This is a genomic window from Kitasatospora sp. MAP5-34 (genome assembly GCF_029894335.1).
GTDB lineage: Bacteria > Actinomycetota > Actinomycetes > Streptomycetales > Streptomycetaceae > Kitasatospora.
In genome coordinates, this window is record NZ_JARXZC010000003.1 from 1 (window position 1) to 56881 (window position 56881).

Annotated in this window: 49 protein-coding genes and 3 pseudogenes (1 of these 52 cut by a window edge); 22 read left to right on the forward strand and 30 right to left on the reverse strand. The window is 71.9% G+C overall.

Annotated features, from left to right (window positions below):
• Positions 1-76: 76 nt before the first annotated feature.
• Complete coding sequence (locus tag P3T29_RS03660; RefSeq protein ID WP_280714781.1) at positions 77-553, reverse strand: hypothetical protein; 477 nt, start codon at positions 551-553, stop codon at positions 77-79.
• Positions 554-873: 320 nt separating this feature from the next.
• Between P3T29_RS03660 and P3T29_RS03665 the strand changes: the two genes are divergently transcribed.
• The 4 genes from P3T29_RS03665 (at position 874) to ribA (ending at position 4096) form a co-directional block, all read left to right on the forward strand.
• The gene (locus P3T29_RS03665) at positions 874-2163 is read left to right on the forward strand and encodes a hypothetical protein (protein WP_280714782.1); all 1290 of its coding nucleotides are present in this window, start codon (positions 874-876) and stop codon (positions 2161-2163) included.
• An 8-nt stretch (positions 2164-2171) separates the two neighbouring features.
• Positions 2172-2729 carry a GNAT family N-acetyltransferase gene (locus P3T29_RS03670; protein ID WP_280714783.1) on the forward strand — a complete coding sequence of 186 codons (558 nt, stop codon included), beginning with the start codon at positions 2172-2174 and terminating at the stop codon, positions 2727-2729.
• Between the two features lie 2 nt (positions 2730-2731).
• The gene (locus P3T29_RS03675) at positions 2732-3280 is read left to right on the forward strand and encodes a GNAT family N-acetyltransferase (protein ID WP_280714784.1); all 549 of its coding nucleotides are present in this window, start codon (positions 2732-2734) and stop codon (positions 3278-3280) included.
• A gap of 168 nt (positions 3281-3448) precedes the next feature.
• Positions 3449-4096, forward strand: a complete 648-nt coding sequence (gene ribA / locus P3T29_RS03680) for a GTP cyclohydrolase II (RefSeq protein ID WP_280714785.1) — start codon at positions 3449-3451, stop codon at positions 4094-4096.
• Between the two features lie 45 nt (positions 4097-4141).
• On the opposite strand, the gene P3T29_RS03685 is transcribed toward ribA, so the two are convergent.
• Positions 4142-4828 (reverse strand): hypothetical protein, encoded by a 687-nt coding sequence (locus tag P3T29_RS03685; protein WP_280714786.1) that lies wholly within the window; start codon positions 4826-4828, stop codon positions 4142-4144.
• 399 nt (positions 4829-5227) lie between these two features.
• Between P3T29_RS03685 and P3T29_RS03690 the strand changes: the two are divergent.
• From P3T29_RS03690 to P3T29_RS03700, 3 genes and pseudogenes are all read left to right on the forward strand, one after another.
• Positions 5228-5461, forward strand: a pseudogene (locus P3T29_RS03690) (DUF296 domain-containing protein); the annotation flags it as partial.
• A 153-nt stretch (positions 5462-5614) separates the two neighbouring features.
• On the forward strand, positions 5615-5881 hold the full coding sequence (gene tgmA / locus P3T29_RS03695) for a putative ATP-grasp-modified RiPP (protein ID WP_280715080.1): 267 nt from the start codon (positions 5615-5617) through the stop codon (positions 5879-5881).
• Positions 5881-6111 (forward strand): annotated as a pseudogene (locus P3T29_RS03700) (ATP-grasp ribosomal peptide maturase); the annotation flags it as partial. The gene tgmA and the pseudogene P3T29_RS03700, both read left to right, overlap by 1 nt.
• A 295-nt stretch (positions 6112-6406) precedes the next feature.
• Here the strand turns inward: P3T29_RS03700 and P3T29_RS03705 are convergent.
• Complete coding sequence (locus tag P3T29_RS03705) at positions 6407-7672, reverse strand: glycoside hydrolase family 16 protein (RefSeq protein WP_280714788.1); 1266 nt, start codon at positions 7670-7672, stop codon at positions 6407-6409.
• 370 nt (positions 7673-8042) lie between these two features.
• On the opposite strand from P3T29_RS03705, the gene P3T29_RS03710 reads away from it, so the two are divergent.
• Positions 8043-9230, forward strand: a complete 1188-nt coding sequence (locus P3T29_RS03710) for an FAD-dependent oxidoreductase (RefSeq protein ID WP_280714789.1) — start codon at positions 8043-8045, stop codon at positions 9228-9230.
• Here P3T29_RS03710 and P3T29_RS03715 read toward each other — a convergent pair.
• The 11 genes from P3T29_RS03715 to P3T29_RS03765 form a co-directional block, all read right to left on the reverse strand.
• Positions 9199-10455 carry an ATP-grasp domain-containing protein gene (locus P3T29_RS03715; RefSeq protein WP_280714790.1) on the reverse strand — a complete coding sequence of 419 codons (1257 nt, stop codon included), beginning with the start codon at positions 10453-10455 and terminating at the stop codon, positions 9199-9201. The genes P3T29_RS03710 and P3T29_RS03715 overlap by 32 nt on opposite strands.
• 24 nt (positions 10456-10479) lie before the next feature.
• Positions 10480-11775 carry a glycoside hydrolase family 16 protein gene (locus P3T29_RS03720; RefSeq protein WP_280714791.1) on the reverse strand — a complete coding sequence of 432 codons (1296 nt, stop codon included), beginning with the start codon at positions 11773-11775 and terminating at the stop codon, positions 10480-10482.
• 2 nt (positions 11776-11777) lie between these two features.
• Positions 11778-13685, reverse strand: a complete 1908-nt coding sequence (locus tag P3T29_RS03725; protein ID WP_280714792.1) for a glycosyltransferase — start codon at positions 13683-13685, stop codon at positions 11778-11780.
• Between the two features lie 28 nt (positions 13686-13713).
• Positions 13714-14553 carry a polysaccharide deacetylase family protein gene (locus tag P3T29_RS03730; protein WP_280714793.1) on the reverse strand — a complete coding sequence of 280 codons (840 nt, stop codon included), beginning with the start codon at positions 14551-14553 and terminating at the stop codon, positions 13714-13716.
• The gene (locus P3T29_RS03735; protein ID WP_280714794.1) at positions 14550-15542 is read right to left on the reverse strand and encodes a glycosyltransferase family 2 protein; all 993 of its coding nucleotides are present in this window, start codon (positions 15540-15542) and stop codon (positions 14550-14552) included. Before P3T29_RS03735 ends, P3T29_RS03730 begins: the two co-directional genes overlap by 4 nt.
• A gap of 14 nt (positions 15543-15556) precedes the next feature.
• A complete protein-coding gene (locus tag P3T29_RS03740) occupies positions 15557-16930 on the reverse strand; it encodes a hypothetical protein (RefSeq protein ID WP_280714795.1) in 1374 nt (457 codons plus the stop codon).
• On the reverse strand, positions 16930-18201 hold the full coding sequence (locus P3T29_RS03745) for a glycosyltransferase (RefSeq protein ID WP_280714796.1): 1272 nt from the start codon (positions 18199-18201) through the stop codon (positions 16930-16932). The genes P3T29_RS03740 and P3T29_RS03745 overlap by 1 nt, the downstream gene beginning before the upstream one ends.
• Positions 18201-19523 carry a glycosyltransferase gene (locus P3T29_RS03750; RefSeq protein WP_280714797.1) on the reverse strand — a complete coding sequence of 441 codons (1323 nt, stop codon included), beginning with the start codon at positions 19521-19523 and terminating at the stop codon, positions 18201-18203. The genes P3T29_RS03745 and P3T29_RS03750 overlap by 1 nt, the downstream gene beginning before the upstream one ends.
• The gene (locus P3T29_RS03755) at positions 19520-20353 is read right to left on the reverse strand and encodes a glycosyltransferase family 2 protein (protein ID WP_280714798.1); all 834 of its coding nucleotides are present in this window, start codon (positions 20351-20353) and stop codon (positions 19520-19522) included. Before P3T29_RS03755 ends, P3T29_RS03750 begins: the two co-directional genes overlap by 4 nt.
• 341 nt (positions 20354-20694) lie before the next feature.
• On the reverse strand, positions 20695-22818 hold the full coding sequence (locus P3T29_RS03760) for a GGDEF domain-containing phosphodiesterase (RefSeq protein ID WP_280714799.1): 2124 nt from the start codon (positions 22816-22818) through the stop codon (positions 20695-20697).
• Positions 22815-23621 carry an SAM-dependent methyltransferase gene (locus P3T29_RS03765; protein WP_280714801.1) on the reverse strand — a complete coding sequence of 269 codons (807 nt, stop codon included), beginning with the start codon at positions 23619-23621 and terminating at the stop codon, positions 22815-22817. Before P3T29_RS03765 ends, P3T29_RS03760 begins: the two co-directional genes overlap by 4 nt.
• A gap of 219 nt (positions 23622-23840) precedes the next feature.
• Between P3T29_RS03765 and P3T29_RS03770 the strand changes: the two genes are divergently transcribed.
• The 8 genes from P3T29_RS03770 (at position 23841) to P3T29_RS03805 (ending at position 34029) form a co-directional block, all read left to right on the forward strand.
• Complete coding sequence (locus tag P3T29_RS03770; RefSeq protein WP_280714802.1) at positions 23841-25658, forward strand: glycoside hydrolase family 15 protein; 1818 nt, start codon at positions 23841-23843, stop codon at positions 25656-25658.
• Between the two features lie 30 nt (positions 25659-25688).
• A complete protein-coding gene (locus P3T29_RS03775; protein ID WP_280714803.1) occupies positions 25689-26852 on the forward strand; it encodes a winged helix DNA-binding domain-containing protein in 1164 nt (387 codons plus the stop codon).
• A gap of 113 nt (positions 26853-26965) precedes the next feature.
• On the forward strand, positions 26966-28075 hold the full coding sequence (locus P3T29_RS03780) for an aminotransferase class I/II-fold pyridoxal phosphate-dependent enzyme (RefSeq protein ID WP_280714804.1): 1110 nt from the start codon (positions 26966-26968) through the stop codon (positions 28073-28075).
• A 175-nt stretch (positions 28076-28250) separates the two neighbouring features.
• Positions 28251-29588, forward strand: coding sequence for an ergothioneine biosynthesis glutamate--cysteine ligase EgtA (egtA, locus tag P3T29_RS03785; RefSeq protein ID WP_280714805.1), 1338 nt, complete (start codon positions 28251-28253; stop codon positions 29586-29588).
• Positions 29585-30904: an ergothioneine biosynthesis protein EgtB gene (gene egtB, locus P3T29_RS03790; RefSeq protein WP_280714806.1), complete on the forward strand. Its 1320-nt coding sequence runs from the start codon at positions 29585-29587 to the stop codon at positions 30902-30904. Before egtA ends, egtB begins: the two co-directional genes overlap by 4 nt.
• On the forward strand, positions 30904-31647 hold the full coding sequence (gene egtC, locus P3T29_RS03795; RefSeq protein ID WP_280714807.1) for an ergothioneine biosynthesis protein EgtC: 744 nt from the start codon (positions 30904-30906) through the stop codon (positions 31645-31647). Before egtB ends, egtC begins: the two co-directional genes overlap by 1 nt.
• Positions 31648-31661: 14 nt before the next feature.
• On the forward strand, positions 31662-32636 hold the full coding sequence (egtD, locus tag P3T29_RS03800) for an L-histidine N(alpha)-methyltransferase (RefSeq protein WP_280714808.1): 975 nt from the start codon (positions 31662-31664) through the stop codon (positions 32634-32636).
• Between the two features lie 208 nt (positions 32637-32844).
• A complete protein-coding gene (locus P3T29_RS03805) occupies positions 32845-34029 on the forward strand; it encodes a nitric oxide synthase oxygenase (RefSeq protein ID WP_280714809.1) in 1185 nt (394 codons plus the stop codon).
• On the opposite strand, the gene P3T29_RS03810 is transcribed toward P3T29_RS03805, so the two are convergent.
• Complete coding sequence (locus tag P3T29_RS03810) at positions 33998-34630, reverse strand: TetR/AcrR family transcriptional regulator (RefSeq protein ID WP_280714810.1); 633 nt, start codon at positions 34628-34630, stop codon at positions 33998-34000. The genes P3T29_RS03805 and P3T29_RS03810 overlap by 32 nt on opposite strands.
• Positions 34631-34752: 122 nt before the next feature.
• Between P3T29_RS03810 and P3T29_RS03815 the strand changes: the two genes are divergently transcribed.
• The 4 genes from P3T29_RS03815 (at position 34753) to P3T29_RS03830 (ending at position 39582) form a co-directional block, all read left to right on the forward strand.
• Positions 34753-35901 (forward strand): acyl-CoA dehydrogenase family protein, encoded by a 1149-nt coding sequence (locus tag P3T29_RS03815; protein ID WP_280714811.1) that lies wholly within the window; start codon positions 34753-34755, stop codon positions 35899-35901.
• A gap of 88 nt (positions 35902-35989) precedes the next feature.
• On the forward strand, positions 35990-37177 hold the full coding sequence (locus P3T29_RS03820) for an acetyl-CoA C-acyltransferase (protein WP_280714812.1): 1188 nt from the start codon (positions 35990-35992) through the stop codon (positions 37175-37177).
• Positions 37178-37232: 55 nt separating this feature from the next.
• Positions 37233-37991: a 3-oxoacyl-ACP reductase FabG gene (fabG, locus tag P3T29_RS03825; protein WP_280714813.1), complete on the forward strand. Its 759-nt coding sequence runs from the start codon at positions 37233-37235 to the stop codon at positions 37989-37991.
• Positions 37992-38196: 205 nt separating this feature from the next.
• Complete coding sequence (locus P3T29_RS03830; protein ID WP_280714814.1) at positions 38197-39582, forward strand: S53 family peptidase; 1386 nt, start codon at positions 38197-38199, stop codon at positions 39580-39582.
• Positions 39583-39751: 169 nt separating this feature from the next.
• Here P3T29_RS03830 and P3T29_RS03835 read toward each other — a convergent pair whose 3' ends face one another.
• The 3 genes from P3T29_RS03835 to P3T29_RS03845 all read right to left on the reverse strand — a co-directional run bounded on the left by P3T29_RS03835 (position 39752) and on the right by P3T29_RS03845 (position 44085).
• Complete coding sequence (locus P3T29_RS03835) at positions 39752-41860, reverse strand: hypothetical protein (protein WP_280714815.1); 2109 nt, start codon at positions 41858-41860, stop codon at positions 39752-39754.
• 218 nt (positions 41861-42078) lie between these two features.
• A complete protein-coding gene (locus tag P3T29_RS03840; RefSeq protein WP_280714816.1) occupies positions 42079-43122 on the reverse strand; it encodes an LD-carboxypeptidase in 1044 nt (347 codons plus the stop codon).
• Between the two features lie 144 nt (positions 43123-43266).
• Positions 43267-44085 carry a hypothetical protein gene (locus P3T29_RS03845; RefSeq protein WP_280714817.1) on the reverse strand — a complete coding sequence of 273 codons (819 nt, stop codon included), beginning with the start codon at positions 44083-44085 and terminating at the stop codon, positions 43267-43269.
• 97 nt (positions 44086-44182) lie between these two features.
• Here P3T29_RS03845 and P3T29_RS03850 point away from each other — a divergent pair, with 97 nt between their 5' ends.
• The gene (locus P3T29_RS03850; RefSeq protein WP_280714818.1) at positions 44183-44857 is read left to right on the forward strand and encodes an SUMF1/EgtB/PvdO family nonheme iron enzyme; all 675 of its coding nucleotides are present in this window, start codon (positions 44183-44185) and stop codon (positions 44855-44857) included.
• A 101-nt stretch (positions 44858-44958) separates the two neighbouring features.
• Here P3T29_RS03850 and P3T29_RS03855 read toward each other — a convergent pair whose 3' ends face one another.
• A complete protein-coding gene (locus P3T29_RS03855; RefSeq protein ID WP_280714819.1) occupies positions 44959-45402 on the reverse strand; it encodes an SgcJ/EcaC family oxidoreductase in 444 nt (147 codons plus the stop codon).
• Between the two features lie 213 nt (positions 45403-45615).
• Between P3T29_RS03855 and P3T29_RS03860 the strand changes: the two are divergent.
• Positions 45616-45750: pseudogene (locus P3T29_RS03860) on the forward strand (IS630 family transposase); the annotation flags it as partial.
• A 61-nt stretch (positions 45751-45811) separates the two neighbouring features.
• Here P3T29_RS03860 and P3T29_RS03865 read toward each other — a convergent pair.
• From P3T29_RS03865 to P3T29_RS03915, 11 genes are all read right to left on the reverse strand, one after another.
• Positions 45812-46279 carry an NADAR family protein gene (locus P3T29_RS03865; protein WP_280714820.1) on the reverse strand — a complete coding sequence of 156 codons (468 nt, stop codon included), beginning with the start codon at positions 46277-46279 and terminating at the stop codon, positions 45812-45814.
• A gap of 113 nt (positions 46280-46392) precedes the next feature.
• The gene (locus P3T29_RS03870; RefSeq protein ID WP_280714821.1) at positions 46393-49950 is read right to left on the reverse strand and encodes a LysM peptidoglycan-binding domain-containing protein; all 3558 of its coding nucleotides are present in this window, start codon (positions 49948-49950) and stop codon (positions 46393-46395) included.
• 128 nt (positions 49951-50078) lie between these two features.
• A complete protein-coding gene (locus P3T29_RS03875; RefSeq protein ID WP_280714822.1) occupies positions 50079-50525 on the reverse strand; it encodes a hypothetical protein in 447 nt (148 codons plus the stop codon).
• A gap of 25 nt (positions 50526-50550) precedes the next feature.
• Complete coding sequence (locus P3T29_RS03880; RefSeq protein ID WP_280714823.1) at positions 50551-51039, reverse strand: TadE/TadG family type IV pilus assembly protein; 489 nt, start codon at positions 51037-51039, stop codon at positions 50551-50553.
• Positions 51039-51404 carry a pilus assembly protein gene (locus P3T29_RS03885; protein ID WP_280714824.1) on the reverse strand — a complete coding sequence of 122 codons (366 nt, stop codon included), beginning with the start codon at positions 51402-51404 and terminating at the stop codon, positions 51039-51041. Before P3T29_RS03885 ends, P3T29_RS03880 begins: the two co-directional genes overlap by 1 nt.
• A 134-nt stretch (positions 51405-51538) precedes the next feature.
• Complete coding sequence (locus P3T29_RS03890; protein ID WP_280714825.1) at positions 51539-51796, reverse strand: hypothetical protein; 258 nt, start codon at positions 51794-51796, stop codon at positions 51539-51541.
• Positions 51797-51831: 35 nt separating this feature from the next.
• Positions 51832-52716, reverse strand: a complete 885-nt coding sequence (locus P3T29_RS03895; protein WP_280714826.1) for a hypothetical protein — start codon at positions 52714-52716, stop codon at positions 51832-51834.
• Positions 52713-53723 (reverse strand): type II secretion system F family protein, encoded by a 1011-nt coding sequence (locus P3T29_RS03900; RefSeq protein WP_280714827.1) that lies wholly within the window; start codon positions 53721-53723, stop codon positions 52713-52715. Before P3T29_RS03900 ends, P3T29_RS03895 begins: the two co-directional genes overlap by 4 nt.
• Positions 53723-55336, reverse strand: a complete 1614-nt coding sequence (locus P3T29_RS03905; RefSeq protein ID WP_280714828.1) for a CpaF/VirB11 family protein — start codon at positions 55334-55336, stop codon at positions 53723-53725. The genes P3T29_RS03900 and P3T29_RS03905 overlap by 1 nt, the downstream gene beginning before the upstream one ends.
• Positions 55326-56366, reverse strand: a complete 1041-nt coding sequence (locus P3T29_RS03910) for a hypothetical protein (RefSeq protein ID WP_280714829.1) — start codon at positions 56364-56366, stop codon at positions 55326-55328. Before P3T29_RS03910 ends, P3T29_RS03905 begins: the two co-directional genes overlap by 11 nt.
• A protein-coding gene (locus P3T29_RS03915) for an SAF domain-containing protein (RefSeq protein ID WP_280714830.1) crosses the window boundary here: on the reverse strand, positions 56366-56881 show its 3' portion. It continues 273 nt past the right edge of the window; the window shows 516 of its 789 coding nt (coding positions 274-789); its start codon lies beyond the right edge, outside the window — the gene reads right to left on this strand; its stop codon occupies positions 56366-56368. The genes P3T29_RS03910 and P3T29_RS03915 overlap by 1 nt, the downstream gene beginning before the upstream one ends.

Genomic DNA, 56881 nt, shown 5'->3' on the forward strand with positions numbered 1-56881 from the left:
CCCGATCGCGATCAGGCCCGCCACCCGGCCCGAGTACCCGACCGCGCACCACACCAGCCCCCGTGACCTGCAGATTTCAGGATGGAATTAGCTCAATGAGGGTGCGCAGGTCGCTCTCGCCGAGGACTGCGACAGGGTACTCGCGGATGCGCAGGTGGTGGGAGGAGAAGGCGTCGATGGCCCTGTCGGTCAGGCGTTCTCCCAGCAGTGGGGGCTTGGTGGGCAGCGATTCGATGAGCCAGGCGAAGGCGGTGTCGCACAGTTCCCGGGCGCGGTCGACGCCCAGGTGCGGAACGAGGCGACGACCCGACGGCAGCAGGCTGAGCTTGGCGCCGTCGCCGTAGTGCATGGAACCGCCGAAGCCGCTGACGACGTTGCACACCCCACCGCAGCCGGTGCATTTGAAACCGCGGTCGACGGGGCAGGGACGGTGGCGGTAGGGACGGCCGGCCTCCAGGAGCAGGATGTCCATGCCGGGATTCGTAGAGGCGATGGCGCGGGCGCAGGCCAGTCCGGCCGGCCCGGCTCCCGTGATGACGACGTGCTTGTGCATTGGGATCCCCCAGGGACTCTCGCCGACCCGCCCGCAATGGCACCCGACGGCAGCCGAGCGGCAGGCGGATCGCGCTCCGATATAAGTGGCCACCCGCCGCTGGAGCGGCGGGGCAGCCGGCACCGGCGGTTCCCACCTGGTGCGTACCCTCAGGAAAGCGGCGCACGGCGCGCTGAAGCGATGTCAGACAGGCTGGAAATTCGGATGAAATTGCCGAGTTGGCCAGTAATTTCCAACCCTCAAGGCCTATTGCCCAGCGTGTCCGCTTCGCTACTGTCAGGGATGACGGTTCGGTACTGCAGCAGCTCGGGGGCCCGGCCATGGGAAAACCGAACAACGTGTTCCGGCGGGTGCGCGAAGACGAGTGGAAGATGGGCCGCCGCGAGGCCGCCGAGTTCCTGGTGAAGAAGTCGATCGAGTTCGGCGAGCCCATCGAGCTGGGCCCGAGGACCATAGTCACCTGGGAGGACGGCACAACGGCCTGCCCACGGCCGAAACACCAGCGCCTGCTGTACCGGGTCACCGGACGGACCATCACCCAACTCGGATTCACCCCGCGCGCACCGCGCGCGACCCGATCACAGACGGCTGGTCAGATGACGGAAGGTGAGGACGACATGCGGCGACGAAGCCTCCTCCTCGGCGCCGGAGCTGCTCTGCTGACCGCAGTGGCCCAGGACACCCCGAGCGCCAGCCCTCCGCTGGGTGACGACCATCTGCAGGCCGTGCTGAACGCGGAGCGCGGCCTGTACGCACAGGACCGCGAGCACGGCTCCGCCGAGCTGGGTCGGCAGGCCACCACTGCCCTGCACACCGCGCACACCTGGCTGCGTCAGGGCCGCTACAGCGAGGACATGGGCCGACACCTGCACTCCGCCACCGGCGCACTGTCGGTCGCGGCCGGCTGGCTGGCGCTGGACTCAGGCCGCACCCACGACGCCCGGTCCCTTTACACCGAAGCCCTGGCCAGTGCTCGGCAGGCCGACGATCCCGGGCTGGAGGCCCACGCCTTCGCCTGCCTTTCCCAGCTCGCGCACGCCACCGGCCGCCCTCGTGAGGCAGTTGGCACCGCCCAGGTCGCCCAGCGTGCCGCCGCCCACCTCGGTTCCGCCCGCTGGTCGTCCCTGCTGGCGATGCGGGAGGCCCGGGGCTGGGCCCTTCAGGGAGACCGGGCGCTCACCGAGGGCGCAGTGGTCAGGGCCCACACCCTCTACGCCAAGGGCCCGAGCGACGCCGACCCGGACTGGCTGGAGTTCTACGTCCCCGCCGAGCTGGCCGGCCTGGAATCACTGTGCCGCGCCGACCTCGGCCAGCACGAACGGGCCTGCGCCGGGGCGGAGCAGGCCGTCATGTTGTTCGGCGACGACCACACCCGCAATCGCTCCCTGTACACCGCCGACATCGCACTTCATCATGCGAGGAAGCCCAACCCCGACCTCGACGCAGCCACCGACGCGGCCCGCCAGACCCTCGCATACTTGCCCGACGTACGCTCCGAGCGCCTGATCCGGTCCCTGCGCGATGTCGCCGGCGCCCTGAAGGCCCACGACCAGGTGCGGGACGTCGCCGACTTCCTAGACGCCTACCGAGCCGCCGTCCCCGCCGCCTGAAGGAATCCATGAGCGCCCCCGCTACGCCCGTGACCCTGCGCCGCTATGGCCCCGGCGACGCTGCCGTGCTGCTGGACACCCTTACCGATGTGTGGGCCGAGGCACACGCCGGACACGACGATGTCGCCCGGGCCGGGTTCACCTCCGAGACCCTGCGCCGCCAGGTCACCGGCCACGCCCGGCGGGACGACTTCACTCTGATCACCGCGTACTGCAGCGGCCACCTCGTCGGCTTCGGCTACGGCTTCCGCTGCACCCCCGCCTACTGGTACGGCGAGGAGTTGATGCCGTCCATCACTCCTGAGGAAGCACGGATAACCGACTCGCTGGCGGGGATCTGCGAGCTCGCGGTCCGGCCTGGCTGGCAGGGGGAAGGCGTCGGCACCCGCCTGCACGCCGCACTGCTCGACGCTCTCCGCCCCCAGTGGGTGTCGCTGCTGGCCATGCCCGACAACGAGTCCGCCCAACGGCTCTACCAGCACCTCGGCTACCGCCACGCCGGCCTCTACCGCGCCGGAGCGGACGGCCCGGTACTCGACCTGCTCCTGCTGCGGACGGACTTCTGAGTATGGCCGACACCCCGTCATGGGTGCATGCGGTCTGGCCCCTCGCCCTGCGCACCGAGCGCCTGCGGCTACGCCCGGTCGAGACCGCGGACCTCCCGATGCTGACCGAGTTGTGGCGTAGCCGAGCAGTGCGGCTGTTCTTGGGCGGTCCGGTGGCCGAGGAGCACATCGCGGAGCGGCTGCAGACGGCTGAAGGGGCGGTCGGAGCCTTCACCGTGGAGCTGGCGGCTGAGGGACCGGTGCTCGGCCGGGTCACGGTGGACTCGGACCACCGCGCCGCAGACCGGATCGAGGTCAGCTACGAGTTCCTGCCCCGGTATCACGGGATGGGCTACGCCGCCGAGGCGGTCTCGGAAGCCATTCGGTGGGCGCAGTCCGTAGCGCCGGCCGGGCAGCGGGTGGTGGCCGTGACCCAGGTCGCGAACCTCCGCTCGCGGCGCCTGCTGGAGCGCATCGGGATGAGCCAGACCGAGCGGTTCACCGAGTACGGGGCGGAGCAGGCGCTGTACACGGCCAGCGGTCGGCCTGACCCGGGATCATCCGGCTCGTAGGCCGAATTCACCCCGGCGGCCCGGGGCGGACGGGGATGCTGCGCCGAACGGGTCGGGGTGGCCCGCCAAGCTGTTGTTCAAATTGGAACAAAGGTGTACGGTCTAACCGGTCAGACGGTTTAAATTCGAATCACCTGCGGAAGATTCGCTGGTCACTGGAGGCTGGGCATGCCGAATACCGAGAACGAGCAGCGGCTGACGCCTGCCACCGTTCGCTCACGCGTACGCATCCCCCTGGCCTTCCCCGACGGCTACCGGACCGAGGCGGAGGTCTTCACCTTCCACGGCCTCACCGACGGAGCCGAACACCTCGCCCTCGCCCTCGGCACGCCCGACCCCGCCCAGGCCCCCCTGGTCCGGCTGCACTCCGAGTGCCTCACCGGGGACGTCTTCGGCTCGGCCCGCTGCGACTGCGGCCCCCAGCTCCGCGAGGCCGTCGAGCGGATCACCGAGACGGGCGGCTACCTGCTCTACCTCCGCCAGGAGGGCCGGGGCATCGGCCTCTACAACAAGCTCGACGCCTACGCCCTCCAGGACTCCGGCCTCGACACCTACCAGGCCAACACCGCCCTCGGCCTCCCCGAGGACGGCCGCGACTACACCGCCGCCGCCCAGATGCTCAGCACCCTGGACGCCACCACCATCCGCCTGCTCAGCAACAACCCCGACAAGGCGGCCCAACTCACCACCCTGGGCGTCGACATCACCGAACGCATCCCCACCGGCATCCACGTCTCCGACACCAACGTGCGCTACCTCCGCGCCAAGGTCGAACACACCGGCCACTCCATCCCCCTCCCCCGCCTGGTCGGCTGAACCCAAGCGGCGCAGTGAGCCGCAGGGCCGACTGTGGGGGTCAGGTCAACAGGAACCCATCCCCGTGACGGGCTGCCCGAGGATCTCTTGAGCGATCTGCCACCGCATGCCGCTGCGCGAGCCCTTGACGAGAACCACGTCCCCCGGCTTCACGAGAGACTTCACGTACGCGGCTGCGGTGGCGTTGTCACCGCAAATAGCGACCTCGGGCACGCCTGCCGCCTTGGCCGCCAACGCGAGCTGCTTGGCGAGTTTGTCTCCTACGGCCACCACCAGGTCCACGCCCAGCTCGCCCGCTTCCCGCCCGATCGAGCGGTGCCCCTCCACGGCTTCGTCGCCCAGCTCCAGCATCTCGCCGAGTACGGCGATCCTCCGGCCTTCCGGGGTGAGCGGCGGAAAGACGATCGCCCGCCCTGTGTACGACGCGGTGATCCGGCTGAGCGGTACCCGGTGGTTCTCCTGGCCCCAGCGCGACGGGTCGCGGAAGAGGATCACGGGGTCCGGGCCGCCCTCGTAGCCGTACGCGACGATCAGGTGGCCGCCCTTTCGGCCGTCCTCCGGGAGCTGCTCGGTCACCGAGATGATCAGCGGTGCGTCGTCCAGGTAGCGCGGCAGCTCTTCCGCCGGGACAGGCATCGCACGACCCGGCAGGCCGAAGCCGCCCGCCAGGTCGGCGATGCCCGCGTGAAGCCACCCACGGTCGGTCGGCGATGCCCGCGTGAAGCCACCCACGGTCGGTCAACGCGCCTTCCTTCACCCCGAGCTTTACCAACTCGGTGAGCGCGGGGACCTCGTACCCGTAGGCCAGCAGGATCATCCGCAGCGCTGCCATGCCGCACGCCCGGTCGGACCACTCCATCCAGTCTCCCAGCTCCGAGCCGCCGTACGCCTCCCACCCGTCTGGAGAGATGAGTTGACGGCACATCGGGACCTCGTGCACGCGTGACATGACAGCAGCCTCCGGACGATCAGACAGCGGGGTTCCGGGGGCCGGGACTCCGGTGAAAACGGGACTGGGCAAGGGGACATCGTACGGGGGGCGGGCCACGGCCTCGTGGAGCATGGCCAGCACCACATCGGAGTGGGCGGCTGCGAGACCTCACGCCGCTACTCAGTTGGGAGAGTTGACCCATGCACGTGTTCCAGGTGGACAACGCCGAGTTGATCGAGAGCATCACGCAGCAGGCCAAGGAAGCCGGGGTCACCGACGGGGCGATCGTCTCCCTGATCGGCGCGGCCGGCTCCTTCACGGTCAGCACGATGCCTGCCGACGACGCCTCGGCCGACGTGGTCACCGACTACGGCCAGCCCGCCGAGATGCTCGGCACGGGCGAGATCGTGAACGGCGCGGTCCACATCCACGCGACCATGGCCGTGGCCGGGGACCTGGGCGTGTCGCTGGAGCCCACCGCCACGTACGCCGCGCCCAAAGATTCCCGTCAGGTCCCGTTGACGGGTAAGCGCACCACCCGCCCGGCCACTCGGCCGGACGACACCAAGCCACTCCGAGGAGCCTCTGTGACCGCCACCGCTGCGAAGCTCACCGCCGCCCGCCCGTGGGGTATCAGCCGACTCGCGCCCTACCCGACTACTGTTCAGCTCCCGCACGCCACGGTCACCGTCGACCCCGCCACGCAGCTCGGCGTGTTCCGCGACCGTGCCGGCCAGGTGGTCGAGATGGGCAAGCACGGCACCAGCTCCGGGACCGAGACCTCCACGACCACGAATTCGGATTCGGACTCGGACTCGGACTCGGCGAACGACCAGGACAGCAACCAGGACTGATGCCGGCGACCGAGGAGAGGCCGGTACTGGTGGCCACCGAGGCGGATGACGTCACCGCTGACATGGTGATCACCGAACTCAACCGGCGGAATGTGCCGGTGGTCAGGTTCAACCCCGCCGACATCGGCGCGGGGCTGGCGGTCTCGGCTCGGTTCGGTACCTGCCCGGCCGCAGTGGCCGGGCGGGTACGTACCCCGTCGAGAGTTGCCGACCTGGCCCAAGTGCGGGCGGCGTCGCGACACCCGGGAGATGCCCAGCGCGCTCTGGAACTCGTTGAACCGACGCAACACCGGCGAAGGACGCCTTGAGGATCAGCAGCGTCCAGCGGTCGCCGAGGATCACCAGCGGGCGGGTGATCGAGCACGGCAGGTCGGCCAGGTCTTCTGATCAGGACTGTCAGGCGCCGCAGGCGCGCATGAGGGTGTGCCGGGCAGCTGGTCGGTGCACACGAACACCGCCCCCGCCAGGCTCGTTGATCGAGTCCGGCGGGGGCGGTGAACTGCGGGAAGGTGGCCGACGGCGACGTCAGTGCTGCCAGACCCGCACGTAGTCGACCTGCATGTCGGCGGGGGCGACGGTCGGGTTGCCGGCCGTATCAACCGCATTGTTGAGAATCAGGAACTGCGGCGCGGAGGTGATGCCACTGGTGATCTGACCCACCTTCACACCGTCGTAGTAGTACGTGACCGAGCCGGGCTCCCAGTCGGCCCCGTACGTGTGCCAGCCGCTGAAGTTGCCGGAGGCGCAGCCCCCGGGGCCGCCGGACGGGGAGTGGAAGTGGTAGCAGGCCTGACCGCTCAGGCCCTCCATGACGTCCAGCTCACCGTTGGTCGGCCAGCTCTGGCCGTCGGTCCAGAAGGCCGGCCAGTTGGCGATCTGCGAGCCGGAGGGCGGCAGGTAGATCCGGCTCTCGGTGTATCCATAGGTGAACTCGTAGCCGCCGCTCGCCCGGCCATCATGGGGGTTGCTGGAGATCAGGCCCGAGGTGTACGGGTGGCTCGCGGTGGTCCCCTTCGAGGTACAGGTGCTCGCATCCTGAGTGGCCGTCAGGTGCAGGCTACCGCCCGAGACGGTTGCGTGCGAGGCGTTGTAGCACTGGGACTCGTAGGGGTTCACGGGGCCCGAGACGCCGTTCCAGTTGCTGGGCACCGAGCCGCCGTCCCCGTACCAGCCGGGGGTCCACTTGGAGGAGTCCAGGGCTCCGCCGTTGAACTCGTCGGCGAACTTGAGGTTCCAACTGCCGCCGACCCCGACCGGACCGCCGGTGGCCGCCGGGGTGGGAGTCGCAGTGGGAGTCACCGTCGGAGTGGCCGTGGGGACAGGGGTGGGCGTGGGCGTGGGCGCCGGAGCCGTCGCACCGGCGGTGAAGCTGCCGACCGGGGAGAGCGGGTGCCAGACGTTGTTGACCTCGTACGACACGAAGTACTTGTAGGTGCCTGCCGGGAAGGTACGGCTCTGCGGGGTGAAGGTCTGCTGCTTCGAGGTCAGCGTGGTCTGGATCGCACCGGGGAAGTCGTAGTTGGCACCGCTCGCCGAACGGACAGCGACAGCCAGGGCCTGGACCTTGACCTTCTGCAAGGAGTGCAGCTTGGCGGTCGCCGTCGCCTGCGCGCCGGCGGAGGGCGCGGAAGGCGTGACGGCCAGCGAGTCGACGACCACCGGCTCGACCGCGCGGGCCGGGGCGGCCCAGGCGGCGGTACCGACACCGACGGCGGCGAGGGCGATCCCGGCTACGGCGAAACGTCGCCTGGCTGCGGGCGTGCTGCGGCGGTGCTGCGGGTGTTTGGGCATGCCGTGGGAGGACCTTTCGTTACCCCCCTCAACCTCAATGGACCGGGCCCCGCTCCGGCAGGGGAGGCTGGGACCCACAGCGTTGGAGCCTGCTCGACAGGTCGGGCTCTTGGCAAGCAGTCCGCAGCCGCCGAGCCCCCCGGAAAGCGCCGCATACACACGGAAAGTCGCTGGTGGGGACGGGTGGCGGCCCACCTGTCCCGACCGCTTGTGACATCACCCACAGGAGACCCAGCCCACACCGCCCACTGCGGGTGCTGGGCTTCGCCATGCGGTGCACTCTGGACGGGGGACACCGGGTCCGAGGAGGGCATCCGATGCTGGTGGAACGCGCTTGGCGGCGGCCGTGACGCCCCCCATCCAGGTACCAGTGACCGTGGTCGGCGCCGGGCCGTACGGGCTCTCCACAGCCGCCCATCTGAAGGCGCGGAACGTGCCGGTCCGGGTACTCGGCGAGCCGATGGACAGCTGGCGCTCACGGATGCCCGACGGGATGTTCCTCAAGTCCACCCCCTTCGCCTCCTCGATCTCGGATCCGGCCGCACGCCACCGCTTCGAGGACTTCCGGGCCGACCAGGGGCAGGCGTGGGTCGGCGACCGGTACGCGGTACCGGTCGCCGAGTTCATCCGCTATGGCGAGTGGTTCCAGGAGCGCTGCGTACCCGAGGTGCAGCGAGCGGCGGTGGTCGCGATCGAGTACGGGCCGGGCGGCTTCCGGCTGAGCCTGGACACCGGCGAGGTGTTCACCAGCCGCGCGGTCGTGCTGGCCACCGGGCTGTCCTCGTACGCCAGGGTACCGTCGGAGCTGGGCCCGCTGGTGGGAGCGGGGCTGGCCTCGCACTCCTCCGACCACGCGGACCTGGCGAAGTTCGCGGGGCAGCGGGTCGCGGTGATCGGCGCCGGGCAGTCGGCGCTGGAGAGCGCAGCGCTGCTGCACGAGGCCGGGGCCGAACCGGTCGTGGTCGCCAGGACCCGACGGCTGGTGTTCGGCAGCCCGCCCGAGTACGACCAGAGCAGTGACCGCGCGCTGCCGCACCGACTCGCCGAACCCGGGTCGGCGCTCGGCCCGGGCTGGCAGCTCTTCGCCTACAGCCGGGCGCCGGCGGCTTTCCGGCATCTGCCGGACACTCAGCGGGCATACAGGGTTCGGACGGTGCTCGGTCCCGCCGGAGCGTGGTGGCTGCGGGAGCGGGTGGGCGGCCGGTTCCCCGTGCTGACCGGGCATACAGTGTGGTCGGCCGAGCAGGCCGGCGGGTGCGTCCGACTGCGGCTGCGCGGGCCGACCGAGGTGCTGGAGGCCGACCACGTGCTGGCCGCGACCGGGTACCGGGTGGACGTCGAGCGGCTCGACCTGCTGGACAAGGGGCTGCGCCGGGCGCTGCGGCGGACCAGCGAAGGGGCGCCCCGGCTCTTCGAGTCCTTCGAGTCGTCGGTGCCGGGGCTCTACCTGACCGGGCTCGCCGCTGTGGACACCTTCGGTCCGGTGATGCGATTCGTGTGTGGCACGGCTTTCGCGGCCCGCCGGATCAGTCGCGCGGTCGCGACCGGAGGGCTCTGACCACCGGGTTTGCGCGCACCGCCCGGGCCAGCCGCAGTGCCTCTGTGGCACCGAACCTGAGCGCCTCGACGGCAGCGGGCACCAGATCGTCGCCGCAGATCCAGGCGCGCTCGGTCTCGCGGTGTGGCCGGATGTCGCGCGGCAGGCGGTGCTCCCTCCTGGCCGTGGCCATGATGGACTGCAGGTCCAGCTGTCCGACCCCGAAGCTCCGGGGCAACTGCGGGCCCTGCGGCACCACGCGGCCGGTGAGCGACAGGTGCAGGGCGCGCAGCACGTCCACCCCGTCCACGGTCTCGAACAGGCGGAACTGCGCACCGACCCGGGGATTGAAGTCGACCAGGTTGTACCGGCCGTCACGCAGGTCCAGCCGCCAGTCCAGGTCGGCGGTGCCGCTGTAGCCGATCTGCCGGCACAGTCTCGTGGCAAGCCCGGCCAACTCCGGATTGGCCAGCGAGCACGCCCGAGTGGTGACCCCGGCCCCAGGGGGCCAGGAGCGCAGTTTGAGGCCGGTGAAGACAGCCAGCGGTTCGCCGCCAGGGCCGCAGGACAGGTGGGTGATCCAGTCCTCGGCGTGCTGCGGCGGCAGATACTCCTGGACCAGCACCGATAGCTGGCCGTCAGGCGGGCAGCTAGCCAGCAGTTCGCGCTCGTCGTGCACCACCGTGGTGGCGCAGACCGCAGGGTGGAGCAGCCGCGTGAACGCCTCCAGGTTCTTCAACACCAGCGGGTAGCCCCAGCTGCGCGCCGTCGCCACCAGCTCCTCCCGGTTGCGCGGAGCGCAAGCGCGCGGCGTCGAGACACCGTTCGCCCGGCAGATCCCCTTCATCTCGCCCTTGTTGGCCAGCCGCCGGGGCAGCTCCGGTGGCACCGGCGGGAGCAGGAAATAGGGAGAAAGCTCCTCGGCGTGTTCGGCCAGCAGGACGGCTGCCTCGTCATCGGTGGGCACCGCCACGCTGCGTCGGCCAATTGCCCGCCCCACGGCCGCCACGGTGGCGAGCAGCCGTTCGGGTGACTCGCGCCCGGTGGTGGGCCGTACGAAGGCTCCCGTGAGGTAGCGGGAGACGGCGGTCGGAGTGAGCCGGTCCTCGACCATCGCGTGGACCGGGACGCCGAGCTGGCCTATCGAGCGGACCGCCCCGACGGCGCTGTGGGACTGCGGGTAGCGACCGACCTTCACCAGCAGGACCGGAACCTCGCGGTCCAGAGCGGGCCCGGTCTGTGCCATGGAGGCCACGCTCCTTCCCACGAGTCAGTGCTGCCATACTCCCACCCAGTCGACGTGCAGTTGGGCCGAGTCGACGGAGGACGGCGGCGAGTGCTGGAATCCCACCGCAAGGTTGATCACCAGCTCCATGGCGACGTGCGGAAGTCGAGACGGGTCGGTCACCTGGAACCGCTGTACACCGTCGACGTACCAGGTGACCGCGTCCGGTTCCCAGTCCAACCCGAAGACGTGATAGCCCGTCGCGAAGTCCGCCGGGCCGTACGTCCGGCCGACGTGCGCGTCGTCGCCGCCGGCCGTGGGCCAGTGCAGGTTCATGTCCACGATCTGGTTGGAGTTGATGAACTCGGCCACGTCCAGCTCGGGCGGGGCGCTCCGGGACTCGGCGGGGATCAGCCAGAAGGCCGGGAACATGCCCTCGGCCCGTGCCGGCACCTGGATCGCCGCCGCGTAGTAGCCGTAAGTGAAGGTATGGCGGGGGGTGCCCTCCCAGGAGTCGCGGCCGGTAGTGACCATGCCGGAGGTCCAGGGGTAGGTCCTGCCGTCATGGCCCTGGGTCGTCCTGCGCTGGGCGGTGAGGACCAGCTCGCCGCCCGTGACCTGGACCTGGCCCGGCTGATACCACTCTTTCTCGGCGTTGCCGGAGTTGGTGCAGCCGCCGTTGTTCCAGTCGTAGCAGGTCGCCCAGTCCCGGGTGTTCAGAGCAGTGCCGTTGAAGTCGTCCCTGAAGACCGAATGCCACTGCCCCGGAGCGGCGGGCTGCTCCGGGGGCGGGGAGGCGCTGCGTGGGACGCCCGTCCCCGGTCCGGGATTCGTGGTGCCGGTGACGCCGCTGCTGCAGGCCGCCGTGAAGAGCAGCAGGCCGGCTCCGGTCAGGTAGCCGACCCGCCGGTCGAATTGTTCCCGGCGCGGTCCGGCGGCGGACGCGGGCGGGCGGACCTTGGCAGGAACTGATCGTTGCGAGCCGGCTCGGAGGCGTCGCGGGAGCAGGGCGAGCACCGTGGTGAGACAGGCGAGTGCGACCAGGGCGCGGCCGGTGGTGAACACGTGCCGGAGGAAGAACCCCTCGGCCGTCACCGCCGCGATCGCGGCGCTCAGCGCAACGGCCAGGACGACCGCTGCTAACCGGTCGGGCCACGTAACAAGCACCGTGGGTGCTGGCCTGGCCAGCAGCATCGCCGCCGCTCCCGGGCAGCCGAGCACGAACGCCCCAGTCACGGCCACCCGCAACGGGTTGGCCGGTTGAAGAGTGGTGCACAGCAGGGCAGCCCAGCCGGAGAGCGCGAGCAGTAGGCGCCAGGCGACTTGCGGTGGTGTTCTCACGGTCATCGACTCCCCCCGGCCGTGCCTTGGGCGACCGCCGGGAGCAGGTAGCGGTAGACCACGGCGTCACGGCTGCTGAAGACCGGTCGGAAGTCCGGCGCACCCGCCACGACCGCTCTCACCCGGTCGACCGTGTCGACCGGGAACGACCCGGTCAGTTCGCACTCGGCGATCTGCGCCCTGGTCAGGATGACGTAGGAGAGGCCAGGCACATTCGGATCATCCATCGTGGCGCGCAGTACCGCCAGCGGATCGCTCAGCAGCTGGCTCCGCTCGGCGGGCGTGCCGTCCTCGGCCAGTACGAGCCGTTCGAGGTTGTCGTAACGCATCTCTCCGCCCGGCAGGTCACCGGTGACCGACACGATCCGCGAGCCCGCCGGTGCAGTCTGGGTGATGTACCTGACCGCGGCGACCTCCTGGGGCGTGAAGTAGTTCATGCTCTCCTTGCTGTAGTAGCCGGAGAACAGGCCGGTCAGGAGCGCGAGCATCACGGCGGTCGAGACCATGACCTGTACGCGCGGACGCAGGCGTGACTGCAACAGCGTGACGGCGGCCAGGAAGGCGGCAGCCGGAAGCGCGAAGAGATAGGCCCGGAGGATCATCTCGCCGCCGTAGTTGTTGCTGAGCAGCAGCGGCAGCGGGGCGAGCAGGACCAGTGGGAGACCGGTCCTGCGCACCCACCGGTGGCGGACCACGGCCGTCAGCGCCAGCAGGATCACGGCGGCACTCATCCCCATCGCCACCCAGGACACCAGGACCTGGCTAGGGGCGATGGTCCCCAGCTGGGACACTCCGGGCCGTACGTTCTGGTCCGGTGCGGTCAGTTGGGCGATCAGGTTGCCGATGTTCTTCGAGATGTACGGGCGGGCGATGGTGGAGTCCCAGAGCAGTGTCAGACCGACCGCCCCGGCCAGGACCGGCAGGACCACCCGGCGGTTTCGGCGCGGTAGCGAGAGCATGACCAGGACGCTGATCAGCATCAGCGGGGTCAGCGGGTGCGAGGAGACGATGGCGGCCGTCAGCACCAGCACCACCAGGAATGGCGCGAGCCGCCAGCCGCCGTGGGCCGGGACGTCGGTGAGCCAGGACAGCGCTCGGGAAGCATGGGCTCCGCCCGGGGCGGGTTCGGCCGCTCGGTCGACGGACAGCCGACGCATGACCAGCGCAAGCAACGTGACGAACAGCAGGAAGGCGAAGGCCTGTGGTGAGAAGTAGTCCTGGCCGACCCAGGAGGCCGAGTAGTAGATCCAGACCCCGCCCCAGACCAGCCTGCGGTCACGGGTGAAGCTCCGGTAGAGCATCAGCAACGGGCCGAGCAGCAGGACGTTGGCCAGCACGGGGTACCAGGACGCGTACCCCAGCGCCGAATGCAGGCCGGTCGCCCGCAGCAGCAGCGCGTTGAGCTGGAAGAATCCGGGCCACTGGTTGTAGATGTCCAGATTCCCGGCGCCCGGGACACTGCCGTTGTGCCGCAGCATCGCGTCGAGGACGGCGATGTGCTTCCAGGCCCACGCGTACCGAAGCGAGGGGTACAGCAGGCTCGGCGTCGCATGGATGACCGCGATCAGACCCAAGGTGTAGGCGGCGGGCCACCGCTTGGGGACGCGCGGATCGCGGAGTGCGACGGCGAAGCCGATGGTGAGGACGGCCAGCGCGACGAAGAAGAGTACGGGCAGCACCTGGAGCAGCCCGAGGGCGCCCATCCCGCCGAGCCGCACCCCCTGTAGGGAGAGCAGCCAGAGCGCGAGGGCGACGGGCAACGCGGCCCGGACCACCCAGCCCGCCCAGCCGTCGGCGCCCGGTGCCCGGCCTGTCAGCCCTCTGGTCCGGCCCGCGCGCCGCTCGGCGGGCCCCGCGGCGGGTCCTCCCGTGCCGGGGCTCGGGGCGTTGGTGGTCTGTTGCCCGGACATCAGATGTCCTTCCCGGCCTGGGGATCTCTCATGATCTCGCTCCTGGCGGGTACTCAGGGGCCTCGGGCGGCCCGCCGACCGGGCTGCCCAGCGCCGCCCGCAACCGGCGATAGGCCCGGTAGCCCTTGTCGTGGGGCCGCTCCGGCAACGGCGCCACCCGGGCACCCCGGCCTCTGGTCCAAGCTTCGAAGAGGTCGGGCGGAGTGTCGTTGTGAAGCATCAGCCGGGAGATTCGTACCGGGTTGTCGGCGGCGGAACTGAACCTGTCCTGGACGGCGGTCGCCGAGACCCAGCCGGCCTGCCGCACCTTGCGGCGGACGGACGGACTGGAGTACCCGTGCGGGTAGGCGAAGGCCGTGACCTCGTGCCCGAGCGCGTCCTCCAGTCGTCGCTTGCATCCGGCGATCTCGTCGTGGCAACGGCGGCCGTAGACCGTGTCGAGCTGGGCATGGGTCTGCGAGTGGCCACCGATCTCGATGCCCAGAGTGTCCAAGTTACTCACCTGACGCCAGTTCAGCATCTGGGCGGGCGGGAACAGGCTTCCGGACGGCCGCCCACCGGGCGGATGCATCGCCCCCACGGTGACATAGAGGGTGGCCGGCAGTCCGTGGTCGGAGAGCAGGGGCGCGACCGTCCAGTAGAAGTCGGCGAAACCGTCGTCGAAGGTCAGTACGGCCGCCCTGGGGGGCAGCGACGTGCCGCCCAGGATCGCGGAGACCAGTCTGCGCAGCGGTACCACGGTGAGGCCGCTGTCGACGATCTGGGCGATCTGCCGACGGAACACGCTCGGAGAGACCGTCCACGGCGCGATCCACGAGGGCGGGTCGTCCGACACCGAGTGGTAGAGGAAGACAGGTACGGCCTTCATGGTCGGCTCCTAGCCGATCGCCCTGCCGGGTCGCTCGATCCGGCAGGGAAGCTGAGGAGACGGCTGGGCCCGGCCGGGCGGCGCCTCCGTCCGCCCGCACGACCGACGGCGTAACCTGCCACGGTGGTGCCCACGCCGGCGCACAGCGCCGCCGCGGTTCGCAGCTCGGCGTGGAGCAGGGAGCGGGCGAGCGCGACGGGTACCACCCGCCACAGATAGCGGCGTTCGCTGGCAAGCGCCGGCCCGGTGCCGCGGTGCCGCGCCACCACTGCCTTGGATCCGCCCTCCGCGTAGCAGCGGGAACGGAAGTACGCCCAGGTTGTGCGCTGTCGCGGGACATGGTGGCGGACGGCGGCACCCGGCTCGTAGCGCAGCACCGAGCCGGGGTTGCGGGCGGTGATCCGGATGCACAGCTCGGTCTCCTCGCAGCCGGACGGACGGGTGCCGACCCGGCCGAGGTCGAGGCGGAAGCCACCGGCGGCGAGCACCTCGGCGCGCCGGAAGGACATGTTGGCGCCGATGAAGTTCCGTACCGCGCTGCCGCTCTCCGGCAGCCCGGTGTACGAGCAGCCGACCACCCAGTCGAACTCGGCCGGGAACCAGCCGGGTCGGCCCGTCTCCCACCATGCCCGGACCAGGCCGCCGACGCCGAGCACCTCGGGTCCGCGGTATCCGGCCAGCAGGCGGGTGGTCCAGTCCGCGTCGGCCACTGCGTCGTCGTCAAGGAAGGCGATCACCTCGCCGTTCGCGACCGCCACGGCCGTGTTCCGCCCGCCGGATAGCCCTTGCTGCTGCCGGTTGTCAACGACCCGTACGGTCGACGGAAGGCACTCGACCGCGCGTCGGGCCAGCTCGGGACAGTGGTCGACCACCAGCAGGAGCTCGTCGGGCGGCCGACGCTGGGCCAGCACGGACTCGACGGCGGCACACAGATCGTCCCAACGGTCCAGCGTGTAGGCGCAGATGGCGACCGACAGAGTGGCGGGCATACGGCATACGGTGGTCATCCCAGCCTCCTGGCGGGTTTCGGCAGCCAGCGCGGCAGCGCGAGCAGCAGTGGCAGCGCGAGGGCGCAGTGAGCGAACAGCATGGCCATAGCGACCCCGGTCAGGCCGAACAGTGGCAGGAACAGACCGACCATGCCGACGGCCAGAACGGCGTAGGCGACCTGCAGCCCGATCACCCAAGGCAGCGCCCGCCGTGCCCGGGCCACGTCCACGGCCACGGTCGGCAGGACGTTGGGCAGCGCGCCGAGCGCCATGAGGCGCAGCACGGTGGTGCCGTGTTGGGCGTACTGGGCGCCGAACAGGCTGAGCACCCACGGGGCGACGACCACCAGTACCACCGTCGCGACCGCCACCAGGAAGGCTGTGTGGCGCAGCACCCGGCGGCCGTGCTCGGCTAGCCGTTCGGGGGCGTGGGCGGCCTCCACGACCAGCGAGTTGCCCATGCCGAGCGCGGCCAGGTAGCAGGGGTAGGAGATCAGCCAGGTCAGCGAGAAGTAGGCGTTCTGCGCGGCGCCCAGCCGGTCGAGGACGAGCAGCGACACCACGGTGTAGGGACCGAGACTGAAGAGCATGCCCAGGTAGTCCGCAGCCGCGAAGCGCATCACCCGGTCCGGCCTCGGTGCGCCGGCCCGGTCGGCCCGCTGGTGGGCCGGTATCGCCCAGCGGAACAGCACCACGCTGGTCACGGCGATCGAGACGACCAACGCCACGGACCAGGAGAGCAGGATGCCCGCGCCCACCGCCAGAGCCGCGCAGATCGCGAGCACGGCGGCCTTCGCGACGGCGAACAGGGCGTTCTCGCCGAGCACCCAGCCGGCCCGGCGCAGTCCGGTGAGCGCCGAGTCCTGGAGAACGAAGAGCGAATAGCCGACCGTCGCCGCAACGAAGGCGCCGGCCACCAGCGGGCCGCGCAGATACCCCAGCTTCGGTGCGATCCATGGAAGCAGCAACAGGAACCCGATGGCCGCCACCGCGCTGCCCACGGCACTGACGGCATAACAGCGCAGCACCAGCCGCCGGGTGTGCCGGCCGGCGCCCGGCACGAACCGCACCAGCACGTCACCGAGGTTGAACTGGCCGATGACGGAGAGCAGTGCGACGGCCGACAGGGCGGCCGAACTGCGGCCGACGGTGTCGGCGCTGTACCACCGGGTGGCGAAGATCCAGAAGACCGCACCGAGCCCCGCCGCCAGCACCGAACTCGCCGCCAGCAGATGCCCGTTGCGCAGCAGCGGCTCACCTGCGGCGAACCGGCCGGCCGCCCTGGCCCGGGCCCGGAGCAGCGTGACGTAGGAGCACTCGCAAGGCAGCGGCTCCGGGCAGGAGCAGGGCCGAGTGCGTACGGCTGGGCGGGAGGCGAGGTCGGCCATCAGGGTCTACCCCCCGAGCTGGTCACTGTGCCTCTGTCTGACGCTGATCGTTGCTGCCAGAGGCTGAACAGGTAGGTGAACGGGCCGTACAGCAGCCCGTGGAGTTCCTTCCGGCCGAGGTGGCGCGGAGAGTTCGCGCCGTTGAGGGCGGCCTGGTCGCGGGCCCGGCCGGCCCACCACTGCCGGGCGCCCCGGGGCAGCCCCCGGAGCAGGACCGCCAGCAGCCCGGGCTCGTGGACGACGGCGGCGGCCAGGACGGCGCCGAAGCCGACGCCGAAGTTGAAGATCGAGGTGGTGAGGGCGTCCATGGTGCGCCGGTGGCGGTGCCAGACGATCGCGTCCGGCTGGTAGGCCACGGTGTACCCGTCCACCAGGACTCGGAAGAAGGCCAGCAGGTCCTCACCCCCGCGCGCGGGGGTGCCGATGCCGATCGCCGGGTCGAAGCCGTCGAGGCGGCGGAAGAGTTCGGTGCGGAACGCCATGTTGGCACCGGAGCCGAACATACAGACCTTGAACGGCAGCAGCGGGTCGTCCGGGCGCTCGCGGAGCGACCAGCTCCGGGCGGTGAAGCCCTTCGCGTATCCGCCGTACTGCTCCACCGCCACCTGAGCCTCGGTGTCCAGCTCGGCGGGCAGGACCAGCCCGGTGACACAGCCCACCCGGCCGTCCGCCTGGAAAGCGTCCACCAGCGAGGAGACCCAGTCGGCGTCGATGATGACATCGTCGTCCGCGAAGGCGCAGATCTCACCGCGTGCCGCGGCCAGCCCGCGGTTGCGGGCCCGCGAGGAGCCCGCTACCGGCTCTCGCACGTACCGGACCTGATCCGGGTAGCGTGTCCGGATCAACTCCTCGGTCGCGTCGCTCGACGGTGCGTTGTCCACCACGATGACCTCGACGTACGGATAGCCGGTCCGCAGCAACGAGTCGAGGCACTGCCGCAGCATCCGCTGGCGGTTGTGCGTGCAAATGACCACGCTGACCGTCGGTTGGTCGTGCGGCGCCGCGCGTCTCGCGGTGATCGGCGCGGGAGTGCCGAGCTCCCGGTGGGCTGCCTCGACGAGTGCCCGGCGCAGCCCTGCGGAGTCTCCGGGTGCAGCGGTAGCCTCAACCAGTCCGAGCGGGTGCCCGCGCAGCCGGACCAGGGCAAGCGCGCGGCCGGTCGGGCTGGTCTCCTGCAGGCCGCCGGGCGAGCGCAGCTCACCCGGCCTGTCCAGGTCCAGTTCGACGACCCGGGCGGGGCCGACCGGACGGACGGCGAGATCGGAGGACATCACGGCCTACTCTCTGCCTGGGCATTCCGCTGCTGCCAGACGCTGAACAGATAGATGAACGGGCCATACAGCAGGCCCTGGAATTCTTTCCGGCCGAGGCGCAGTTGGGAGTTCCCGCCGTCGCAGGCGACGTGGGCACGTCCCCGGCGGACGGTCTGCCACTGCCAGAGGCCACGAGGCAGCCGCCGGACCAGCCCGGCCAGCTGGGCGGGCTCGTGGGTGACGGCGGCGGCCAAGTAGGCGCCGAAGCCGACGCCGAAGCCGTAGATCTGGGCGGTCAGGGCGTCCATGGTGCGCCGGTGGCGGTGCCAGGCGATCGCCTCCGGCTGGTACGCCACGGTGTGCCCGCCGGTCAGGACCTGGAAGAAGGCCAGCAGATCCTCGCCGCCGCGCGAGCGGGTGCCGGCGCCGGTCGCGGTGTCGAAGCCGCCGAGGCTGCGGAGCAGCTCGGTCCGGAAGGCCATGCTGGCACCCGTGCCGAACTTGCCGACAGAGAACGGTAGGAGCGGGTCGTCGGCGCGGTCGCTGAGCGACCAGCTCCGGGCGGTGAAACCCTTCGAGTAACCACCGTACTGTTCGAACCCGGCCTGTGCCTCGGTGTCCAGCTCGGCGGGCAGGACCAGCCCGGTGACACAGCCCACCCGGCCGTCCGCCTGGAAAGCGTCCACCAGGGCGGACACCCAGCCGGCGTCGACAAGGGCGTCGTCATCGGTGAAGGCGCAGATCTCGCCACGCGCCGCGGCCAGCCCGGCGTTGCGAGCCCGGGCCAGGCCCGCCACCGGCTCGCGCAGGTAGCGGACCTGGTCCAGATAACGCGCCCGGACCAACGCCTCGGTGGCGTCGTCCGAGGGCGCGTTGTCCACGACGAGGACCTCGACATGCGGATAGCCGGTCCGCAGCAGGGAGTCGAGGCACTGTCGCAGCATCCCCTCCCGGTTACGAGTGCAGACGATCACACTCACCGTTGGGGGTTCCGCCGACGCCCGGCCGCTGCCGACCCGACCGGGAAGCGCACCGGGCGCCGCGGAGGACTTGGACGGTATGTACAGCTCGCGATGTGCGGCATCGACCAGCGCCCGGCGCAGTCCGGCGGTGTCGCCGGGTGCTCCGGTGGCCTTGACCAGTCCGAGCGGGTGTCCGTGCAGTCGCACCAACGCCAACACGCGTCCGTCCGGGTCGACCGGTCCGAGACCGCCGGGTGAGCGCAACTCACTCGGCTCGTCCAAGTCCAGTTCGGCCACCCGGACGGGGGTGTAGAGCGAGTCGCGGGCGACGGGGCAGGGGCAGGCTGCTGCGGTGCGCCGGTCGGAGCCATTCATCATCGCTCCCCCACGGCGTGGAGCGCCGCGGACCGGGCGCCGGGGCGCTCGGCGAGCAAGGTCCGCAGCACCCGACGGCCGTCGGAGACGGCGTGGAGGTGCGAGCGGCCACTGCGGCGGGGAAGTTCGAGGCTCGGCACCTCGGCGATCCGAAGGCCCGAGCGGAGGGCGTGCGCGATCATCTCGGCCTCGATCTCGAAGCCCGAGGAGCGCAGGTCCAGTTCATTCAGGAAGCTGCGCCGGAAGGCGCAGAAGCCGTAGCAGAGATCGGTCAGCTTGGCGTGATAGAGCCGGTTGACCACCGTGAGCAGCGCCCGGTTCCCGAGCGCGCGGATCCGGGTGAAGTCGAGCGAGCCGCCGCCGGCGATGCAGCGCGAGCCCTTGACGAAGTCGTAGCCGTTGTCCAGGAAGTGCAGATAGTGCGGGATCTCGCCGGGCCACATCGACCCGTCGGCGTCCATCATCACGATGTACTCGCCGGTAGCGGCCTCGAAGCCGGTGCGCAGCGCGTTCCCCTTGCCCGGGCCGCCGCTCTGCTGCACGCTGCGGACGGTGGGCAGGCAGTGCTCGGCCATCGTCAGCGTGGCGTCGGTGGAGGAACCGTCCACCAGGATGACCTCGTTCACGCAGCGCGGGATCTGCTCGAACACCCAGGGGATGTTCTGCGCCTCGTTGCGGGCCGGGACGATCAGGCTGACGGAGTGCGTGGTGGCGTAGCCGTCGGTCGCGCGGCGCATCGGCGGCCGCGGATCGAGGTGGTCGGTGGCCCGGCGCATCGGACGGCCGTCGCGGACGGCGTAGGGGAGGACGTGGGGAGGCAGAGTGGTGCTCATCGGGCGGCCTCTCGGGAGGCGGCGGCACGCCGGTACCGACAGACCGGTACCCACGGGCGTACCCCGGGTGACAGGGCGGCGGGCCCATGCGCGGTGAGGCGCGGGGCGCGGCCCCGGAGAAATGTGAGCGATCCTCGACACGGAGGGCTTCTCGACTACTCCCCCGAAGCCCCGCGGTGCGCCGAAGCGCCCGACATGAACAACAACTGGCGGAAATACCCCCACCGCTGGAAAGCGATGCCTTCGCAAGCGGTGCCAGGGCCTCATCATCGAACGCGCTCTCACGCCAAGTCAAGAGGTTTGTCGGGAAATGTCCCATATTTCCATTTTCCCGGGCCGAGCTACTTCGAGAGCCCGGCCTCGGAGATCCGCCGGGCGATCTCGGCGGGCCGCGCCGGGCGGCCGAAGTGCCAGCCCTGGGCCCAGTCGCAGCCCATCAGCCGCAGCCGGTCGGCGTCCGCGCCGCTCTCCACACCCTCGGCGGTGACGGTCAGTCCGAGGGTGTGCGCCAGCGAGACCAGTCCGCTGACGATCCGCCAGCCCAGGTGGGTGTCCTTGGTGGGGTCGTGGAGGTCGCCGACGAAGGAGCCGGCGATCTTCAGCCCGGAGACCGGCAGGTCACGCAGGTAGGCGAGGTTGGACCAGCCGGTGCCGAAGTCGTCGACGGCGAGCGAGACGCCCATGTCGACCACCGCGTGCAGCGCCTTCAGCGCCTCGTCCTCCGGGCCGACCACGGTGCTCTCGGTGATCTCCAGCTGCAGCTTGGCGGGGTCCAGGCCGGTGGAGCGCAGAATCCGGTCGATGTCGCCGACCAGGCCGGCATTCCGGGCCTGACGGACCGCCAGATTGACATTCAGCTGCGGGGCCGCGGAGCCGAACCGCCGTACCCAGTCGGCCGCCTGACCGCACGCCTGCTCCAGCACCCAGCGCCCGAGCGGCATGATCAGACCGGTCTCCTCGGCGGTGGCGATGAACTCCTCCGGGCCCAGCACACCCAGCTGCGGGTGCCGCCAGCGCACCAGCGCCTCGACCGCGACCAGCGAGTTGTCCTCCAGCGAGCAGAGCGGCTGGTAGTCGATGAAGAACTCGCCCCGGTCCAGCGCGGCGGGCATCCGCACCGACACCGCGTACCGGCTCACCGCTCGCGCGTTCTCCTTCGGGTCGAACAGCGTCCAGCGCCCGCGCCCGGCCTCCTTGGCGCGGTAGAGCGTGAGGTCGGCGGCCCGGACGGCGGCGCTCGGGGTGGTGGTCGCCACCCGGCGCTCCAGTACGCCGATGCTGGCCCCGACCGCCAGCCGGTGGTCCCCGATCAGCACCGGCTTGGCGAGCGCGGCCAGCACCGTCTTCGCGGCGGCCACCGCCTCCTGCTCGCCCCGGCAGTTCTCCAGCAGCACGACGAACTCGTCGCCGCCCAGGCGCGCCACCATGTGCCCGAGCGGTGTCAGCACGGACTCCAGCCGGGCGGCCACCGCCGCCAGCAGCAGGTCGCCGGTCTCGTGGCCCAGCGAGTCGTTGACCACCTTGAACCCGTCCAGGTCCACGTAGCAGAGCCCGAACCGGGCACCCGGCTCCGGCTCCTCGAACAGCTTCTCCAGGCGCTCGAAGAAGGCCACCCGGTTCGGCAGGCCGGTCAGCGGGTCGTGGGTCGCCTGGTGGCGCAGCCGCTCCTGCAGGCGGTAACGGTCGGTGATGTCCTCCAGCATCGCCACCTGGTACTGCGGCCTGCCCTCGTCGTCACGGATCAGCGAGACGGTCAGGTGCGTCCAGACCACCTCGCCGTCGCGGCGGTAGTAGGGCTTGTCGAACTGGAGGTAGTCGCGCTTACCGGTGATCAGTTCCTCGTACGCCTCCCAGACGCCCGGGGTGTCCTCGGGGTGGACCAGCTCGTTGACCTTGTGGCCCTGGAGGTCCTCAGGGCGGGCGCCGAAGATCTCCTGCAGGGCGCGGTTGACCGCCAGGATGTTGCCCTCGACGTCGCCGATGCCGATCCCGATCGCCGCGCTCTCGAACAGCGCGCGAAAACGGGTCTCCGAGGCCCGGAGCGCCCGCTCCACCTCCTGCCGCGCGGTGTCCGCCGCAAGCCGGATCGCCTCCTGCTCGCGCAGCGTGCGCTCGCGCAGCGCGGCGGCCCAGCCCGCCGCGAAGGCGCCGCAGAGCGCCGGGCCGCGCTCGTCCGCCACCGGGTGCTCGTGCAGCAGCTCGACCGCCTGGGCCAGCACCACCGGGTCGGTGAAGTGGGCGTCCACCAGCAGCGCGCCGGCCTCGGCGGCGAGCGCGGACTCGAACGGGTCCTCCTGCTGGGCCCGGTGCAGCAGGGCCGCCGTCCGGGAGACCAGCCGGCCCAGGATGCCGGGGTGCACGGCGACGCCGTGCCCGGCCTCCAGCAACCGGGCCCACTCGTCGTGGAAGCTGGCAGCGGCGCTGTCCCCCACCGGTGCCCCCGTGTTCGGTGCCCCCGTGTTCACGAGCGGAATCCGACGCCCACCAGGCCGGTCATCCGCTCGGGGTGCGGACCGACGGCCAGTGGGTTCTCCGGGCGCCACTCGGGCAGGTAGACCACACCGGGCTCGACCAGCTCGAAGCCGTCGAAGAAGCCGGTGATCTGCTGCGGCGTGCGCATGGTGAGCGGGGTCGGGGTGAGCCGGTAGAGGTCCTGGTGCGGGCCGGCCTGGTCCGGGCGGCCCTCCGTCGAGGCGTGGCAGAGCGCCAGCGCGCTGCCCGGCGGCAGGGCGTCGCGCAGCGTCGCGACCAGCTTGCCGGGCTCCTCCTCGTCGGTCACGAAATGCAGGACGGCGACCAGCATCAGGGCGACGGGCTCGCCCGCGCCCAGCAGGCCGGCCACCTCGGGACGGGCCAGCAGGTCCTGTACCGAACGCAGATCGGCCTCGACCACCTGGCTCAGCGGGTCGTCCTTGAGCAGCAGCCGGCTGTGCGCCACCGCGACCGGGTCCCGGTCGACGTAGACCACCCGGGCCTCGGGCCGGATCGTCCGAGCGACCTCGTGGACGGCGCCGAAGGTCGGGATGCCCGAGCCGATGTCCAGGAACCGGGTGATCCCCCGCTCGGCGAGGAACTGCACCGCGCGGCGCAGGAACGCCCGGTTCGACCGCATGATGGCCGGCAGGTCGGGCCAGAGCTCCATCGCCCGGCGGGCCATCTGCCGGTCGGCCTCGAAGTTGTGGGAGCCGCCGAGGTAGTAGTCGTACACCCGGGCGGCGTTGGGCTTGTCCAGGTCGGTTCCGGCGGGTACCCAGTTCGGCCGCTTCATCACGGCACCCCTTCCGGATCTGTGGCGGACATCAGCTCTGTGTCGGACGAGCTCGGTAGAAAGTCTGTGAGAAGACAAGCTCGGTAGCAGACACCAGTCGGATCTGCGTCAGACAACAGGCGATAAAGATCTTCCTACCAACGGACCCTACCCGCAACCGGAGCTCATCCGCCTGCCGTGACGTGCCCGGTTACGGTACCCGGCGCAGAATGAAGGGCGATGACCGGACTACTGATCGAGGACTACGCCCTGATCGGCGACCTGCAGACGGCCGCCCTGGTCGGACGGGACGGCTCGGTCGACTGGCTCTGCCTGCCCCGGTTCGACTCCCCCAGCTGCTTCGCCGGACTGCTCGGTGACGACCGGCACGGCGGCTGGCGGCTCGCCCCCGCCGGTGGCGGCCTGTGCACCGGGCGGCGGTACCGGGGCGACACCCTCGTCCTGGATTCGGTCTGGGAGACCGTCGGCGGGGACGTCCGGATCACCGACTTCATGCCACGCCGTGAACACTCCCCGCAGCTGATCCGGATCGTCGAGGGGCTGCGCGGCGAGGTACCGATGCGCGGCGACCTGCGGCTGCGGTTCAACCACGGCCGGATCGCGCCCTGGGTGCGCCGCACCGACCACCACCGGATCGCCGTCGCGGGCCCCGACTCCGCCTGGCTGCGCGTCCCGCCCGGGGTACACACGTACGGCGACGACGGCGCCACCAGCTCGGACTTCACCGTCCGGGCGGGCGAACGGGTGCCGTTCGTCCTCACCTGGCAGCCCTCCCACCTCTCCACCGCACCCCGTACCGACACCGACCGGGCGCTGCAGCGGACGGTCGACGACTGGGAGCGCTGGGCGGCCGGCTGCCGGTACCAGGGCGAGTGGCGGCCGCAGGTGCTGCGCTCCCTGATCACCCTCAAGGCGCTGACCTACGCCCCCACCGGGGGCATCGTCGCGGCCCCCACCACCTCGCTGCCCGAGCGGCTCGGCGGGATGCGCAACTGGGACTACCGGTTCTGCTGGCTGCGGGACTCCAGCATGACGCTCGCCGCCCTGCTGCGGAGCGGCTACCGCGAGGAGGCGGCCGCCTGGTACACCTGGCTGCTGCGGGCCATCGCCGGTGACCCGGCCGACCTCCAGGCGGTGTACGGGGTCGCGGGCGAGCGCGGCCTGCCCGAGACCCAGGCCTCCTGGCTGCCCGGCTACCAGGGCTCGGCACCCGTCCGACTCGGCAACGCCGCCGTCCGGCAGCTCCAACTCGACGTCTACGGCGAGGTGGTGGACACCCTGGAGCTGGCGCTGCTGGCCGGTCTGCCGATGGAGCGCAAGGTCTGGCGGCTGCTGCGCACCCTGATGGCCTTCCTCGAGGAGCACTGGCGGCAGCCCGACGAGGGGCTCTGGGAGTTCCGGGGCGAGCGGCGGCACTTCGTCCACTCCAAGATCATGACCTGGGTCGCCGCCGACCGGGCCGTCCGGATGGCCGAGACCACCGGCCTGCCCGCACCGCTGGAACGCTGGCGGGCCATGCGCGACGCGGTGCACGCCGACGTCTGTGCCAACGGCTACGACCCGGACCGTGGGGTGTTCGTCCAGCACTACGGCGGACGGGAGTTGGACGCCGCGACGCTGTTCGTCGCGAAGACCGGCTTCCTCCCGCCGGACGACCCACGGGTGATCCGCACCATCGACGCCGTCCGCACCGAGCTGGACCACGGCGGCTTCGTCCGGCGCTACGCCCCCGGGCTGGGCCGAGGTGGATCGCCGGACTCCGACGGACAGCGCGGCGCCGACGGATTGCCCGGGTCCGAAGGGGCCTTCCTGGCCTGCTCGTTCTGGCTCGCCGACGCCCTCGCGCTCACCGGGCGGACGGGCGAGGCCCGGGAGCTGTTCGGGCGGGTGGTGGCGCTCGGCAACGACCTCGGGCTGCTCTCCGAGGAGTGGGATCCGATCACCCGGCGCCAGTTGGGCAACACCCCGCAGGCGTTCACCCACGTCGCCCTGGTCAACACGGCCTTCGGCCTGGGCGCGGGGCCTGACGGCACGTAATCTCGGCAGCGAGCCGACCGGAGGTCCAGCATGAGCGCCCGCCCGAAGATCGACGACGAGCAGCGCCGGGCCCGCCTCGGCCGGCGCCACCTGCTCGCCCCCGCCCACCGGGCCGGCGCCCCCGAGCAGGTCGCCGAGGCGGTACTCGCCCTGCACGCCTCCGACCCCGCGACGGTCTTCCTGTCCACCGCCGCCCGCCTCGACCGGCCCGGCAGCGACGCGCTGGACCAGGCGCTCTACGAGGACCGCTCGCTCGTCCGGATGCACGGCATGCGGCGCACCCTGTTCGTCGTGCCCGACGATCTCGCGCCCCTGGTCCAGTCCTCCACCACCCGCAAGGTCGCCGAGCGGGAGCGTCGCGGCCTGGTCGCCTTCGCCGCCGAGGTCGGCTTCGACGAGGCCTGGCTGGCCCGGGTCGAACAGCTCACGCTCGCCGCGCTGGACGCCGCCGGGCAGGCCAGTGGCGCCCAACTGGGAGCCAAGGTACCCGAGTTACGCGAGTCGATGACGGTGGCCACCGGGAAGCCGTACGAGGCGAAGCAGACCATCGGGGTCCGGCTGCTGCGGGTGCTGGGGATGGAGGGGTCGATCGTGCGCGGCCGTCCGGTGGGGAGCTGGACCAGCGGCCAGTACCGCTGGGAACTTCGGCCGGCCCTGCCCGAACTGCCCGTCGCCCAGGCGCAGTCCGAGCTGGCGGCACGCTGGCTGGCGTCCTACGGCCCGGCCACCGTCGAGGACGTTCGGTGGTGGACGGGCTGGGGGCTGCGCGAGGTGCGGGCGGCCCTGGCCGCCTGCGGAGCCGTACCGGTCGATCTCACCGCCGGCGAGGGCTTCGTCCTGCCCGACGACACCGGGCCGGTCGCCGCGCCCGACCCCTGGGCGGCCCTGCTGCCCGGCCTGGACCCCACCCCGATGGGCTGGCAGCAACGCGACTGGTACCTGCCCACCGAGCACCGGACCGACCTGTTCGACCGCTCGGGCAACATCGGCCCGACCGTCTGGTGGAACGGCCGGATCATCGGCGGCTGGGCGCAGCGGCCGGACGGTGAGCTCGTCTGGCGGCCCCTGGAACGCCTCGGCAGCGACGCGACGGCGGCGGTCGAGGCCGAAGTCGCCCGGCTACGGTCCTGGCTCGGCCCGATCCGGGTCACCCCACGTTTTCGCACGCCGCTCGAGCGATGCCTCTCCGGCTGAACGGGGTAGCCCGTGCAAGTGAGCGACAACGTGCGGCTGCGGACCGTAGCCTTCCGATTCGCGCAGTTCCTCGCGCCCCTGGGCAATGCAACTGAACGCTGGGGAGTTACAAAATGCAAGGGATCGACCGCACGGGCACCGGCAGCAGCAAGTGGGCCCGGGCCGGGGATGGGCGGATCGCGCTGGGGCTGGCCGACATGGACCTGCCCGGGCTGCCGGAGATCGGTGCGGCGCTCGCCGAGCGGGCCCGGCACAGCGCGTACGGGTACACCGTCTGCGATCCGGGCGGGCGGGCGCTGGTGGCCGGCTGGTACCGCGAGCGGCACGGGGTGTTGGTCGACCCGGAGTGGGTGCTGCTGCTGCCGTTCGGGCCGCGTACCGCGCTGCGGCTGCTGCTGTCGGTGGTCGGGCCCCGGTGGCCGGTGCTCTTCCCGACGCCCGAGTGGGGCGGGTTCGAGCAGCTCTGCCGGGCGGCGGGGCTGCCGTACCGGGCGGTGGGTCTGGCGCGGGACGCCGACGGCTACCGGCTGCCCGTCGGGGCTTTCGCCGGGGCGGACCTCGTCCTGCTGAGCAGCCCGCACAACCCCTCCGGGCGGGTCTGGACCCGGGACGAGATCCGGGGGCTCGCGGAGGGCGTGGCCGAGGCCGGCGGGCTGCTGGTCTCGGACGAGGTGCACAGCGACCTGGCGCACCCCCACCCGACGCTGCGCCACCCCGTCGCCGTGAGCGTCGCCGGAGAGCTCGCCCGGCACACCGTGACGCTGAACTCGGTCGGCAAGACCTTCAACACCTCCGGCATCCCGAGCTGCTTCGCGCTCGTCCCCGACCCCGGCCTGCGCGAGCGGCTGACCACCCGGATGGCGGAGTACGGCCTGTGGGAGGGCGGACTGCTGGAGCAGGTCGTCCAGCGGGCCGCGCTGCGGCACGGCGGACCCTGGCTGGACGCCCTGCTGGACCGGCTGGCGGCCAACCGTGAGCTGGTCCTCGGTGCACTGCCGGGGGCGGTGCTGTCCCGCCCGGAGGCGTCCTACCTGGTCTGGCTGGACGCCGTCGCGCTCGGGTTGCCCGCCGTCGGGGCCCGCGAGATCCTGCTCGCGCAGCGTGACGTGGAGCTGTCCGCCGGTACCGACTGCGGGGCGGAGTGGACGGGCTGCCTCCGGCTCAACTACGCCCTCCCCGAATCGTCGCTGCGGACCGCGCTCACCCGATTGACGCGCTGTTAATGCCGCCTGACCTGCGCAGATCTCCCGCGAGCGGCGCACATGTTTGGTTCGTAGCAGACTGAGGCAGGAAGACCGGGCCGCAATTCGCGAACCGAGGATGGTGAGTCCGGTGATACCCGTTCGCCCGAATCAGACACCCGCTCCTCAGCAGGCACCCCGCTCGACACCACCGAGCGTGACGCCGCTGACCGAATCGACCGCCGAGGACCATCTCCTCGGCATCTGTTTCAAGATCGGCCCGCCTCGGCTGGTCGGTGTGGAGGCCGAGTGGTTCGTCCATGACTCCCGATGTCCCCAGGCACCGGTGGAACCGCACCGGGTCGCCGCCGCGCTGGCGCAGCTGCCGACCGCTGCGGAGCCGGTCCACCCGGACCCCGCCCACTCCGGCGGCGAGCAGCCCGAGCCGCCGCTCCTCCCGGCGGGTGCCCGGCTCACCCGTGAACCCGGCGGGCAGGTAGAGCTCAGCTCCCCGCCCGCCGAACACCCCGCCGCCTGCGCCGAGGACCTCCTTCGCGACCAGGCCGAGCTGCGCGCCGCACTCGCCGCCCAGGGCCTGCGCCTCACCGGCTCGGGCACCGACCCGCTCCCCCGCGAACGCCGGATGCAGCTGGACCATCCGCGCTATCTGGCGATGGAGCAGTTCTTCGACCGCGCCGGGCCGTGGGGCCGGATCATGATGACCGGTACCGCGTCAGTCCAGGTCAACGTGGACGCCGGTGCCGACAGCGGCCCGCACACGCTGGCCGACCGCTGGCGGCTGACGCACCTGCTCGGACCGGTGCTGGTCGCCGCGTTCGCCAACTCCCCGCTGCTGGACGGCAAGCCGACCGGCTACCGGTCCACCCGTCAGCTGGTCTGGTCCCGGATGGACCCGAGCCGTACGCTCGCACCGGCCGCCCCGGGCGCGGCGGCCACCGACCCGCGTGAGGACTGGGCCCGCTACGTGCTGGACGCCGAGCTGCTCTGCGTCCGCCGCCCGAACGGCAGCCCCTGGACGGCCCCGGCCGGGCTGACCTTCCGGGGCTGGCTGCGCGGCGCGGGCGAGCGCCCGCCGTCGCTCGCCGACCTGGACTACCACCGCACCACGCTCTTCCCCCCGGTCCGTCCGCGCGGCCACCTGGAGCTGCGCATGATCGACGCGCAGCCCGGCGACGGCTGGCTGGCGCCGCTGGCCCTGGTCACCGCGCTGCTGGACGATCCGGCGGCCGCCGACCTCGCCCGGGCCGCCCTGGAGCCGCTCACCCCTGCGGACGGGCTCCGCCCGCCCCGGGCCGAGCTCTGGCACCGGGCCGCCACCCTCGCCCTCGGCGACCCGCAGCTGCGCCGGGCCGCCCTCGCCTGCTTCGGAGCCGCCGACCAGGCCCTCGCCCGCCGGCCCGGCTCGCACCGGCTGCGCGGCGCGCTCGCCGACTTCGCCGATCGCTACCCGGCGCGCGGCCGCTGCCCCGCCGACGACCAACTGGACGCGCTGCGCTCCGGCGCCGACCCCGTCTCTTCGGAGGCCGCACGATGACGCACACCGAACTCCCTTCTGCGGAAGCCCTGCGGGAGCGGATCGCCACCGAGCTGCTCACCGCCCGGGACCGCACCGCCGGTCTGACCGACTGCGTCGCGGACCACGAACTGACCGCCCAGCACTCCCCCCTGATGTCCCCGCTGGTCTGGGACCTCGCCCACATCGGCAACCAGGAGGAGCTCTGGCTGCTGCGCAACGTCGGTGGGCGCGACCCGATGCACCCCGAGATCGACCCGCTCTACGACGCCTTCGAGCACCCGAGATCCGAGCGGCCCAGCCTGCCGCTGCTCCCGCCGGACCAGGCCCGCGCTTACGCGTACGAGGTACGCGGCCGGGTCCTCGACCTGCTCGCCGCCAGCCCGCTCGAGGGGACGCCGCTGCTGCGGGACGGCTTCGCCTTCGGCCTGATCGCGCAGCACGAGCAGCAGCACGACGAGACCATGCTGATCACCCACCAACTCCGCCGGGGTGCGGCCGCGTTGGTCGCACCGGCTCCTGATCCGTGCACGGCGGAACTGCCGGCCGAGGTGCTGATCCCCGGTGGCCCGTTCACCATGGGCACCGACACCGAGCCGTGGGCGCTGGACAACGAACGCCCGGCACACCAGGTGGACGTCCCGGCGTTCCGGCTCGACACCACTCCGGTGAGCAACGCCGCCTACCAGCGGTTCATCGCCGACGGCGGCTACCAGGACAGCCGTTGGTGGACGCCGGAGGGCTGGGAGCACAGGTGCCGGGCCGAGTTGACGGCGCCGCTGTTCTGGAGCCGGGACGGCGGCCAGTGGCTGCGCCGCCGGTTCGGGACGGTCGAGCCGGTGCCCGGCGAGGAGCCGGTGCTGCACGTCAGCTGGTACGAGGCGGACGCCTACGCCCGCTGGGCCGGGCGGCGGCTGCCGACCGAGGCCGAGTGGGAGAAGGCCGCCCGGCACGACCCCGCCACCGGCCGCTCCCGCCGCTACCCCTGGGGCGACGCCGAGCCGGGCCCCGAGCACGCCAACCTGGGCCAACGCCACCTCCAGCCGGCCCCCGTCGGGAGCTACCCGGCGGGCGGGTCGCCGTACGGGGTACGGCAGTTGATGGGTGACGTGTGGGAGTGGACGGCGAGCGACTTCCGCCCCTACCCCGGCTTCCGGGCCTGGCCGTACCGGGAGTACTCGGAGGTCTTCTTCGGGCCGGAGTACAAGGTCCTGCGCGGCGGCTGCTTCGCCGTCGCCCCCGTCGCCTGCCGGGGCACCTTCCGGAACTGGGACTACCCGATCCGACGGCAGATCTTCGCGGGCTTCCGCACCGCGCGCACCGTGGACGTGGACTGATGTGCCGTCATCTCGCCTATCTGGGTGAACCGTTGGCGATCGGGCGGCTGGTGCTCGACCCGCCGTTCGGTCTGCACCGGCAGTCCTGGGCGCCGCGGGCGCAGCAGTACGGGACGATGAACGCCGACGGGTTCGGGGTCGGCTGGTACGCGGACGGCGACCCGGTGCCCGCCCGCTACCGGCGGGCCGGGCCGATCTGGGCGGACGGCGGCTTCGCCGACCTCGCGCGGGTGGTGCGCACCCGGGCCCTGCTGGCCGCCGTCCGCTCCGCGACCGAGGGGTGCGCGGCCGGGGAGGCTGCGGCGGCTCCGTTCGGCGCCGACCGGTGGCTGTTCAGCCACAACGGCGTACTGCCCGGCTGGCCCGGCCAACTCGCCAAGCTGGCCGCCCTGTTGCCGCCGGAGGAGCTGCTCGGACTGGAGGCCCGCAGTGACTCGGCGCTGGTCTGGGCGCTGGTACTGCACCGGCTGCGGGCCGGCCGCCCCCCCGGCGAGGCGCTGGCCGACACCGTCCGGACGATCGCCGAGCACAGCGACGCCCGGCTCAACCTGCTGCTGACCGACGGGACTTCGATCGCCGCCACCACCTGGGGCGACACCCTCTGCTACCGGGCCGTACCCGGAACCGGCGTGCTGGTCGCCTCGGAACCCGGCGACGACGACCCCGACTGGATCCGCCTGCCCGACCGAAGTCTGCTGCTGGCGACCGCCGAGAGCACGACCGTACAGACCCTGAACCCTTGAGAGGACGACCCGCCGTGAGCACCTTCGATCTCACCCGCCTGCTGCCCGCCGACCACTTCGGCCAGGCGCTACGGCACGACGTGAAGAACGGGATGACCGCGCATCCCAAGTGGCTGCCCCCGAAGTGGTTCTACGACGCCCGGGGCAGCGAGCTGTTCGAGGAGATCACCCGGCTGCCGGAGTACTACCCGACCCGCGCCGAACGGGAGATCCTCACCTCCCGGGCCCGCGAGATCGCGGCGATCACCAAGGCCCGGACCCTGGTCGAACTGGGCTCGGGCTCCTCGGAGAAGACCCGGCTGCTGCTGGACGCGCTGAGCGAGCTGGGGACGCTGGCGGAGTACGTCCCGGTGGACGTCAGCGAGAGCGCGCTGGAGGCGGCGGGCAAGTCCCTGGCCGTCGAGTACCCGAGACTGGCGGTGCGGGCCGTGGTGTCGGACTTCACCCACGGGCTCGGCCTCTCCGACGGCGCCGGCGGCCCCCGGCTGGTCGCCTTCCTCGGCGGCACGCTCGGCAACCTGCTGCCCGACGAGCGGGCCGCCTTCCTCACCTCCCTGCGGGCCGGGCTCGATCCGGGCGACTTCGTCCTGCTCGGCACCGACCTGGTGAAGGAGCCGAAGGTCCTCGTCGCCGCGTACGACGACGCCGCCGGCGTCACGGCGGCGTTCAACAAGAACGTGCTCGACGTGCTCAACCGCGAGCTCGGCGCCGACTTCGACCCGGAGCAGTTCGACCACGTCGCCCTCTGGGACGCGAAGCAGGAGTGGATCGAGATGCGGCTGCGCTCCCGCCGGGCCCAGACCGTGAAGATCCGCGAACTCGACCTGCCGGTCCACTTCGACGAGGGCGAGGAACTCCGGACGGAGGTCTCGGCCAAGTTCCGCCACACCCGGATCGCCGACGAACTTGCGGCCGCAGGGCTGCGGTTGGCGGAGTGGTGGACGGACGAGGCCGGCCGGTTCGGCCTCTCCCTCGCCGTCCCGGCGTAGGCCCGGTCCGACGCGACGGAAGGCTCCGGCACCGCACGATAGCGCCGATCGTGCTGTGCCGGGGCCGAATCACCCAGTCCGCGCACGCGGGCACTCACCTCCGGTACCCATGGGTGCTGGGAGGGATGTGTCCTTGATCTTCAGTCGGATTCGCACCAGGGGTACCACCAGAACGCAGGCGGCGGCCTGCCCGCACGCACGGGAGTCCATGGCCGGGCCGCCGTCGCCCGTTCCCACCGAGATTTCTGACGAAGCGTCAGCCATAGGCCAAGCCGTGGCGTTCGTCCGGCAGTTCCACCAGGAGCGGCCGGGTGAGGGCGATCCGGCGCCGAGGGTCCGTCAGGTGCTGGCCGAGATCGAACGTACCGGCACGTACGAGCACACCAGCGCCGAACTCGCCTTCGGTGCGCGGGTCGCCTGGCGGAACGCGGCGCGGTGCATCGGGCGGCTGTACTGGCGGAGCCTGGTGGTGCGCGATCTGCGGCAGGTCTCCTCGGCCGACGCGATCGCCGAGGAGTGCTTCGAGCACCTGCGCATCGCCACCAACGGGGGTCGGATCCGGCCGGTGGTCACGGTCTTCGCCCCCGACCGGCCCGGACAGCCGGCGCCCCGGATCGCCAACCAGCAGCTGGTCCGGTACGCGGGCCACGCACAGCCGGACGGCGGCTGGATCGGCGATCCAGCCGGAGCCGAACTGGCCGAACGGGCCCGGACGTTGGGGTGGAAGGGCGGCCAGGAGCCGTTCGAGGTACTGCCGTTGCTCGTCCAGGAGCGGCCGGGATCCGAGCCGCAGTGGTACGAGGTGCCACAGGACGCCGCCCTGGAGGTACCGCTGCTCCACCCCGACCACGGCTGGTTCGCCGAACTCGGGCTGCGCTGGTACGCGGTACCGGCGATCAGCGACATGACGCTCGAGATCGGCGGCGTCCACTACCCCGCCGCGCCGTTCAACGGCTGGTACATGGGCACCGAGATCGGCGCCCGCAACCTGGCCGACGCCGACCGGTACAACCTGCTGGGCGTGGTCGCGGAACGGCTCGGGCTCGACACCTCCTCCGAGCGGACGCTCTGGCGGGACCGCGCGCTGGTCGAACTCAACGTGGCCGTCCTGCACTCCTTCCAGGAGGCGGGCGTCACGATGGCCGACCACCACACCGAATCGGAACGCTTCCTGAGGCACATCGCCCAGGAGAAGCGGCTCGGCCGCCCGACGCCCGCCGACTGGAGCTGGATCGTCCCGCCGGTCTCGGGCGGGCTGACGCCGGTGTACCACCGCTACTACGACCCGGTGGACCTGCGGACGCGGCCCGCCTTCGTGGCGCGCGAACCCTGGCAGTGGCTTCCTCTCGGTCGCCCACCCGTCAGCCGGCCGGCCGGCGGTAGCGCAGGGTGAGACCGTCCAGCAGGGCTTCCAGGCCCATCTCGAACGCGCCCTCGTCGATGCTGCGGCGGTGCTCCGCGAGCAGGTGGGCCTCGGTGAGGTGGGGGTACTCGGCGGCGTAGAGCTCGGCGTCCTCGGGGAAGCCGGCGGCGAACGAGCCGAGGGCGGAGCCGGTGATGAAGTAGCGCATCAGCGCGCCGATCCGAGTGGCCTGGCCGCGTGGCCAGCCGGCGGCGACCAGACAGCCGAAGACGGCGTCGGCGAGGCGCAGCGCGTTCGGGCGCCGCCCGGGCCCCTGGGCGAGCACCGGCACGATGTTGGGATGCGCGGCGAGGGCCGCCCGGTAGGAGCGGGCCCAGTCGCGGAGCGCGGTGCGCCAGTCGGCCCCGGCGGCGAACATCGACAGGTCGACCTCTCCCATCACGCTGTCGACCACAGCGTCGAGCAGTTCGTCCTTGGTGGCGAAGTGGTTGTAGAGCGAGGGGCCGCTGACGGAGAGCTCGGCGGCCAGCCGCCGGGTGGAGAGCGCGTCCAGGCCGTCGCCGTCGACGAGCGCGAGCGCGGTGACCACGATGCGCTCACGGCTCAGCAGGGGTGTGCGCGGGCGCGCCATCGTCGTTTCCTCCGGTCGGGTGGGTATCCGTGCATTCTGGCAGGTGGCTCTTCACAGATGACGTGGGTCGGGCTACAGTCCAATAAAACTTGCACCGCTAGTTTAAGTGAGGCCGGCCACCCATGAACCTGGAGCTCTCCGAGGAGCAGACCGCCGTACGTGCGCTGGCCGCCGAGTTCACCGACCGCGAGATCGTGCCGTTCGCCGCCGAGTGGGACCGCGCCGAGTCGGTGGACCGCTCGGTGATCGGCAAGCTCGGCAAGCTCGGGTTCCTCGGGCTGACCATCCCCGAGGAGTACGGCGGCAGCGGCGGGGACCACCTGGCGTACTGCCTGGTCCTGGAGGAGCTCGGCCGGGGCGACTCCTCGGTGCGCGGCATCGTCTCGGTCTCGCTCGGCCTGGTCGCCAAGTCGGTCAACTCGTACGGCACCGAGGAGCAGAAGCAGCACTGGCTGCCCCGGCTCACCTCCGGCGAGGCGCTCGCCTGCTTCGCCCTCACCGAGCCGGGCACCGGCTCGGACGCCGCCAACCTCACCACCCGGGCGGTGCGCGAGGGCGACCACTGGCTGATCAGCGGCGCCAAGATGTTCATCACCAACGGGACTTGGGCCGACGTCGCGCTGGTCTTCGCCCGTACCGGAGAGGCCGGTCACAAGGGCGTGACGGCGTTCCTGGTCCCGACCGACTCACCTGGCTTCGGGCGGCGCGAGATCCACGGCAAGCTCGGGCTGCGCGGCCAGGCGACGGCGGAGCTGGTGTTCGACAACGTCCGGGTGCCGGACAGCGCCCGGCTCGGCCCCGAGGGCAAGGGCTTCACGGTGGCGATGGCCGCGCTCGCCAAGGGCCGGATGTCGGTCGCGGCCGGCTGCGTCGGCATCGCCCGGGCCTGCCTGGAGGCGGCCGTCGGGTACGCCAAGGAGCGCGAGCAGTTCGGGAAGCCGATCGCCTCGTACCAGCTGGTGCAGGAGCTGCTCTCGGACATCGCGGTCGACGTCGAGGCCGCCCGGCTGCTCACCTGGCGGGTGGCCGACCTGATCGAGCGCGGACTGCCGTTCGCCACCGAGTCCTCCGTCGCCAAGCTCTTCGCGAGCGAGGCCGCCGTCCGGGCCGCCAACAACGCGCTGCAGGTGTTCGGCGGGTACGGCTTCATCGACGAGTACCCCGTCGGCAAGTACCTGCGCGACGCCCGGGTGATGACCCTGTACGAGGGCACCAGCCAGATCCAGAAGCTGCTGATCGGGCGAGCCCTGACCGGCGTCAACGCGTTCTAGTCCCGTACTCCACTCCCGTACTCCCACTCCCACTCCCACTCCCGTACTCCCACTCCCGTACTCCACTGACGTAGAGGAGCCCAACGAAGTGCGTCCCGTCTACTTCGCCGCCGCCCGCCGCACCCCGATCGGGCGGCTGCGCGGCGCGCTGTCCACCGTACGGCCCGACGACCTGTCGGCTGCCGTGCTGCGTGGCCTGCTCGACCAGGTGCCGCAGCTGGACCCGGCCCGGATCGACGACGTCTACTGGGGTGCGGCCAACCAGGCGGGCGAGGACAACCGGAACATCGCCCGGATGGCCGTGCTGCTCGCCGGGCTGCCCGAGACCGTCCCCGGCGTCACCGTCAACCGGCTGTGCGCCTCCGGGATGGACGCCGTCACCAGCGCCGCCCGGGCGATCGGCTCGGGCGAGGCGGAGGTGGTGATCGCGGGCGGCTGCGAGTCGATGAGCCGAGCGCCGTTCGTACTGCCCCGCCCCGACGAGGCCCTGCCGCACCGGATGGAGACGTACGACACCCGGCTCGGCTGGCGGCTCACCCACCCCCGGATGAAGGACCTGCACGGCGTGCTCACCATGGGCGAGACCGCCGAGGAGGTCGCCGCCCGGTACGGGATCAGCCGCGAGCGGCAGGACGAGTTCGCCCTGCGCAGCCACCAGCGCGCGGCGGCGGCCCGCAAGGACGGACACTTCGACGCCGAACTGCTGCCGGTGGTCCGCCCGGACGGGGTGACGGTCGACCGGGACGAGGCGATCCGCGAGGACACCACGCTGGAGCGGCTCGCCCAGCTCAAGCCGGTCTTCCGGGCCGGCGGGACGGTCACCGCCGGGAACGCCTCGCCGATGAACGACGGCGCGGCCGGGCTGCTGCTGGTGAGCGAAGCGGCGCTGCGGGAGCTGGAGTTGGAGCCGCTCGGCCGGTACGTCGGCGGCGCGGCGGCGGCGGTGCACCCGGACGTCATGGGCATCGGCCCGGTGCCCGCCACCCGCAAGCTGCTCGACCGGCTGGGCCTGCGGATCGACTCCCTCCAGGAGGCCGAGCTGAACGAGGCGTTCGCCGCGCAGGCCCTCGCCTGCATCGACGAGCTGGGCCTCGACCCGGAGTTGGTGAACCCCTCCGGCGGCGCCGTCGCGCTGGGCCACCCGCTCGGCAGCTCCGGCGCCCGGATCATCACCACCCTGCTGCACCGGATGCGCCGCACCGGCGCGCAGCGCGGCCTGGCCACCATGTGCGTGGGCGTCGGCCAGGGCGCCGCCGTCATCGTCGAGAACAGCTGAACAGCTGAACAGCTGACGTCCGAGCACAACTGAACGTCCGAGGGAGCAGAGAGACATGACTCGTTTCGCAGGCAAGGTCGCCGTCGTCACCGGCGCCGCGCAAGGTATCGGTGCCGCGACCGCGCTCCGGCTGGCCGAGGAGGGCGCGGTGGTCGCGGTGGTCGACCTCACCGCCGAGCGGGCGCAGGGTACCGTGGACGCGATCACCGCCAAGGGCGGCACGGCGCGGGCGTACGGCTGCGACGTGGCCGACTACGACGCGGTGGCGGCGGTGTTCGCCACCGTGGCCGAGGAGTTGGGAGCACTCCACATCCTGGTCAACAACGCCGGGATCACCCGGGACAACCTGTTCTTCAAGATGCCGAAGGCGGACTGGGACACCGTCCTGACCGTCAACCTGACCAGCGCCTACAACTGCAGCCATGTGGCGCAGAGTTACATGGTCAAGCAGAAGTACGGCAAGATCGTCTCACTCAGCTCGCGCTCCGCGCTCGGCAACCGGGGCCAGGCCAACTACGCCGCCGCCAAGGCCGGCATCCAGGGCCTGACCGCCACCCTGGCGATCGAGCTCGGCCCGTACAACATCAACGTCAACGCCGTCGCCCCCGGCTACATCGCCACCGCGATGACCGCCGGCACGGCCGAACGGGTCGGCGCCACACCGGAGGAGCACCAGACCCAGGTCGCGGAGCGCACCCCGCTGCGCCGGGTCGGGCAGCCGGAGGAGATCGCGGCCGTGGTGGCCTTCCTGGTGAGCGAGGACGCGTCGTACGTGAGCGGGCAGACTCTGTACGTGAACGGAGGGGCGCGCTGACCGTACCGTTCGAGCGAATGTGACGTACAGTCATATGGTCACCCTAGTGTAGATATTACTCAACGCTGGGGTGACCATTACCTGTTCGCATAGTTAATATGGACTACGCCCTGGTGCTCCTATGTGACTATGGAATGATCGTGCTGCGGCCGATGGGATTGCGGGGCCGACCGTCTGGTCGGTTCAGGCCTTCCGAAGGAGTTCCATGGGTCGCACCCCCGTCACCGCGGGCCCCCGACGCTCCACGACCACCCGCGCACTGGCGCTGCTCGCCGTCGGGGCCACCGCCCTGACCGCCGCGAGTGTCACCACCCAGGCCACGGCACTGGCGGGCCACCAGATCGGTGTCCCGACCGTTCATGTGCGTCCGGCGTCCAGCGGGCACATCTTCGCCACCTCACGGCCGGCGCCGATATCGACCTCCGACTGTGTCACCCAGATCGGCATCCACTGCTACTCGCCGCTGCAGTACCGCACGGCCTACAACCTCGCCCCGCTCTACCAGCAGGGCGTCACGGGCAAGGGTCGGACGATCGTCATCGTCGACTCCTTCGGCTCGCCGACGATCCAGCACGACCTCGAGGTCTTCGACAAGCAGTGGGGCATCCCCGACACCAACGTCGAGGTCAAGCAGTGGGGCAACGTCCCGCCCTTCAACCCGAACAACCCGGACCACACCGGCTGGGCCGGTGAGACCACGCTCGACGTCGAGTACGCGCACGCCATCGCCCCGGACGCGCACATCGTCCTGATGGAGACCGGCGTCGCCGAGACCGAGGGCGTCACCGGCCTGCCCGAGATGATGGACGCCGAGCAGTCGATGATCAAGTCGGGTCAGGGCGACGTGATCTCGCAGAGCTTCGGCGCCACCGAGAACACCTTCCCGGGCTTCGACAAGGGCGACTTCAAGTCGCTCACCGACCTCCGGTACGCCTTCAAGGAGGCGGCGGCCCACAACGTCACCGTGCTCGGCGCCTCGGGTGACAACGGTGCGACGGACTCCACGTCCGGCAGCGACCTGTACCCGTACAAGGTCAACTCCTGGCCGTCCTCGGACCCGCTGGTCACCTCGGTCGGCGGCACCCAGCTGACCCTGGACAACAACGGCAACCGCACCGCACCCGACAAGGTGTGGCACGACGCCTACGGCGCCGGTGGCGGTGGCGTCTCCGGCGTCTTCGAGCGTCCGTGGTACCAGTGGGGCGTGGCCGGGGTCACCGGCAACCACCGCGGCACCCCCGACATCAGCATGAGCGCCGCCGTCGACGGCGCGGCCTGGACGTACCAGTCGTACGACCCGAAGGCCACCGGCTGGTCGCTGACCGGCGGCACCAGCGAGGCCACGCCGATCTTCTCCGGCGTCGTCGCGCTCGCCGACCAGCTGGCCGGCTACCGTCTCGGCCAGCTCAACTGGCGGATGTACGGCCTCAGCGCGCTGCCCTCGCAGTGGAGCGGCATCACCGACGTCACCACCGGTGACAACGGCTGGAACGGCGTGACGGGCTACCAGGCCGCCAAGGGCTACGACCTCGCGTCGGGCCTCGGCACGATCGACGGCGCGCGCTTCGTGCACGCGATCGCCGGTCGGTAGTCGACAACTGGCAGACGGCAGCAGGCAGTTGCTGGCCGGTAGTTGCTGACTGAGTTACGAACGAACCGGGTGCCCGGTCCCGCCTTCCCCCCGGAGGTGGGGCCGGGCACCTGTTCTGTGTGCGTCGCTGCGTACGCGCTGCGCCGACTACCTTGCCGACTGTTCCGGACTACTCCGCCGGCTGGGCGGCGACGAGCTGCTTGAGGTACCGCTCCGCCGCGCGGAGTTTGCGACCGTCCGGACCGGGCAGGTGGGCACGGAGTTCGATGATCTCCGGAGCCAGCCGGATCGCCTCGGCCCGGTCGGGGACAGCCCGCCAGCACGCCTCGGCGTTGGTCGCCGCCCGCTGGGTGTCCGGGTGCTCCGGGCCCTCGGAGCGGAGCAGCGTCAGCGCGACCTCACGGTAGAGGTCGGCAGCGACTGCGGGCAGACCGGCGAGCCGCGAGACGTGCGCACGGACCTGCCGCACCTGGAGCACCTCGGGAGCGAGCGGACCGTGCGCGCTCACGGCCGACTGCTCCAGCTCCAGGGCGAGTTGGGTGGCCGTGTCGTGCTCGCCCGCTTCGGCGCTGCGGACGATCCGGCCGATCGCCTCGCGGTAGTCGACCTGCTCGGCGGCGGGCTGCTCGGCTCGGGCGGGTTCGGGCTGTGCCGGGTCGGGCTCGGCTTCAGGCACGGGCACGGGTTCCGGCTCGGGCTCGGGCTCGGGCTCGGGCTCGGGCTCGGGCTCGGGCTCGGGCTCGGGCTCGGGCTCGGGCTCGGGCTCGGGCTCGGGCTCGGGCTCGGGTTCAGGCTGCGTGGTGGGGAGCTCGAGCTCGGGTTCGGCAGCGGGCTGAGTGACGGGACGCTCAGGCTCGGGCTGCTCAAGGAGGGCAGGCCGCTGCTTGACGAGGCTGACCCCCAGGCTCGCGCCGGGCCGGGGCACCGGCACGTAGGCCGCCCCAGGCTTGACGAGACTGACCGGCGGAACCGCCGTGGGCACGGACCGCTCCGCCGCACGGCCGGTCGACTTCAGCAGCGACACCGGCCTGGGCGGGCGGGGCGGGGTCGGCGGCACACCTGCCTTGAGCAGCGACACCGGCCCACCCGACAGCCTGGTCTGCGCCTCGGGGGACGACGGGACCAGGGCCTTGGCCAGCGTCACGCGCTTCCCCGCCGCCGGACGCTGACGCGCCGTCCGGTTGGCCGGCTTGGGCATGACGGCCGCCGGACGCGGCCCGTCCCACGGCTTGGGCTCGGGCTTGCCGTCGCCCAGTACCCGGGCGGTGTTGCGGAACACCGGCCGGTCGGCCGGGTACGAGGAAAAGATGATCACATCGGGGCGCAGCACCGAGTGCACCTGCCCGCGCAGCTGCTCCGGCGACAGTACGGGCCCCGCGCCCGGACGCCCGCCGTGCAGCGCCTCGATCAGGGCCCGGGTGAAGGTGCCGATCCGGTCCGGGTCCGGACTGACCACCGCCCAGAGCGGGAGGCCGTCCTTCAGCGGTGAGATCGAGCTCTGCAGCTGCGGCCAGGCGGCCTGATCAGCACTCAGGTCGGCGATCACCAGGGTGCCCCACTCCGCCGGACGGTGCCGCAGTTCCTCGGCGATCACCTGCCAGGGCAGCGCGTCCTGGCGCAGCGAACCGGCCTTGGAGTCACGCAGCGTCAGGTACAGCTGCTCGCCGCGCCGGTCGGTCACCAGGTGGCCGCCCAGGTGGATCAGGATCGGTCCGGGGTGCCGGGCGGCTGCCCGCAGGTGGGCGAGCACGCTCTGCGGGTCGGCGGCGCCCGGGAGATGGACGGCGTCCACCGCGTCGGCGGCGAGCAGGATCTGCGGCGAGACGGCCGCCAGCATCGCGGACAGTATCGGCGCCTGCGCCGACCCCGCCCGCCCCCAGGGCCGACGGCCGGGACCGCCGTAGCCGCCCTCGACGAGCAGGATCCGGCCACGCGGTCCACCGCCCAGACCCATCGGAGCCTGGGCGGCGGGCGCCACGGGAGCGGTCATGGGAGTAGCCATGGGGGCGGCCACGGGTTTGGTGAGCGGCATCGCCGGCGGTACCGGCGGTTTCACGGGTACGGGTGGCATCGCGGGCGCCCAGCCGACGGGCGGCGGCGGCACCGGTGCCGGTGCCGGTGCGACGACCGGCGGCTCGAAGGCATCGGTGATGCGCGGCATGACGGCCGTGCGCTCCACCGCCGGCAGGGTCTCCTCGTACGGAGGCAGCACAGTGGTCTCCTCCGCCGCCGCCGAGTACCACTCAGCGCCCCCGGAGGTCGATGTCACGTCAGCCACCGCCGGTCACCACCCCGCCCCGCCGCTCTCGCGACGTACACCTGTCCGCAGTGGTGTCGGCCACCACGCCCGCTCTCGCCACCTTACGGGGTATTCCCTCGGCCGATCCAGGCCGGGGCTGGATCATGTGACCTGAGGCCGACCGGTGCTGATCAGCAGCGGATCAGGAGGAGATCAGGAGAAGATCTGGGGGGGATCAGGCAGGGATCCGGAGCGGATCAGTAGGTGACGACGATCCGCCGGGCCGGGCCGTCGACCCGGACCAGGCCGCCGTACGGGATCACCACCTGGGGGTCGGTGTGGCCGAGGTCGACGTCGAAGACCGCCATGGTGTCCGGCGCGTACTCGGCGAGCGCCCGCAGCACGACCGCCCGCTGCTCGGCCCGGTAGCGCTCGCGTCCGGCGGCGTCGTTCGGCTGGGCGAAGGACCAGGCCCGGGCGCGTCCCATCAGGAGGGCCGGGAACTGCCGCAGCAGCCCGCGCTCACCCATGCTCCGCAGGATCCGGTACACCTCGTCCGCGCTCGGGAGCAGCTCCGAGGTCTCCAGGAAGAGCACCCCGCCCTGGTACTCGGCCACCGGACGGATCTCCCGGTCCGCCATCAGCAGTTGGGCCAGCACCTCGACGCAGCCGCCCCAGGCCGCGCCTTCGACCACCCGGTCGGCCTTGTGCCAGTACCAGCCGTCGGCGGGCTCCATCACAGGCTCGGAGTCGAAGGTCCGCGGGTCCTCCCAGGGGCGTTCGACGTCGTTGGTGTCCGGGGAAGGCGTCAGCTCGTACTCGCCGGAGGTGAAGAGCGCGGCGCGGACGGAGGCGTCGGTCAGCGGGTGCATCGCACCGGCCCGGCCGAACTGCGTCATCACGGCGGCGCCGTGGTAGCCGACGATGCCGAGGTTGCCCAGGTACATCAGCAGGTTGGTGTTGTCGCTGAAACCGAAGAACGGCTTGGGGTTGGCCCGGATCAACTCAGCGTCCAGGTACGGCAGTACGGTGATCTGGTCGTCGCCGCCGATGCTGGCGACGATGGCCTTGATCTCCGGGTCGGCGAAGGCCGCGTGCAGGTCGGCGGCCCGCTCGCGAGCGGTCGCACCGAGTCGGCGAGTGGTCGGGTACTCCACCGGCTCCAGGCCGTACTCCTCCACCAAGCGGCGCAGGCCGAGGTCGAACGGCAGGGGCAGCACCTCGGGCAACCCGGCGGCGGGCGAGACGACGGCGACGCGGTCACCGGGGCTGGGCTTGGCCGGGTAGGCAGGCTGTGTCATGCCGGAAATCCTACGAGGGCTGATCATCCGATCCCCAGCGATTTTGGTGGGGACCGGATGATCAGCGGATACCGCGATCGGCAGGCTCCGCTGCGCGGCGAACGCGCGGGAGCCTGCCGATCGCGGTATCCGCCGCGCTCCGCGCTACTGGCGGGAGTGCTGCGGGCCACCGGTGGCGATGTCCTTGCGGCTGACCGCCAGGTAGCCGACCAGGCCGAGGATGACGACCGCCACGGCCAGGCTGACCGGGCCGGTGCCGAGGGCCAGGCCGCCCCGGCTGTGCGGCACGCCGGCCCAGTCCGCGAACGAGGCGCCGAACGGGCGGGTCACGATGTAGGCGAACCAGAAGGCCACGATGGCGTTCAGCCGGAACAGCCAGAAACCGAGCGCCGGGACGGCGAACAGGACGGCGAACATCACGCCCGAGGAGAAGTACCCGAGGTGCAAGGGCACCGCGGTCAGGTCCCCGGCGGCGGTACCGAGCGCGAAGGTCGTCATGACGGTGGCCCAGTAGAACATCTCGCGACGGCGGGTGTGGATGCTGTGGATGGAGAGGGTCTTCTCGGTCGTGTACCAGAGCCCGAGGACAGCGGCGAGCGCGAGCACGAAGAACGTCGTCGACGCGATATAGGGGACACCGAGCCCGACGTGCAGCACGTCGGCGGCCATCGTGCCGAAGACGCTGACCATGACGATGGCCAGCCAGTAGATCCAGGCCACGTACCGGCGGACGTAGAACTGCAGCCCGAGCGCGGCCACCAGCGCGACACCCGCCAGGCAGACGGCGACCGGCGGGCCGAGCAGCTGGTTCGCCAGGTAGTCCGAGGTCGTCTCCCCCATGCCGGTGGTCAGCACCTTGATGATCCAGAAGAGGGCTGTCACCTCCGGGACCTTGCTCAGCGCGTGCCGCACGGGGGCCTGCGCTCTGTCCTGCTGGAGTTGGCTTGTCGAACCTGTCGTCATGGCGGACAGGATGGCATATCCCGATGAGCTCTTCGTAACATCCCCTGGCCCGGCCGCGCAGCACACCCGCGATCGGTACCAGTAGGATCACCTGCCAATGGACGCGAGCGCAGGAATCGAGATGATCACCGTCCCGCCGGGGCAGGTGACGCTGTCGGACCGGCGGACGCAGCGCAGTTGGCCGGTCGAGCTCGCGCCCTACGAGCTGGCGGCGTTCCCGGTCACCCAGGCGCTGTACGCACAGGTCACCGGTCAGCGGCCGAGCACGGCCCAAGGGGACCGGCTGCCCGTCGAAGGCGTCTCCTGGTGGGACGCGGTCCGGTTCTGCAACACCCTGTCCGAGCGCGACGGGTTCGCGCCCGCCTACCACCTCCACCCCGACGGCGAAGGCATCGAGTGGGACGCCTCCGCCGACGGGTACCGCCTGCCCACCGAAGCCGAGTGGGAACACGCCTGCCGCGCCGGTACGACCGGACCGCACTACGGGCCACTCGACGAGATCGCCTGGTACCGGGGCAACTCGCAGGAGCGAATCCACGAGGTGGGCGCCAAGCAGCCCAACCCGTGGGGCTTCCACGACCTGCTCGGCAACGTCTGGGACTGGTGCTGGGACGTCTACGACGCCGAGGTCTACGGCACCTACCGGGTCCTGCGCGGCGGCGGCTGGTTCGACGAACACTGGAGCTGCCGTGCCTCCGCCCGCCGCCGCAGCCACCCCTCCTACCAGGTCGACGACGTCGGCTTCCGCCTCGCGCGCTCCACCACGCACTGACCACTCCAGCCACCGGCTTGCCGAAGCCACTACCGGACGAGGGGTCGTCCCCCTGAACTGACCCCGACCACTGGGGAGAACTGCTGACCGCCTGGGGACTCTTACCGTCCACCAGCGGGGAGCTCTGTTGTCTGCCACTGGGGAGATCCAACTGTCCCCTGACAGTTGAGGACGGCGAACTGCCACGACCCGTCGGCCGACCGGCGGGCGACGGCCGTCGTCGTTCCGGTCGGCGAGATCCGGGTGCCGTCCGGCGACGTCGCCTCGAGGTTCCAATCGACGATGATCAGGGCCGTGTCGCCCCCGATCAGGGTGACCTTGGGCTTGTTGGTCAGACGCGCCTGAGCCGCGATCGTCCGGACCGTCTCAGCGCGCAGCGCCTCCCGGTCGGTGAGGACTTCGCCGGTGAAGGTGCGCATCGTCGCGTCCTGGTGGAACAGCGCGAGGACGGCGTCGGCGTCCCCTGCGTTGAGCGCGTCCTCGTACGCGAACGGGAGGCGGGCCGGGTCGACGATCCCGGTGTTGACGGGTTCCTGACTGTTCAAGGCTGACTCACTCCTCGTGTGGGTTCGACCGGATTCCCCGGAGCCGGCGCCACCACCTCGCAGCCGGCCGGGTCAACCAGGCACACCGGCACGACCCGATCGCCGACCGAGGCCACCAGCACTCCGGCCCGAGGTACCTCTGGCGGACAATATCGCGCGCTCCGGATCCAACCATCGCCGCCTCTGTCTAGCACGCAGACATGACGGGGGATCAACCACCCCAACTACCCGGTTCAGACCCGCGCGCTGCACGCCTACCTGCGCTGGCGCAACGCCAACGCCCGCTACCCCGACGTCCTGGCCGCCCAACACCGCGAGCGAGCCTGCATCCGCAGCGAGAAGGGCCTCCACAGCCTGACCAGCCCGCTGGCCCTCCTGGCCACGCCATGGGCGATCCCTTCACGGAGCATTACCCGGAGTGATCGTCACTTCCGCCGACCTCTGCTCGGAGTTGGTTTCGGGTGCGCATCAGGATCCGGCCGAGCATGTTCTTGCCGGTACCAGTCCTGCCTCGGCCCCAGTAGTGGTCGGTGGTGGTGTCCTCGACGATCTCTTCGTCGGCGGTGGACAACAGGATGTCGCGGATGTCCGCATGCGCTCGGAACTTGGTCGCCACGGCACGACGCATCACGTCGTCCTTGACACGGTCCCAGTCCCGCCGCAACGGTTTGGACGGGTCACGGCCAAACTCGGCGGCACGCAAGGGCGTGCGAGCCCGACGGATGAGATCGGCATGGCGGGTGCCGATGAACTTCTGGGCCTGGAAGTAATGCTCCGAGGTCGGCCACAGATGTCCGTCGAGGTCCAGGCTGTGCGCAGAGAAGTTGGAGAAGCAGCCGTAGGGGACTTCGTCGGCGCCGTAGAAGTAGATCGTCATCCGAGCCTCGTGGCAGTTGCGGGAACCCGCACGGTCTCAGGCGCCGGGCTGCGCTTGCAACCGGTTTGCCGACAGTGCTCACGAAACGGCGGATCCCAGAATCTGCGCCGTGATCACCCTCCCGAGAGCAGGTCGCGGAGCAGGGCCACGGTGTCGGGGTCGAGGTCGCGGCCGGTGCGGCGGCTGAGGGCGTCCAGGCGGTTGACGGCTCGGACGAGTTGATCGCGGGCGCCGGCGGAGGCGTAGGCGTAGAAGAGGTCGCGGTGCAGGAGTTCGACGTCCGGGGCGACGGCGAGGCCCCGGAAGATGGCGGCCTCGGCGCTGCGGTGGTCGCCGTACTGGAGTCTGCGGGCGGCCAGTTCGTGGGCGGTGTCGACGATCGCGGCGAGCATGTCCTGCCGTTCGGGCTCGGCCCAGGCGTACGCGTCGGCCGGGGCCTCGGCGAAGGGTGCGCCACGGACCAGGGCGAGGGCGTGGGCGAGGGCGGCGTCGGCGGTGCTGCTGGTGCTGCGCATGCCGCGCCGGTAGAGGCTGCGGAACTCGTCCCAGTCGCAGGTGACGGTCGGCGCGAAGGAGTAGCCGTCCGGTGCGTCTGCGGATTCGGCGAGCAGGAAGGCCCGGCCGTCGGTGGAGTTGCCGAACCAGGAGGCCAGTTCGGCGATCCGGCCCGGCAGCGGGGTCGGGGGGCGGTCGGCCGTCAGGCGTGGGTCGAGGTGGGCCGCCCCCGGGTGCAGGGCACGGTCGAGTACGTCCCGCTCGACGCCCGGACGCAGGGCGAGCAGGGCAGCAAGCTCGGTGAGCCGGGGTACGGCCTCCGGGTTGGCCGCCCCGGAGGCGCCCAGGATGTCCACCGGGCCGAGCAGCCGGATCCGGGGTGCGGTCCGGACGGTGTGGGCCTCCGGGGAGCGGAGGATCGCGATCAGGTCGTCGCAGTCCGTCCGCACGGACGCGGGGGTGGTCGGGACGGGCGGGGTGACCGGAAGGTTCTCCACCGGCCGGGTCTGCGCCGCCGGGGCACCCGGGGCGTCGGGGGCGGGTGCCGGGTCGTGGGTGGGGTTGGGCTCGACCGGCGCGGGCGTCGGCGCCGGAGCGGGGGCAGCCGGGGGCGAGGGGGGCTCCAGCGCCTCAGGAGCGTCCGGAGCGTCCGGGGCGTCCGGAACAGGCGGGACTTCTGGCGCCTCCGGGGTTCTGGCCGCGTGCAGCCCGAGGCTGTTGGCGTTCTTCCGGTACGAGCGCTGCGCAGGAGGCGTCGCCACCGGGCTGATGCCCGCGAACGGGCTGGCGCCGGTACCGATCACCCTGGCCGTCACCTGCTGGACCACCTGGACCACCGGCTCCTCCGAACGCGCGCCGATCGAGACCAGGACCGGTGCCGGGAGAGGGAGTTCGGCCGGCTCGAAGTCCGAGTCCGAGTTCGAGTCGACGCCCGGACCGTCCAGCGTCCAGTCGGGCGCCGGGTGCTGGGTGCTGTCGCCGGAGCTGCGCAGCAGATCGCCCCACTGGTCGTACTGCTCCTGGCTGAGGCGCTGGAGTTCGACGCCGAGGTGCAGGCCGGGGATGGTGGCCATGCCGGTGCTGGGCAGGGTCCACCGGGCCACCGGTCCGCTGCCGCGCTCGGGGGCCCGGGCGATCACGGCCAGGCAGGTGCGCGGCGTGCCGTCCAGCAGCCGGCCGAGTTCGGCGGGGAGGGTGCCGCTCGGGGGCTGTACGGAGAGCACGATCTCCGGCACCCAGGACTCGTCCGCGTCACCCCGGCTGCGCGCCTCGCGCGGGCTGGTCGCCTCCGCCGCGACCAGGGTGGCGCGGGCGCGTGCGGTACGCGGCCCGAGGGCGGTGAGGGCCTCCTGGAGAGTGTCGTACCGGTGCACGCGTTCGGCGGCCGGTCCGCTGATCGCCGGGTCGTCCGGGATACCGACCAGGTGCAGGTGGAGCCGGTCGGCGAGCGGGCTGTGGGCCAACTCGACGGCCAGCGTGCGCAGTACGTCGCGGGCGTCGTCCGGATGCCCGGAGAGGTGCATCAGCCGTACGGTCTCCAGGTCCGCGAGCACCACCGAGCCGTCCGGCGCGCCGCCGAGGGTGACCAGGGCCGGGTACGGCGCCGAACTCTTGGCCGCCTGCGAGGCGGAGAGCAGCTCGGACGAGTCCTCCGGGCACCACCAGACGTTCGGGGCATGCGCGGCACGGAAGGGAGCGACGGGGGCGGCGGGCGCGGCGAGGTGCAGCTCGATGGTCCGGCCCGGGGTGACCCGGACCGCGACCAGCGCGGGGAGGCGCTTGCCGGAGCGTACGGTGTTGCGCGCCAGCGTACGCAGTGCGCGGTCCAACAGGTCGATGCCGGAGGCACTCTGACGAACCTTCAGTTCTGCTTCGAAGGCGGCGGCCGGCTGGGGCGGCAGCGCGATCCGGTGCCGGGGGCGGCGGGCGCGCTGCTGGTCGCCACGCCGGCGCGACACCGCGCCGATCATGATGGCGGCCAGCAGGACGCCGACCGTCGACGCGGCGAGCGAGACCGTGTAGTCGCCGCTCGGCGCGGTGGCCGCAGTGGGTGCGGTGGGCGTGGACGCCTTGACGGGAGTGGTCGTCCTGGCGGGCGCGGACGGCTTGGACGCAGGGGGCTTGCCGGTCGGCGCGGGGGTGACCGGCGGGGTGACGGGAGGCGTGACCAGCGGGCTCACCGACGACGTGACCGGGGGCGTGACCGGGGGCGTGACCGGGGGCGTCACGGGCCGGGCAGGGGTCACGGGCTGGGGCGCCGGTGCGGTGCCGGGGACAGTGAGGACCGTGCCCGGGACCAGCATGTCCGGGTTGGTCAGCTGCTCGCCGTCCGGTGCCTTGGCCCCCTTGTTGGCCTCGAACAGCTTCGGCCAGTCCTGTGAACTGCCCATCTCCCGCTGCGCGATGGCCGACAGGGTGTCGCCGGAGCGTACGGTGGCCTGGTGCTCCCCACTGCCGGCGGCCGGGGCGGCCACCGGCTGCGGGCTTGCGGGCGCCGACTGATCGGCCTTGGCGTCGGACGGCATGAGCAGTTGCCAACCCGGCTGGATGGACCGGTCCGCGTCGAAGCGGTCTCCCGAATCATCCATCTGCCGACCGTTGTTGAGCTTGGCGATCTCCACCCACCGCTCACCGGAGCCGAGTTGGCGCTCGGCGATGGACCAGAGACTGTCGGCAGGGCGGGTGTCGCGGACGGTGTAGGTCGGCTGCTGCGCGGCGGCGGGCGCCGGTGCGGGCACCGCCGAGCCGGCGGGGAGCGCCGCATACTGCGGGCTCGCGGTTAACTGGGCGGGCGCGGAGACGGCGGGGGCCCGTTCCGGTACGGCGGCGAACGCCGAACCGGCCACCGGCAGCAGCGCGATGACCGAGCCGACCAGCCCGGCGGCCAGCCGCTGACTCCAGCCGAAGGCTGGGATCCGCCGGGCGATCCGGCCGCGCAACTGGGCCGGGATCTCCAGCAGTACGGCGGCGGCGAAGCAGAACCAGGCCACCCAGCCGACCACCACCAGGGCCCACAGGAAGAGCCGCCCGTCATCCGGGCTGGTGAGCAGCTCCACGAACCCGCCACCGGTCGCGCCGCCCATCCCGGCGACAGCGGTGGTCCCGTACAGCAGCAGCGCCGGCAGGCCGACCAGCAACCCGGCCAGCACCAGTAGGGAGCCGAGTGCGGCGGCCACCAAACCGGCCGGCCGCCGGCGGCGGCGGTGCGGCCGCAGCGGAACGGGCCTGCGCCCGGGTGGGACAGGTGGGACCTGAGCACCCTTGTGGGCGCTGTGGGCGTGGTCTTTCGCTCGTGGCGCGGCCATCAGCCGTTCTCCGCTTTCGTGACTCCGTGTACCAGGGTGGCCGTCCCGTGCCCGGACACGGGAAAGTCCTGTCCGAGCAGGACGGTGTGGTAGCTCTTGCTGATGCTGACTTCGACGGTGTGGGCGTCCTTGAAACTCACCTGGCAGGAAAGGCCGTACTTCTGCATCAGGTAGGCGTTCGCGGCGTCCTGGGCGATGGTGCCCCGCTCCTGGACCTGGTAGTCGCCCTGGAGCAGCGCGGACTCGTCGAGCTGCTGCCCGGCGACCCGGGCCCCCTCCTGGGCGATGGCATCGGCGTACTCCATGTCCCGCAGGCGGCCGCAGCTGTCCAGCACGACGGCGGAGACCAGCATCAGGCCCGCGACGGTCACCGCCACGAAGATCGAGACGGCCCCCGCGTCCGGCGCTCCCCGGACCGGGCCTAGTGGTGCGCGTCGGCGTAGCATCAATTCCCCTCCCCCAGCCGGTCGTTCACCCTGCACTCCGGTAGCGGTCGACCACCGAAACGAACTCGCCCTTCAGCGTCTTGCTGCCCGGCGTACCGTCCACCACCAGGTACCCGAGCGGGACATTGCAGGTCACCCTGACATCCACGGTCTGCAGCACCTCGGTCCCTATCGTCACCGGGTCGGAAGGGGGTTGAGAGATCTGGAGGTCGGTACACGGTACGTGCTGCTTGTCGAACACGTCCCGCGCGGCATCCTCGGCCGCCTGCTGAGCGCCCTCCGGGGTACGCGCCAGCGAGGCGGCCCGGGCACCTGCACGGGCTGCCGCATCAACTACCCCGCCGGTGGTCTGAATACGCCCGACTCCCGCAACGATCAGTACCAGCGCGACTACCGCCGGTACGAGGATCGCCGCCTCGACCGCGACGCTGCCCGAATCCGGCGGCCGTCGCACCGCTCCCGCCCTGGTCGTGACCGCCCTGACCCCGGCTGCCCTGGCTACAGCTGCGCTCATCACGGCTGCCCTCCCTGCGGGACGAACTTCTCCCGGGGCGCATCCACGTACCGGGTGACATCCGGCATGGTCAGCATCGGCAGGACGTTCAACGGCTTTACGGTGACGCTGATATGGAAGGTGGTGCCGTCCGTGCCGCCCATGTCCGTCCCGGCCGGTCGGGCGAGGCTGCCGAACCGTCCCAGGAAGTCCGTGACCCGCTGATCGGCGGCCGCCTGGGTGCCTCCCATGATCCGGCCCGCGTCCGCGCCCTCCCGGGCAGCCGTGAGCGCGACCTCGCTGGCGTACCACCAGAGGGCGGCCTGCACCACGAGCAGGACGATGGTCAGCACCGCCGGGAAGACGATCGCCAGACTGATCGTCATCGCTCCCCGGTCCGGCCTCCGCCGGTCAGGTACCCGCTGGTCCGGCACCCGCCCCTCCAGCCTCCGCCCATCCGATACCCGCTCGTCCGGTGCCCCTCGGCCCGGGAGTCGGCGGCAGCGTCGGGTCGTTCGGATCATGGAGCGACCGGGACGGTCGAGACCTGGGTCTTGACCTTGCCGGCCAGTGCGTTCAGCGCCACCACGACCCCGATCGCGATGGTCACCAACGCGACGACGGCAAGGGCGAGTTCGATGCTGATCGCACCCCGGTCCCCGACCGCGCGGGCGGCGCGGACGCGGCCGGTCCGGTAGCGCAGGGCGACCAGGCCGAGCTGTACGGGCAGGAGCAGCGGCAGCAGCAGGGCGGCGATCAGGTTCCGCGAGCGGGTCATGTCGGTTCCTCCGGGGGAAGGGGATTTCTCTGTGGTCAGGCGACGTTGAGCATCTGGTACAGCGCGGGAAAGACGATCAGTGCGGTCATCAGCAGGGTGAGCAGGGAGCCGGGCGCGACCATCCGCTCGCTGTCGGTGTTGGCCCGGGCCAGGTCGGCGGCGAGCAGTTCGCCGCGCAGGCCCTTGGCCCTCGCCCGGAGCGTGTCGTACACGGCGGCGCCGTCGGTGCCGGAGATCCGCATGATGTCCGCGACGTCCTGCAACGGGGTCAGCCCGAGCTCCTCGGCGAGCGCGTCCAACCCGTCCCAGGGCGGCAGCCGGTCGGTGGCGGCCCGTTCGAGGGCGTCCCGGATCCGGCGGAAGACCGTCCCCCGGCCGACGGCGGCGGCCCGGCGCAGCGCCTCCGCCGGGCCGAGGTCGGCGGCGCGCTCCAGGGCGACGAGTTCGAGGTACGCGGCGATGCCGTGCAGGTACTCCGCCTTCGCCTCCTTGGCCTCGCCGCTGACGATGGCGTCGGGTACGAGCCAGCCGAGCACCGCCAGCGCCGGGCCCGCCGCCAGCGGCACCGCGACCGGCAACGCGGCCCCGGTGAGGACGGCCATCGCCGAGGCGTAGCCGGGCAGCAGCAGCCCGATCAGGGCGAAGAGCAGCTTGTGCGCCATGAACCGGGCCGGAGTGCGCCCGATCAACGCCAGTTGCTGGTGCGGGATCCGGGCTCCGGGCAGCCGGAGCGAGCCGGCGCCGAGCCGGTCGTACCAGGGCAGGCGCTGTTCCAGGTCGTCGGTGCGGTCGGCCGGCGCACGGTGCAGCCGGTCCAGCGCCTGCCCCAAGTCGGGTGGTGCCGGGCGGAGTTCGGCGGCGAGCACGGCGACCCCGCCGGCGACGGCGGCGCCCGCCAGTACGGCCCAGGGGGAGATCATCGGGTCTCCTTGAGCAACGGGCCGCTCTCGTCGACAGGTTGGTAGCTCGAAAGTGAGCCGCCCGGCAGCGGCTCGCCCGCCGCCGGATCACCCGGCAGCGGACCGCTGGGGAGCGGACCGGCCTTGCTGCGGCGGTCCGGCTCCAGCAGGCGCGGCGGCGGGGTGTGGCTGGCCAGCGAGCGCATCCAGCCGATCACCAGGACGAAGGCCACCGCCACCACGCCGAGCACCACCTGGCCCACGAAGGTGCTGTACGGCGCGGTGTAGCGATCGTTGAACGAACCGGCCGTGACGACCAGCAGGATGATGGTGACCAGCCAGCGGATGGTGGTGCGGTGCTTGGCCCGGTCCGCCTCGATCGTGCGGCGCTGGCGGACCTCCTCCCGGACGGAGTCCGCCAGGTCGGCGAGCGCCCGGGCCAGGCCCGGGCCGCTGTCACCGGCCCGCAGCACCAGCGCGGCGAGCACCTTGTCGGCCGTCGGGTCGGCCAACCCGTCGGCGAACGCCCGCAGCGCGTCCTCGGGGCGCCAGCGGGACTGGAGCCGGGCGGCGAGTTCGGCGATCTCGGCGTCCAGGGCGGGCGGTGCGGTCCGACGGCTGGTCAGGATCGCCTGGTTGAGGCCGACGCCGAGCAGCAGTACGTCGGCGAGCCGCTGGGTCCACTCGGCGAGGGCCTCCAGCCGCTCGATCCGGCGGGTGTCGGAGCGGGTGGCGTCGAAGAGCCAGGGCAGGCCGAAGACGGCGAGCGGGACCAGCACGGCGGTGAGCGGGATCCGGGTGAACAGCCAGCCGAGCGGCGCGCCCACCAGCGCCAACGCCGTCTGGATCCGGCGCAGTCGGGCGACCTGCGGGGAGGCCGTGCCGGGTGCGCCGTACCAGAAGGTGTGAGCCCGGCCGGCCAGCGGACTGCGGTCCGCCCCGGCGGGGTTGCTCGTGCCGACCAGTCCGGCCACCAGCGCGACGGCGCCTCCGGTGACCAGCAGGCCGCACAGTACGAAGAGCAGCATCAGCGCACCCCACCGATCCGCAGCGCCAGCGGCGCGCTCCAACTCCCGTACGGGGACTGGAGCAGCCCCGCGTCGAAGCCCGTCCGCCGGAGGTCGTCCAGGCACTGCGGCGGGGTGTGCGGGACGGCACGCGGTTCGCCCAGGTCCGGGCGCGGGCCGAAGACGGTGTTCATCGCCGGGCGGCCGCTCTCACCGAGTCCAGTGATCTCCAGGACGTGCGAGACGAAGCGGTGGCGGCGTCCGCCGACCGCCGTCTCGTCGACCATCGCGACGTGCACGATGAGGTCGACGGCGTTGGCGGTGAGCCGGTACGCGAGGCTGTCGGTCATGTGGGCGCCGTACTCCAGGCAGAGTTCGGCGATCCGGTCGACCACCATGTGCGGGGCGCGCGCGTGCAGGGTGCACATCGAGCCGCCCTCGCCGTTGGTCATCACCCGCAGCATCGGGACGACCTCGGCGGAGCGGACCTCGCCGACGATGATCCGGGAGAGGGTCATCCGCAGTGCCGCCGGGATGAGCTCGCCGATCGTCAGCTCGCCCGCCGAACGGCCGTCCACCCGCTCGCCGTTGCCCTCACGGGCCTCCATCGGGACGACCTGCTTCAGGTGTCCCAGGGTGTGCAGCCAGAGCTCGAACTCGGACTCCAGGGTGCCGATCCGCTCGTCCGGCGGGATCTCGCCGGCCATCGCGCGGAGCAGGCTGGTCTTGCCGACGCCCTGCGTCCCGGTGATCATCACGTTCTTCCTGGCCCGGATCGCCGCCGCCAGGAAGGCCGCCAAGGTCGAATCCAGGGTGCCGAGTTCGACCAGGTCCGGCAGGGTCGCCGAGGCGACCCGGTGGCGGCGGATCGCCACGTACGGGCGGGGTGTCACCTCGGTGAGGGCCTGCAGGCGCATGCCACCCTCCAGGCGCAGCGCGAGAGTCGGGCTGGCGGTGGAGAGACTGCGTTCGCCACCGCCGTGCTGGCGGGCCAAGTCCTGTAGCAGTTCGATGAGTTCCTCGTCCGTGTCGGCCACCGGCGGCACCTGGCGCAGCGGTTGGTGGACGCGGGAGATCCAGACGTCGTCGCAGCCGTTGATCAGGATGTTCTCGATCTCCGGGTCGTCCAGGTAGGGCTGGAGGCGGCCGGCCCGGAACAGCAGGTCGTAGACCACCTCGGAGAGCGCCCGGTCCTGCTCGCGGGTGGGCGGGATGCCGTGGGTCTGCGCGTACGCGTCGGACCAGCGGGCGACGGCCTCCTCGATCAGCGCCCGCCCGCGCTGGCGGCGGGTCGCCCGGTCGGCCTCCAGGCCGGAGCCGTCGGCCAACCGGGAGAGCTGCTGGTGGAGTTCGGCCGCCACCTGCCGCTTCAGCTCCCGCGCGACCTGCTGGTCCACGGCGGCCCGCACCCCGGACGGCTGCACCCCGACGGGCTGCAGCGCGGGTACCGCCCGGACCGGGCCGGGCGCGAACTGGCCTGCTGTGTACTGGCCCGACGTGAACTGGCCGACCGGCGCGGCAGTGGTCGACGCTCTGGCGACCTGCGCCGGCGGCGCGGTGACGGCCCAGGGCAGCGCGGCCGGACCACCGGGCTGCGCGGGGACCGGGCCCTGGTGCAGCGGACTACCGCGCACGGAGCACCTCCCCGTAGGTGATCTGCTGCGGGTGCGGCGGCTGGGCGGGGAAGGGCGCCGGGGCAGCCGGCTGGGGCACCTGCGGCGCCGGATACTGCGGCTCGGGGTACGGGGGTTGGGGGTACGCGTACTGCGGATACGGGTGCTGGGGGTAGGCCAGCGGGTGCGACTCGGGGGCTTCCGGCCCGCTCTGCCCGCCCGGTATCGCCACCGGCGGGACCTGCTCGGCGGCGACGGCGGCCGGAGCGAGGCGCTGGCGGCGGCGCCGGATCAGCAGCTGGATCTGGTCGGCCGCCGAGCGGGCGGTCCGCATCAACTCCGAACGGACGAACCGCCGGTCGGTGGTGTCCCCGCCGTCGGAGAGCACCCGCGCGATCCGGGGAGCGTACGGCAGCAGCCCGAGCGCCGGCACCCCGAACTGCCGGGACACCTCCACGACCGGGTACGGCCCCTCGGCGATCAGCAGCAGCCCCAGCGCGTCCGCGCCGGTGCCCGAGGTGTCCAGGTCCTCCCGCAGCGAGGCGAGCCTGGGCCGGACGGCGCTCAGCCCGCGCAGCGTGCTGCGCAGCACGACGGCGACCACGTCGGCCCGCCGGGCGAGCACCGCGCCGGGGCCGGACGCGCCGGACCGCCCGAGGTCCAGGATGACGTCGTAGCCCTGCGGTTCGAGTCCGTGCAGGGCCTCCATCAGCGGCTCCCAGGTGTACGCGAGGCCGGGCGCCTGAGCGGGGTCGGTCAGCCCGGGCAGTAGCAGCCGCTCGCCGTTGCCCTCCGGGGAGAGGTCGATCAGCTGCTCCCAGAGGGTCTGCGCGAGCAGCCCGCGACGGTCCGCGACGGCCAGGTTGCGCAGCCCGTACACCGCCTCGACCCGGCCCTCCAGCGCACCAGCGAGCACCGCGCCGCCGTCCGGGTCGCACTCGACCAGCAGGATCCGGCGGCCGGGCTGCAGCGGCCAGGCGAGCAGCAGGGCCAGCGCCGAGGTGGTGGCACCTGGCGCGCCGGGGCCGCCGACCACCGCGACGACCGCCATCAGTTACCACTCCCGGCGGAGCCGCTCGGCGAGGGCTGGGAGGGCTGGGAGGTCGACGGCGACGAGGGCTGGGAGGGCGCGGCGTCACCCGCGTGGGCGGCCAGGATGACCTGGAACTTGCCGGCGGCCACCCAGAGCGCGAGCCGCGAGCCGTCGGCGAGACCGACCGCGACGTCGACCACCTGGCCGCCGTCGGTGTCGACCTTGCCGACGGTGACCACGGTGGCCGGCAGCGTCTCGGGGGTCCGGGTGGTGCCGCCCTGGCCGGCGGAGCCGGACGCGTCGGGGGTGGAGACCACGATCACCCGCAGGCCGGGTTGCAGCCTGGTGGCCGGGAGTTGGGTGTGCTTGGCCGCCAGGCCGACGATCACCTGACCGGCCGTGACGACCGGCGCGGCGGTGACGTCCGCGTTGAGCAGCAGGGCCCCGCGCCGCAGGTCGGTGGTGGCGCGCAGACCGACCGTCCGGCCGAGGTCCCTGGCGTCCAGCGGGCGCAGCGCCGGGTCCCCGGCGAT

Bases quoted from the DNA above. Each gene is read 5' to 3' on its own strand.
- P3T29_RS03815 (WP_280714811.1), top strand. From the start codon at position 34,753: ATGAACCTGGAGCTCTCCGAGGAGCAGACCGCCGTACGTGCGCTGGCC.
- P3T29_RS03735 (WP_280714794.1), bottom strand. From the start codon at position 15,542: ATGCCCGCCACTCTGTCGGTCGCCATCTGCGCCTACACGCTGGACCGT.
- P3T29_RS03770 (WP_280714802.1), top strand. From the start codon at position 23,841: ATGACCGGACTACTGATCGAGGACTACGCCCTGATCGGCGACCTGCAG.
- ribA (WP_280714785.1), top strand. From the start codon at position 3,449: ATGCCGAATACCGAGAACGAGCAGCGGCTGACGCCTGCCACCGTTCGC.
- P3T29_RS03670 (WP_280714783.1), top strand. From the start codon at position 2,172: ATGAGCGCCCCCGCTACGCCCGTGACCCTGCGCCGCTATGGCCCCGGC.
- P3T29_RS03725 (WP_280714792.1), bottom strand. From the start codon at position 13,685: ATGTCCGGGCAACAGACCACCAACGCCCCGAGCCCCGGCACGGGAGGA.
- P3T29_RS03780 (WP_280714804.1), top strand. From the start codon at position 26,966: ATGCAAGGGATCGACCGCACGGGCACCGGCAGCAGCAAGTGGGCCCGG.
- P3T29_RS03880 (WP_280714823.1), bottom strand. From the start codon at position 51,039: ATGAGCGCAGCTGTAGCCAGGGCAGCCGGGGTCAGGGCGGTCACGACC.
- P3T29_RS03900 (WP_280714827.1), bottom strand. From the start codon at position 53,723: ATGCTGCTCTTCGTACTGTGCGGCCTGCTGGTCACCGGAGGCGCCGTC.
- fabG (WP_280714813.1), top strand. From the start codon at position 37,233: ATGACTCGTTTCGCAGGCAAGGTCGCCGTCGTCACCGGCGCCGCGCAA.
- P3T29_RS03910 (WP_280714829.1), bottom strand. From the start codon at position 56,366: ATGGCGGTCGTCGCGGTGGTCGGCGGCCCCGGCGCGCCAGGTGCCACC.
- P3T29_RS03895 (WP_280714826.1), bottom strand. From the start codon at position 52,716: ATGATCTCCCCCTGGGCCGTACTGGCGGGCGCCGCCGTCGCCGGCGGG.
- P3T29_RS03845 (WP_280714817.1), bottom strand. From the start codon at position 44,085: ATGACGACAGGTTCGACAAGCCAACTCCAGCAGGACAGAGCGCAGGCC.
- P3T29_RS03850 (WP_280714818.1), top strand. From the start codon at position 44,183: ATGGACGCGAGCGCAGGAATCGAGATGATCACCGTCCCGCCGGGGCAG.
- egtB (WP_280714806.1), top strand. From the start codon at position 29,585: ATGACGCACACCGAACTCCCTTCTGCGGAAGCCCTGCGGGAGCGGATC.
- P3T29_RS03890 (WP_280714825.1), bottom strand. From the start codon at position 51,796: ATGACCCGCTCGCGGAACCTGATCGCCGCCCTGCTGCTGCCGCTGCTC.
- P3T29_RS03715 (WP_280714790.1), bottom strand. From the start codon at position 10,455: ATGGCACAGACCGGGCCCGCTCTGGACCGCGAGGTTCCGGTCCTGCTG.
- P3T29_RS03750 (WP_280714797.1), bottom strand. From the start codon at position 19,523: ATGATGAATGGCTCCGACCGGCGCACCGCAGCAGCCTGCCCCTGCCCC.
- P3T29_RS03875 (WP_280714822.1), bottom strand. From the start codon at position 50,525: ATGCTACGCCGACGCGCACCACTAGGCCCGGTCCGGGGAGCGCCGGAC.
- P3T29_RS03755 (WP_280714798.1), bottom strand. From the start codon at position 20,353: ATGAGCACCACTCTGCCTCCCCACGTCCTCCCCTACGCCGTCCGCGAC.
- P3T29_RS03885 (WP_280714824.1), bottom strand. From the start codon at position 51,404: ATGACGATCAGTCTGGCGATCGTCTTCCCGGCGGTGCTGACCATCGTC.
- P3T29_RS03865 (WP_280714820.1), bottom strand. From the start codon at position 46,279: ATGACGATCTACTTCTACGGCGCCGACGAAGTCCCCTACGGCTGCTTC.
- P3T29_RS03745 (WP_280714796.1), bottom strand. From the start codon at position 18,201: ATGTCCTCCGATCTCGCCGTCCGTCCGGTCGGCCCCGCCCGGGTCGTC.
- P3T29_RS03765 (WP_280714801.1), bottom strand. From the start codon at position 23,621: ATGAAGCGGCCGAACTGGGTACCCGCCGGAACCGACCTGGACAAGCCC.
- P3T29_RS03675 (WP_280714784.1), top strand. From the start codon at position 2,732: ATGGCCGACACCCCGTCATGGGTGCATGCGGTCTGGCCCCTCGCCCTG.
- P3T29_RS03660 (WP_280714781.1), bottom strand. From the start codon at position 553: ATGCACAAGCACGTCGTCATCACGGGAGCCGGGCCGGCCGGACTGGCC.
- P3T29_RS03730 (WP_280714793.1), bottom strand. From the start codon at position 14,553: ATGAAGGCCGTACCTGTCTTCCTCTACCACTCGGTGTCGGACGACCCG.
- P3T29_RS03810 (WP_280714810.1), bottom strand. From the start codon at position 34,630: ATGGCGCGCCCGCGCACACCCCTGCTGAGCCGTGAGCGCATCGTGGTC.
- P3T29_RS03705 (WP_280714788.1), bottom strand. From the start codon at position 7,672: ATGCCCAAACACCCGCAGCACCGCCGCAGCACGCCCGCAGCCAGGCGA.
- P3T29_RS03805 (WP_280714809.1), top strand. From the start codon at position 32,845: ATGGCCGGGCCGCCGTCGCCCGTTCCCACCGAGATTTCTGACGAAGCG.
- P3T29_RS03830 (WP_280714814.1), top strand. From the start codon at position 38,197: ATGGGTCGCACCCCCGTCACCGCGGGCCCCCGACGCTCCACGACCACC.
- egtC (WP_280714807.1), top strand. From the start codon at position 30,904: ATGTGCCGTCATCTCGCCTATCTGGGTGAACCGTTGGCGATCGGGCGG.
- P3T29_RS03665 (WP_280714782.1), top strand. From the start codon at position 874: ATGGGAAAACCGAACAACGTGTTCCGGCGGGTGCGCGAAGACGAGTGG.
- P3T29_RS03775 (WP_280714803.1), top strand. From the start codon at position 25,689: ATGAGCGCCCGCCCGAAGATCGACGACGAGCAGCGCCGGGCCCGCCTC.
- P3T29_RS03740 (WP_280714795.1), bottom strand. From the start codon at position 16,930: ATGGCCGACCTCGCCTCCCGCCCAGCCGTACGCACTCGGCCCTGCTCC.
- P3T29_RS03840 (WP_280714816.1), bottom strand. From the start codon at position 43,122: ATGACACAGCCTGCCTACCCGGCCAAGCCCAGCCCCGGTGACCGCGTC.